General features: G+C 70.2%; 41 protein-coding genes and 2 pseudogenes. 31 read left to right on the top strand and 12 right to left on the bottom strand.

Annotation, left to right across the window (positions count from 1 at the left end; genetic code table 11):
* From VGO10_RS09155 to VGO10_RS09125, 7 genes are all read left to right on the top strand, one after another.
* Positions 1-649 (top strand): trypsin-like peptidase domain-containing protein (locus VGO10_RS09155; RefSeq protein WP_327467428.1); only part of this gene is annotated, 649 nt, incomplete at its 5' end.
* Positions 650-682: 33 nt separating this feature from the next.
* Positions 683-2,953: a DNA topoisomerase 3 gene (locus tag VGO10_RS09150; protein WP_327467427.1), complete on the top strand. Its 2,271-nt coding sequence runs from the start codon at positions 683-685 to the stop codon at positions 2,951-2,953.
* The gene (locus tag VGO10_RS09145; protein ID WP_327467425.1) at positions 2,940-3,764 is read left to right on the top strand and encodes a VCBS repeat-containing protein; all 825 of its coding nucleotides are present in this window, start codon (positions 2,940-2,942) and stop codon (positions 3,762-3,764) included. Before VGO10_RS09150 ends, VGO10_RS09145 begins: the two co-directional genes overlap by 14 nt.
* A gap of 38 nt (positions 3,765-3,802) precedes the next feature.
* A complete protein-coding gene (locus tag VGO10_RS09140; RefSeq protein ID WP_327467423.1) occupies positions 3,803-5,677 on the top strand; it encodes a hypothetical protein in 1,875 nt (624 codons plus the stop codon).
* A 60-nt stretch (positions 5,678-5,737) separates the two neighbouring features.
* Positions 5,738-8,929, top strand: a complete 3,192-nt coding sequence (locus tag VGO10_RS09135) for an IPT/TIG domain-containing protein (RefSeq protein WP_327467421.1) — start codon at positions 5,738-5,740, stop codon at positions 8,927-8,929.
* A gap of 282 nt (positions 8,930-9,211) precedes the next feature.
* Complete coding sequence (locus tag VGO10_RS09130; protein ID WP_327467419.1) at positions 9,212-12,136, top strand: PD-(D/E)XK nuclease family protein; 2,925 nt, start codon at positions 9,212-9,214, stop codon at positions 12,134-12,136.
* A gap of 5 nt (positions 12,137-12,141) precedes the next feature.
* The gene (locus tag VGO10_RS09125; protein ID WP_327467432.1) at positions 12,142-15,969 is read left to right on the top strand and encodes a UvrD-helicase domain-containing protein; all 3,828 of its coding nucleotides are present in this window, start codon (positions 12,142-12,144) and stop codon (positions 15,967-15,969) included.
* A 65-nt stretch (positions 15,970-16,034) separates the two neighbouring features.
* Here the strand turns inward: VGO10_RS09125 and VGO10_RS09120 are convergent, their stop codons facing one another.
* From VGO10_RS09120 to VGO10_RS09110, 3 genes are read right to left on the bottom strand one after another with little or no spacing between them, the layout of a single operon-like run.
* Positions 16,035-16,982 (bottom strand): YihY/virulence factor BrkB family protein, encoded by a 948-nt coding sequence (locus tag VGO10_RS09120; RefSeq protein WP_327467417.1) that lies wholly within the window; start codon positions 16,980-16,982, stop codon positions 16,035-16,037.
* Positions 16,942-17,112, bottom strand: a complete 171-nt coding sequence (locus VGO10_RS09115) for a hypothetical protein (RefSeq protein ID WP_327467415.1) — start codon at positions 17,110-17,112, stop codon at positions 16,942-16,944. The genes VGO10_RS09120 and VGO10_RS09115 overlap by 41 nt, the downstream gene beginning before the upstream one ends.
* A gap of 49 nt (positions 17,113-17,161) precedes the next feature.
* Positions 17,162-17,776 carry an ANTAR domain-containing response regulator gene (locus VGO10_RS09110; RefSeq protein WP_327467413.1) on the bottom strand — a complete coding sequence of 205 codons (615 nt, stop codon included), beginning with the start codon at positions 17,774-17,776 and terminating at the stop codon, positions 17,162-17,164.
* A 100-nt stretch (positions 17,777-17,876) separates the two neighbouring features.
* On the opposite strand from VGO10_RS09110, the gene VGO10_RS09105 reads away from it, so the two are divergent.
* Positions 17,877-18,659: a SigB/SigF/SigG family RNA polymerase sigma factor gene (locus VGO10_RS09105; protein ID WP_327467411.1), complete on the top strand. Its 783-nt coding sequence runs from the start codon at positions 17,877-17,879 to the stop codon at positions 18,657-18,659.
* On the opposite strand, the gene VGO10_RS09100 is transcribed toward VGO10_RS09105, so the two are convergent.
* Positions 18,583-19,803, bottom strand: coding sequence for a MerR family transcriptional regulator (locus VGO10_RS09100; protein ID WP_327467409.1), 1,221 nt, complete (start codon positions 19,801-19,803; stop codon positions 18,583-18,585). The genes VGO10_RS09105 and VGO10_RS09100 overlap by 77 nt on opposite strands.
* Positions 19,804-19,939: 136 nt before the next feature.
* Between VGO10_RS09100 and VGO10_RS09095 the strand changes: the two genes are divergently transcribed.
* The 7 genes and pseudogenes from VGO10_RS09095 (at position 19,940) to VGO10_RS09065 (ending at position 24,370) form a co-directional block, all read left to right on the top strand.
* The gene (locus VGO10_RS09095; RefSeq protein ID WP_327467407.1) at positions 19,940-20,692 is read left to right on the top strand and encodes a SigB/SigF/SigG family RNA polymerase sigma factor; all 753 of its coding nucleotides are present in this window, start codon (positions 19,940-19,942) and stop codon (positions 20,690-20,692) included.
* Between the two features lie 36 nt (positions 20,693-20,728).
* Positions 20,729-21,223 (top strand): DUF6328 family protein, encoded by a 495-nt coding sequence (locus tag VGO10_RS09090; protein WP_327467405.1) that lies wholly within the window; start codon positions 20,729-20,731, stop codon positions 21,221-21,223.
* A complete protein-coding gene (locus VGO10_RS09085; protein ID WP_327467403.1) occupies positions 21,220-21,885 on the top strand; it encodes an HAD family hydrolase in 666 nt (221 codons plus the stop codon). The genes VGO10_RS09090 and VGO10_RS09085 overlap by 4 nt, the downstream gene beginning before the upstream one ends.
* A gap of 10 nt (positions 21,886-21,895) precedes the next feature.
* Positions 21,896-22,099: a hypothetical protein gene (locus VGO10_RS09080; RefSeq protein ID WP_327467401.1), complete on the top strand. Its 204-nt coding sequence runs from the start codon at positions 21,896-21,898 to the stop codon at positions 22,097-22,099.
* Positions 22,100-22,110: 11 nt separating this feature from the next.
* Positions 22,111-22,410: pseudogene (locus VGO10_RS09075) on the top strand (hypothetical protein); the annotation flags it as partial.
* A 104-nt stretch (positions 22,411-22,514) separates the two neighbouring features.
* A complete protein-coding gene (locus VGO10_RS09070) occupies positions 22,515-23,321 on the top strand; it encodes a family 1 encapsulin nanocompartment shell protein (RefSeq protein WP_327467397.1) in 807 nt (268 codons plus the stop codon).
* A gap of 611 nt (positions 23,322-23,932) precedes the next feature.
* Positions 23,933-24,370, top strand: coding sequence for a hypothetical protein (locus VGO10_RS09065; RefSeq protein WP_327467395.1), 438 nt, complete (start codon positions 23,933-23,935; stop codon positions 24,368-24,370).
* Between the two features lie 557 nt (positions 24,371-24,927).
* Here the strand turns inward: VGO10_RS09065 and VGO10_RS09060 are convergent.
* Together VGO10_RS09060 and VGO10_RS21745 are read right to left on the bottom strand one after the other, a co-directional pair.
* Positions 24,928-26,571, bottom strand: a complete 1,644-nt coding sequence (locus VGO10_RS09060; protein WP_327467393.1) for a DUF6119 family protein — start codon at positions 26,569-26,571, stop codon at positions 24,928-24,930.
* A 112-nt stretch (positions 26,572-26,683) separates the two neighbouring features.
* A pseudogene (locus tag VGO10_RS21745) lies at positions 26,684-27,197 on the bottom strand (ferritin-like domain-containing protein).
* 56 nt (positions 27,198-27,253) lie between these two features.
* Here VGO10_RS21745 and VGO10_RS09050 point away from each other — a divergent pair.
* The 3 genes from VGO10_RS09050 (at position 27,254) to VGO10_RS09040 (ending at position 29,962) form a co-directional block, all read left to right on the top strand.
* Positions 27,254-27,853, top strand: coding sequence for a type 1 glutamine amidotransferase domain-containing protein (locus VGO10_RS09050; RefSeq protein ID WP_327467391.1), 600 nt, complete (start codon positions 27,254-27,256; stop codon positions 27,851-27,853).
* 75 nt (positions 27,854-27,928) lie between these two features.
* Complete coding sequence (locus VGO10_RS09045) at positions 27,929-28,822, top strand: Ku protein (protein ID WP_327467389.1); 894 nt, start codon at positions 27,929-27,931, stop codon at positions 28,820-28,822.
* Between the two features lie 51 nt (positions 28,823-28,873).
* Complete coding sequence (locus VGO10_RS09040) at positions 28,874-29,962, top strand: DNA topoisomerase IB (RefSeq protein WP_327467387.1); 1,089 nt, start codon at positions 28,874-28,876, stop codon at positions 29,960-29,962.
* Here VGO10_RS09040 and VGO10_RS09035 read toward each other — a convergent pair.
* From VGO10_RS09035 to VGO10_RS09025, 3 genes are read right to left on the bottom strand one after another with little or no spacing between them, the layout of a single operon-like run.
* Entirely contained in the window at positions 29,959-30,327 is a 369-nt protein-coding gene (locus tag VGO10_RS09035) for an STAS domain-containing protein (RefSeq protein WP_327467385.1), read from the bottom strand. The two genes, VGO10_RS09040 and VGO10_RS09035, sit on opposite strands and share 4 nt — an antisense overlap.
* A gap of 38 nt (positions 30,328-30,365) precedes the next feature.
* Positions 30,366-30,749, bottom strand: a complete 384-nt coding sequence (locus tag VGO10_RS09030; protein WP_327467383.1) for a hypothetical protein — start codon at positions 30,747-30,749, stop codon at positions 30,366-30,368.
* Complete coding sequence (locus tag VGO10_RS09025) at positions 30,746-31,201, bottom strand: ATP-binding protein (RefSeq protein WP_327467381.1); 456 nt, start codon at positions 31,199-31,201, stop codon at positions 30,746-30,748. The genes VGO10_RS09030 and VGO10_RS09025 overlap by 4 nt, the downstream gene beginning before the upstream one ends.
* Before the next feature lie 487 nt (positions 31,202-31,688).
* Here VGO10_RS09025 and gltB point away from each other — a divergent pair, with 487 nt between their 5' ends.
* The 12 genes from gltB to VGO10_RS08965 all read left to right on the top strand — a co-directional run bounded on the left by gltB (position 31,689) and on the right by VGO10_RS08965 (position 50,466).
* Positions 31,689-36,206, top strand: a complete 4,518-nt coding sequence (gene gltB / locus VGO10_RS09020) for a glutamate synthase large subunit (RefSeq protein ID WP_327467379.1) — start codon at positions 31,689-31,691, stop codon at positions 36,204-36,206.
* A gap of 55 nt (positions 36,207-36,261) precedes the next feature.
* A complete protein-coding gene (locus VGO10_RS09015) occupies positions 36,262-37,818 on the top strand; it encodes a glutamate synthase subunit beta (RefSeq protein WP_327467377.1) in 1,557 nt (518 codons plus the stop codon).
* A gap of 129 nt (positions 37,819-37,947) precedes the next feature.
* Positions 37,948-39,336, top strand: a complete 1,389-nt coding sequence (locus VGO10_RS09010) for a flavin-containing monooxygenase (RefSeq protein ID WP_327467375.1) — start codon at positions 37,948-37,950, stop codon at positions 39,334-39,336.
* Positions 39,333-39,950 (top strand): TetR/AcrR family transcriptional regulator, encoded by a 618-nt coding sequence (locus VGO10_RS09005; protein WP_327467373.1) that lies wholly within the window; start codon positions 39,333-39,335, stop codon positions 39,948-39,950. Before VGO10_RS09010 ends, VGO10_RS09005 begins: the two co-directional genes overlap by 4 nt.
* 146 nt (positions 39,951-40,096) lie before the next feature.
* Positions 40,097-41,047 (top strand): hypothetical protein, encoded by a 951-nt coding sequence (locus VGO10_RS09000; protein ID WP_327467371.1) that lies wholly within the window; start codon positions 40,097-40,099, stop codon positions 41,045-41,047.
* Between the two features lie 96 nt (positions 41,048-41,143).
* Positions 41,144-42,118, top strand: a complete 975-nt coding sequence (locus VGO10_RS08995; RefSeq protein WP_327467370.1) for a hypothetical protein — start codon at positions 41,144-41,146, stop codon at positions 42,116-42,118.
* A 27-nt stretch (positions 42,119-42,145) separates the two neighbouring features.
* Positions 42,146-42,808, top strand: a complete 663-nt coding sequence (locus tag VGO10_RS08990; protein WP_327467369.1) for a hypothetical protein — start codon at positions 42,146-42,148, stop codon at positions 42,806-42,808.
* Positions 42,809-43,182: 374 nt separating this feature from the next.
* The gene (locus tag VGO10_RS08985) at positions 43,183-44,436 is read left to right on the top strand and encodes a sigma-70 family RNA polymerase sigma factor (RefSeq protein ID WP_327467368.1); all 1,254 of its coding nucleotides are present in this window, start codon (positions 43,183-43,185) and stop codon (positions 44,434-44,436) included.
* Between the two features lie 39 nt (positions 44,437-44,475).
* Positions 44,476-46,575: an Ig-like domain-containing protein gene (locus VGO10_RS08980; RefSeq protein ID WP_327467367.1), complete on the top strand. Its 2,100-nt coding sequence runs from the start codon at positions 44,476-44,478 to the stop codon at positions 46,573-46,575.
* 190 nt (positions 46,576-46,765) lie between these two features.
* The gene (locus VGO10_RS08975; RefSeq protein WP_327467365.1) at positions 46,766-48,145 is read left to right on the top strand and encodes a S8 family peptidase; all 1,380 of its coding nucleotides are present in this window, start codon (positions 46,766-46,768) and stop codon (positions 48,143-48,145) included.
* A gap of 376 nt (positions 48,146-48,521) precedes the next feature.
* Positions 48,522-49,898, top strand: coding sequence for a hypothetical protein (locus tag VGO10_RS08970; protein WP_327467363.1), 1,377 nt, complete (start codon positions 48,522-48,524; stop codon positions 49,896-49,898).
* A 112-nt stretch (positions 49,899-50,010) separates the two neighbouring features.
* Positions 50,011-50,466 carry a hypothetical protein gene (locus VGO10_RS08965; RefSeq protein WP_327467361.1) on the top strand — a complete coding sequence of 152 codons (456 nt, stop codon included), beginning with the start codon at positions 50,011-50,013 and terminating at the stop codon, positions 50,464-50,466.
* Positions 50,467-50,481: 15 nt separating this feature from the next.
* On the opposite strand, the gene VGO10_RS08960 is transcribed toward VGO10_RS08965, so the two are convergent.
* From VGO10_RS08960 to VGO10_RS08950, 3 genes are read right to left on the bottom strand one after another with little or no spacing between them, the layout of a single operon-like run.
* Positions 50,482-51,390 carry a hypothetical protein gene (locus VGO10_RS08960; protein ID WP_327467359.1) on the bottom strand — a complete coding sequence of 303 codons (909 nt, stop codon included), beginning with the start codon at positions 51,388-51,390 and terminating at the stop codon, positions 50,482-50,484.
* A gap of 2 nt (positions 51,391-51,392) precedes the next feature.
* Complete coding sequence (locus VGO10_RS08955) at positions 51,393-51,896, bottom strand: FxsA family protein (protein ID WP_327467357.1); 504 nt, start codon at positions 51,894-51,896, stop codon at positions 51,393-51,395.
* A gap of 56 nt (positions 51,897-51,952) precedes the next feature.
* Positions 51,953-52,240, bottom strand: a complete 288-nt coding sequence (locus tag VGO10_RS08950) for an STAS domain-containing protein (RefSeq protein ID WP_327467355.1) — start codon at positions 52,238-52,240, stop codon at positions 51,953-51,955.
* 70 nt (positions 52,241-52,310) lie between these two features.
* Here VGO10_RS08950 and VGO10_RS08945 point away from each other — a divergent pair, with 70 nt between their 5' ends.
* Positions 52,311-52,607: a metal-sulfur cluster assembly factor gene (locus tag VGO10_RS08945; protein ID WP_327467353.1), complete on the top strand. Its 297-nt coding sequence runs from the start codon at positions 52,311-52,313 to the stop codon at positions 52,605-52,607.
* The last annotated feature ends 42 nt before the right edge of the window (positions 52,608-52,649 follow it).

Below are 52,649 nucleotides of genomic sequence, written 5' to 3'. Positions count from 1 at the left end.
GCCCGGCGTCGCGCCGCCCACGGCGAAGATCGCCCGCGATCCGCAGGTCCGGGCCGCCGGCCAGAGCACCGTGAGGGTCCTGGGCACGGCGTGCGGCCTCGGGGTCGAGGGCTCCGGCTGGGTCGCCAAGTCAGGCGAGGTCGTTACCAACGCCCACGTGGTCGCCGGCGAGAGCGACACGACCGTGCAGGTACAGGGGACCGGCCCTCGTCACCCTGCGCACGCGATCTGGTTCGACCCGCGCAACGACATTGCGATCCTGCGCGTAGGCGACGTCGAGGGACAGGTGCCGCCGTTGCAGATCAACATGAACGCGCAGCCGGGCACATCGGCCGCGATCCTCGGCTTCCCGCAGAACGGGCCGTTCGACGTGCAGCCCGCCCGGCTCGGCCAGACGAGCGTCGTGCGGACCCAGGACGCGTACGGGAACGGACCCGTCCTGCGGAAGATCACGTCGGTCCGCGGGCTCGTCCGGTCGGGCAACTCTGGCGGCCCGGTCGTGGACGGCGCCGGGCGGGTGGTCACCACGATCTTCGCCGCGAGTGTGGGTCGCGGGCAGCGCACCGGCTTCGGCGTGCCGGATTCGGTGGTTGCGAACGCCCTCGCCAACGCGAATGGCGAGGTGGGCACGGGGCCCTGCGCTCATTGACGTCGTCGCACGGGCTACGCTGAAAAGAGACCCATGGCCAAGACACTCGTCATCGCAGAGAAGCCGTCCGTGGGCCGCGATCTCGCGGCCGCGCTCCCTGGCGACTTCAAACCGGCCAAGGACAAGAGCCACATCGAGGGCGACGAGTACGTCATCACGTGGGCGGTCGGGCACCTGGTTGGCCTCGCGCCGCCGGACGAGTACGACCCGAAGCTGAAGAAGTGGCGCTTCGCGGATCTGCCGATCCTGCCGGAGAAGTTCAAGCTGATCCCGAACGACGAGCGCTCACGCAAGCAGCTCGTCGCGGTGCACAAGCTGATCAAGCGCGACGACGTCGACCTGATCGTGAACGCGTGCGACGCCGGCCGCGAGGGCGAGCTGATCTTCGCCTACCTGTTCGAGAAGGCCGGGGCCAAGAAGCCCGTGCAGCGGCTGTGGTTGAACTCGATGACCAACGACGCGATGCGCGAGGGCTTCAAGAACCTGCGCGACGGCGAGGAGCTCTCCAAGCTCCAGGACGCGGCCCGCTCGCGGTCAGAGGCCGACTGGATCGTCGGCATGAACGCCACGCGCGCAGCAACGATCCGCCTGCGCTCATCCTTTGACGGCGCCGTCTCGCTGGGCCGCGTGCAGACACCGACGCTGGCGATCCTGACGCGCCGCGAGGAGGAGATCCGCGCGTTCGTCCCGGAGCCCTACTGGCTCGTGGACGCGCAGTTCGACGCCGAGGGCAACCGCGCCTACGAGGGGCGCTTCCACGCCGGCGCCCAGCCGCGCATCGCGACGGCCGAGGAGGCCGAGGCGGTCGCCGCCGCTGCGCGCGGTCAGCGCGGTGAGATCACCAAGCTCGAGAAGACCAAGCGCACCGAGAAGGCGCCGCTGCTCTACGACCTCACGTCGCTGCAGCGCGAGGCCAACACGCGCTACGGGTTCAGCGCGCGCCGCACGCTGGGCGCCGCGCAGCGCTGCTACGAGGAGCACAAGGCGCTCACCTATCCGAGAACGAGCTCCCGTTACCTCACCTCAGACATGGTGCCCGAGCTCAAGGAGGTCGCCGGGCACGTCGGCGAGCACCCCGAGTACAGCAAGGGCGCCCAGTACGTCACGGGCCTGGACCTGCTGCCGCTGGGCCGTGTCGTCGACGACGCCAAGGTCGGCGACCACCACGCGATCATCCCGACCAACTCCTCGCACAAGCTCGAGAAGATGGGCGACGACGATCGCCGCATCTACGACATGGTCGCCCGACGCTTCCTCGCGGCCTTCCACCCCGAGGCGATCTTCGAGAACACGCGCGTCGAGACGACGGTGGCCGAGCACATCTTCCGCACGCGCGGCAAGGTGCTCGTGGTTCCGGGCTGGCGCGGCGTCTACGGCGAGCTGGCTGACGACGGCGGCGCGCGCGACGAAGAGGACGAGGGCCGCGACCAGTCGCTGCCCAAGCTCGAAAAGGGCGAGTCGGTGGCCACGCGCGCCATCGAGGTCCTGGCCAAGGAGACCAAGCCGCCGCGGCGCTACTCCGATGCGTCGCTGCTGGGCGCGATGGAGACCGCCGGCAAGCTCGTCGACGACGACGAGCTGCGCGAGGTCATGAAGGAGTCGGGCATCGGCACGCCGGCGACGCGCGCGGCGATCATCGAGCGCCTGATCGACGTCGGCTACATCGAGCGTGACGGCCGCTCGCTGGTGCCGACCGAGAAGGGGATGAACGTGATCCGTCTGCTCGGCGACCATCCGCTGACCTCGCCGTCGCTGACCGGTGACTGGGAGCAGCGCCTCGCCGCGATCGAGGCGGGCGAGCAGCAGCGCTCGGCGTTCATGGCCGACATCGCGAAGTTCGCGGGCTTCACGGTCGGCGACATCGACGCCAAGCTCAAGGACGTGCGGATCCCGCGCGCCAACCTCGGGCCGTGCCCGATCTGCGGCCGCGACATCGTGGAGAACCGCAAGGGCTACTCCTGCTGGGGCCGTGAGGACCCGGGCTGCGGGTTTGTCATCTGGAAGTCCAAGGCGGGCAAGAACCTGCCGCCGGCCATCGCCAAGGAGCTGATCGCGCGCGGCAAGACCGAGAAGCCGGTCACCGGCTTCAAGGGTCGCAGCGGCCGCTCGTTCCGCGCGCGCCTGGCGCTCGTGCAGAACGAGGAGGGCCGCATGCGCGTCGAGTTCGACGAGCCGTGGGCCAAGGAGGGCTTCAAGGAGGCTCAGGCCGATGAGATGGAGGCGGCGGCAGCAGCTGCAGCTGCTGCCGCGGTGGCCGGCGAGGGCGAGGCTGCGGCCGCGAGCGGGGCGAGTGCCGCGGCGTAGCTCGCTGCGCCGGCTCGCGCCGCTGCTCGGCGCGGTCGTGGCGCTCCTCGGAGCGCTCGCGGGTCCTGCGCTCGCCAACGACGCGGGCTCGGTCATCCACAGCGCCGGTGCGGTCACCGCGACGCTGGCGTGGGACAAGGCCGAGTTCGGCATCGGCAACCCGCGGCTATCGGTGGTCCGTGCCGGGGCCGCCTTCGACGTGGCGATCGCCGACATCTGCCTGGAAGGCTGCATCGTCGTTCCCGACGCGAAGGACGACCCGCCTGGGATCTCGGCCGTCAAGGTCGCCGACCTCGATGGTGACGGCGAGCCCGAGATCCTGGTGGACATCTTCTCCGGCGGCGCGCACTGCTGTCTGACGGCGCGGCTGCTGACCTTCAACGGCAGTGGCTACACGCCGCTGGACATCGGCTACGGCGACGTCGGCTACGCGCTCAAGGACGCCGACGGCGACGGTCGCCTCGAGCTGGTCGGCTATGACCCGCGCTTCTCGACCGTGTTCACCGCGTTTGCCGGCTCGGCCTTCCCGCCGTCGGTGCTGCAGGTCAACCACGGCACGACCGTCGACGTCACCCGCCGCTTCCCGAAGCTGATCCGCGCCGACGCCGCCGCACGCCTCAAAGAGCTCCGCCAGGCCAGGCGCGGCGACGACATCCGCGGCGTCCTCGCCGCCTACGTCGCCGACGAGTACCTCCTCAGCAAGGGCTCCACGGGCCTCAAGGAGATCGACCGCCTGCGTCGCAAGGGCCTGATCACCAAGCCGTTCAAGCCCTATCTGCTCAAGAAGCTCAAGGCCTGGAAGTACCGCTAGGGAGTGCGGGGCGTCCGTGTCGTCTAGGCTGCGCGACCATGCGGCGTGGCGTGGTCGTGACGGCCATGGTGATGTCGATCTTCGTCGGGCTGGTGGTGGCGCCGGGCGCGTCGGCCAAGGCCGTGGCATGCAAGGCGGGCACCGTGGCGGCAAAGGTCGGCGGCCATGCGAGCTGCGTCGCGCGGCGGCTCGTGGCACCGACGCCGACGACGGCCGCGCTAGGGCCTACCCAGTTCAAAGGCGCGCTCGACGTCGTGGCGGGCGGCGTCAAGCTGCGCTCGGGCCGGCGCGCCAGGACGCTCGGCAAGCGCGTCGGGCGCTCGTGGACGGTCGCGCGCGGGCGCCTGCTGAAGGCGATGTCGGCGACGGCCGCGCGGATCACGCAACCGCTGCGACGGGCCAGGACCGCCGCCGCTGACACCGGCTGCCAGGCGATGGACATCCTCGCCCAGGGCGGGACGTTCAACGTCGAAGGCCAACCGGCGGAGCTCGGGGGCAGCACGACGGTCGACGGCGTGGGGGTCACCCTCGGGGTCACGGCCTCCGGCGGCATGCACATGGGGCTGAAGACCACCGTCAACGGCAACACCTACACCATGTCCTTCGACGCAGGCGAGAGCGAGTGCACGAAGCTCAAGGTGCCCGCGTGTCCCGCGGCCGACGGCAGCCTCAACGCCTTCGGCTCGAAGGGCAAGATGGGGTTCTCGATGACGGTGACCCGCGGGGGCAAGGTCCTGGCCAAGCGCGGCTACGCCAAGACCGTCACGATGGACACGCGCGGGCAGGTTGCCGACGACGCCAAGCTCGACACGGTCGAGGTCCACTACAGCGAGACGACCGTCGTCGACCTCGACGGCGTGCACTACACCGGCTACGGCACGCGGCTGATGACCGTCGACATGCGCAGCGGCAAGTACGACCCCAACAGCGCGGAGTCGCTCTCGTTCGGGTCCGCGTCGGTCGCCGGTCAGCTCGCCAATACCGCGGGGATCGAGGCCGACGCCAAGGACTTCGCGGCGTTCCTGGGCAAGACGATCGACGAGTACCGTCAACGCGAGACGCACTGGCAGAATCCTGGCACCTGCGCCAAAGCGGTCTTCTCACCGCTCAGCAACACCATCAAGGTGCACCCTGGGGCGACCGGCACGTTCAGCGGGCAGGTCACCGCGAGCGACGGCGGCACGGCGGCCAAGGTGCGCTGGGCGGTCGGCGCCCAGCAGAACGGCACGTTCACGCCCGACAGCAGCAGCGACCGCGGGCCGACGTTCTCCTACACCGTCGCCGCGCACCCCAGCGGCAAGACGCTGAGCGTCGCCCTCCACATCACCTCGACGGCGGGCGTCGCCGACGACACCTGGTCGCAGCCGATCGAGGACCAGCTCACCACGATCGCCGGCACGTTCACCGGCCACGCCACGCGGGCCGGCGTGATCTACGACTGGCAGGGCACGGCCACGTTCACGCGCGTCCCGAGCGGGGCCGACGGCGCCGGGCCCGGCGGCATCTTCCAGCTCACCTCCGGGCAGGCGACGGTGACGATCTCCGGCTCGGAGGTCGGCACCGGCTGCGATCAGGTCGGCACCAGCACGATCAGCCTCCAGACGAACTCGGTGTGGACGGTGAACAACGCCGCCGCGCCGTTCCTGTACCAGATCGTCGCGCCGTTCTCGCCCGATCCGCCGCAGGCCACCAACGTCAACTGCGACCACCCGGAGACCAACGGGACCCCCGCCGGTCTGGGCAGCATGCCCGCCACCGCGCTTCAAAGCGGGGACGTCGCGGCCGGCGCCGCCCTCACCGGCCTGATCAAGACGACCGACGACCTCCTCGCCTACGACGGCTCCGCGAGCATCGCCGGACCGGAGTCGGACGAGAGCGCGAGCTGGACCTGGTCGTTCAAGGGCGCGGCGTAGGTCGCAGCGGGTCGCGGGCGGCGACCGGTGGACGTCCGCGTTCGATGGGACGATCCCGCCATGCGTCTGCGCAGCGTCGTGCTCATGGCCGTGCTGTGCGCGGGCGCCACGGCGCCCGCGGCGCGGGCCACGACGGTCGACTTCGAGAGCCCGACGCTCGCCGACAACACGGAGGTGGCGGCGCAGTTCGCCGCCGCCAAGGCCGTGACGTTCGTGACCGGCGCGCCGACGGGCGCTGCCGCGTTGCCGCGGATGCGGGTGGCCGGCGCCGCCGAGATGCGCGACGGCACGCACGCGCTGAACGTCTCGACCGATTCGCAGGAGTTCGCGCATCCGGACTTCGCAGGCGCGTTCTCGACCACGCGGTCCACCGTCTCGCTCTACGCGCGCGCGACAGAGGTCGACGTCGCCTCGGTGTCGCTGCGGGCCTACAACTCGGCGGGGACGCAGATCGCGGTCGCCACGCACACGCTGACCACGGCGGCAGGTTGGGTGTCGTTCAGCGTCACGAGCCCGGGGGCGGCGTCGACGATCGCGTACTTCCGGCTGTCGAGCAGCGCGAGCGGGCCGGTGCGCGTCGACGACCTGACCTACGACGACCCGGTCACGCCGCCGCCGGCGGACTTCGCGCTGCAGCTCGCGACGACGCGGGTGGCGCTCTCGGCTGGCGGCACCACGCACACGACGCTGACCATCAACCGCATCAACGGCTCCGACGGCGCCATCGTGCTCGACGACGACTCGGAGGGCGTCGGCATGACCTTCTCCCCCAACCCGGTGCCGGCGACCCAGACGACCGTCGACGTGACGATCACGGGCCGCAGCCCGGCGACCTACCCGGTGACGGTGACCGGCACGCCGCAGGTCCCGGGGGCGGGCGCCGAGCCGCGGACGGTCGGGCTGACGGTGGCCTTCGACTTCCCGGTGCAGATCATCGCGCCGCCGGGCGATCCGCTCACGCTGCCGCCGTGTGCGAGCGTCAGCGCCCGGATGAGCGTCCTGCGCGGCGCCGGCATGGACGCGCCCATCAGCTACACCACCAACTCGGTCCCTGCGGGCGTGACCGCGACGGTCGACCCGGCGACCGCGACGGTCACGCTGGCGCGGGGCGACGACACCGCGACGGCCGGGCCGCATTACGTGGGGGTGACGGCCGTGGCCGACGGCTACAGCCAGCACGGCAACGACCTCGTGCACTTCACGGTGGCGGACCCGACGATCGACGCCGCCAACACGCGCGCAGGGGCGTGGACCGGCGGCGCGCCCGCCGCGCTGGCGCCCGGCGACACCGTCACGCTGAGCGGCAGTGGCTTCTGCCCGGGGTCGCGGGTGCGGTTCGGGAACGTCGGCGCCGAGGTGCCGGTGGCGGTCAGCGCCGGCGGGACGCGCGCCACCGCGACCATCCCGCCGCTGGCCACGACCGGGCCGTTGACCCTGATCTCGCCGGGCGGCCGGGAGACCGCGAGCGCCACGTCGTTCACGATCACCAACTACCGCCACACCAACGGCTTCAACTTCCCCAACGTCGCATACGACGGCGACATCAACCACTGGTTCGACCTCTACGGCGTCCAGCAGTTCTTCCTGCAGGCCGACCCGTGCGCGCTGCTGACCTTCGGTAACGCGCACTGCCCGGTGACGACGCCGATCCCCAACCCGTTGTCCTACATCGTGTTCGCCGTCGCCGATCCGGTGCTCGTGAGTGGGGGCGGCAGCTGCTTCGGGTTCGCGCTGGCGTCGCGGCGGATCGCCGCCGGGCGCGGGCCGTCGCCCGCGTCGCTGGGCGGCGGCACCGACGTTTTCTCGATCCCCGACAGCCCCGCCGTCATGAACTACATCTGGAGCCAGCACGTCGCGCAGATCTCCTCGGAGTACCTGGCGCAGTGGTGGCACCAGAGCGCGGGCGGGAACCTGTCGCTGAGCAGCGCGGGGGCGTTGCGCGGCCGGATCGAGGCGTCGATCCGGTCCGGGTCTCGGCCGCTGATCTCCCTGGCCCACGGCAACACGGGGCACGCGGTCAACGCCTATGACATCACCGACGTGCGGCCCGACGGCGCGTTCACGATCAGGCTGTACAACAGCAACGCGCCGTTCACCGACCACGAGCTGGGCGCCGACGGCGTGGCGGCCGCCGACGCCGAGCGCCACTCGGTCATCAACGTCGCCGCCGACGGCCACTGGACGTTCCCGGAGTTCGACTGGCACGGCGGCCTCGCCGATCTCGTGGTGCTCGACGACCGGACGTTCCCGGTCCGTCCGAGCCTGCCGTCGTCGCCGGAGGGGATCCTCACGCTGATCTTCGGGGCGGGGGCGCCGTCGGCGACGGCCGCTCGTGCGGCGACTGGTGCCGACCGCCTCGTCCGCGTCCCGATCCTCGACGACCCGACGCCCGCGCCGGTGCTGGTCGGCGACGATGGCGTCGCCCACGACCTGTCGCTGACGCCGGCGGCGGGCGGGAAGCTCGACACGCTCGTGGCCGGCGGCGGCAACAGCGGCCGGATCACCGGCGCCGGCGTGCGCGGTGCGACGAAGCTCTCGACCGGCAAGGACGGCGACACGCTCGGCCTTGACTTCGGCCACGCGTCGCAGCTCGACCTCGCGCTGGCGACCCGGCCGAAGCCCGGGGTCACCCGCTCGCTGACCGCCGCCTTGCGCGGCGCGCTGACCGGCGGCGCCTCGGTCGCCACCAGCGGCCTGGCCGGCTACGAGCTTCGTGCCGGCGGCAGTAGCGCCGAGCTGCGCCTGACGCTCAGCACCGCCGGGGCCGGCGGCGCGCCGCTCGTGTTCGCGGGCGCGCCGATCCGGATCCCGGCCGGCGCCCGCGTCGCCGTCAAGCCCGACTGGTCGCGCATCGACCAGGGCGTGACCGTGAGGCTCCGCACCCGCGACGGCCGCCGCCGAGCGATCCACATCAAGAACACGGCACGTCCGGCCGCGAAGGTCAGCGGGGTCCGGGTGAAGGCGACCCGCAAGGGCCGCGACCTGACGGTGACGGTGACCGCTCGGATTGGCGGCAATGCCTCGGCCGCCGTTGGCGCCATCGGCCTCGCCGTCCGCCGCGGCAAGACCGTCGTCGCCCGCAAGGGCAGCCCCGCGCGCGGGACCACGCTTCGCCGGACGGTGCTGAAGCTCCGCCTGCCGGCGAGTGCCGCCAAGGGCCGGTTGACGCTCCAGGCCGTCGTGACGACCGTGGGATCCGGCTCCAAGCTCTCGGCCGGCTCGACCGCGCGCGGGGCCGCGACCGTCCGCTGAACGGCGTCGCCCGTCCCACGGCGCTGCACCACCCTCTGGGCATCCGCCCGGGAAAGCCGCGAGCCGGCCATCGTGGCCGGCTCGCGCGCACGCTGGGGATGAGAGCGTGCGTCCTGAACGGTCCTCAGACATGGGGCCGTCTCCTAGTCGCCTTACCTCCAGGCTCGCCGCGCCAAACTCCGCGAAGAGCGGCCATGCGCCCACGCGCAGCGGTGCCGGCCTGCGACGCTGGACGCAGCCCGCCGTACCGTCGGGCACCGCTGCCACCCTGTCGCACCCGACATGCCCCTGCACCTCGTCACCGGCCCCGCCAACGCGGCGAAGGCTCGCATCGTCCTGGAGGCCGCGCGCGCCCGTGCAGCCGCCTCGCCGCTGCTCGTCGTGCCGACGGTGGCCGACGTCGAGATCTACCGCCGCGAGCTGGCCGCCGACGGCGCCGTGCTCGGCGTTCGGGTCGAGCGCTTCAACGGGCTCCTGCGTGAGCTGGCCTTCCGCGGTGGCGTCGCCGGCCGCACGCTGACCGAGCTGCAGCGCGAGCGCGTCGCCGCCGCCGCGATCGCCGCCACGCCGCTGGAGCGCCTCGCCGGCGCCGCGCAGACGCCCGGCTTCGCGCCCGCGCTCGTCGCCTTCGTGCAAGAGCTGGGGGAGGCGCGCGTCGAGCCGCCGCGGTTCGTTCGCGCGTTGCGCGACTGGGCCGCGGGCGAGCCCTCGCGCGCCGGCTTTGCCGAAGAGCTCGGCGCGCTCGTCCTCGCCTACCGTCGCGCCCAGGAGCGCACCGGTCGCCACGACCGTCCCCAGCACGTCACCGCCGCGCTCGACGCGCTGCGCGAGGAGCCGCACCGCTGGGGTGCGACGCCGGTCTTCCTGTACGGGTTCGACGACCTCTCCCCGCTGCAGCGTGACGTCATCGACACGCTGGCCAACGCCGTCGGCGCCGAGGTCATGCTGTCGCTGACCTTCGAGGCCGGGCGGACGGCCTTCGCGGCACGCGCCACGCTGCACCAGGAGCTGCTCGCGCTCGGTGGGACCGAGGAGGTGCAGCCTGCGGTCTCGGACTACTACGCGCCCGCCGCCCGCGTCGCGCTCCACCACGTCGAGCGCTCGCTCTATGAGCCCGACGCGCCGCGCGCCGATCCGGGCGCGGCCGTCGTGGCCCTCGAAGGCGGGGGTGAGCGGGCGGAGGTCGAGCTGGTCGCGGCCGAGGTTGCGCGCCTGATCCGCGAGGAGGGGATGGCGCCCGAGGAGATCGCGGTCGTCCATCGTGGCCTCGACGCCGTCGCCCCGCTGATCGACCTCGTCTTTCGCACCTATGACATCCCGGCGGCGGTGCGCCGCACGATCAAGGTCGGCCACACCGCGCTGGGCCGGGGGCTGGTCGCGATGGTCCGCTGCGCGCTGCTGGATGCCAGCGCCGACGAGCTGCTGACCTGGCTGCGCACGCCCGGCGTGCTGCGGACGCCGGCCTTCGCCGATCGGCTGGAGTCCCGCGCGCGCCGCGAGGGCGCGCGCACCGCCGCCGAGGCACGCGCGCTCTGGGAGCAGGAGCGCTGGTCGCTGGAGGCGCTGGACCACATGGCCCAGGCCTACGCACGCGGCGGCGTCAAGGCGCTGGCCGAGCGCGTCGACGCCGAAGCCGCGACGCTGCTCGCCGCGCCGTGGCGGCGGACCGCGCCGGTCTTCGACGCCGAGGGCGAGCTGGATGCGCGCGTCGCCGCCCAGGTCCGCCGCGCGCTGCGCGAGGTGGGCCAGTTGCCGACCGAGCTGCAGCCCGAGCCCGCCGCGCTGGTCGCGACGCTCGACGGCCTCGAGGTCTACGTCGGCTCGCAGTCGGGTGCGGGGCGCGTCACCGTCACCAGGCCCCAGTCGCTGCGAGCCCGCCGCGTTCGCGCGCTGTTCTGCCTCGGCCTGCAGGAGGGCGTCTTCCCCGCGCAGACCTTGCCCGAGCCGTTTCTCGGCGACGACGAGCGGCGCGCGATCAACGCCGCGTCGGGTCTGCGGCTGCGCCTCCACGAAGACGCGCTGAACATCGAGCGCCTGTTCTTCTACTCGGCGGTCTCGCGGCCGACCGAGCTGCTCGCCCTCAGCTGGCACGCGGCGGGCGACGACGGCGCGCCGTCGGTTCGCTCGCTGCTGGTCGACGACGTCGCCGACCTGCTGACCGAGGGCTGGGCCGACCATCCGCGCCGCCGTGAGCTCGGCGCCGCCGGCTGGGCGGGCGGGGCGGGGTCCTTCGCGCCCACCGAGCGCGAGGCCGCGCGCTTCAGCGCCGCCGCCGCGCCGCCCGCCCAGCCGGCGCACATCGGCCACCTCCTCGCGCCCGCCGCGCTGGGCCCGCTGCGCGAGCGTCACACCTGGTCGGCGTCCCAGCTGGAGGTCTGGGCTTCCTGCCCGGTGAAGTGGTTCGTCGAGCGCCACCTGCGCCCGGAGGCGCTGGTGCCCGACCCCGAGCCGATGATCCGCGGCGAGCTGGCCCACCGCGTCCTCGAGCACGCGCTCTCCTCGCTGGCGCAAGATGGTGGCCTTTCCCCGGCACGGCTTCCCGAGGCGCGCGCGCTGGTACGGGCCGCACTCGACGAGCATCGCGACGACTTCAAGATCTCCCCGAACCCCGAGCGCCTGCGCAGCGCGCTGCGGCGCCTGGAGGTCGACCTCGTCCGCTACCTCGAGTTCGCCGCCCACGCCGGCAGCGCCTTCGCACCGTCGCGCTTCGAGGTGAAGTTCGGTCAGGCCGAGGATCCGTTTCCGCCGCTGGAGCTCGATGGCGGGGCGCTGCGGCTGGCCGGCCGGATCGACCGGATCGATGTCGACCCGAGTGGCCGGGAGGCGATCGTCTACGACTACAAGGGCAAGACCGCGACCGCGCAGGCCAAGTGGCTGGAGGAGGGCAAGCTCCAAATCGCCCTCTACCTGCTGACCGTCCGCCATGTCCTGGGACTTGCACCGGTCGGCGGCCTCTACCAGCCGCTCGGCGGGACCGAGGCGCGCCCGCGCGGCGCCGTGCTCAAGGACGCAGACCAGGGGCTGCAGGCCTTCGGCACCGACCGCGTGGACGAAGAGCGCCTCGAGGAGCTGCTGGCCGCGTGCGCGGATGCGGCGCGGACCGCCGTCGCCGAGATCCGCGCCGGGGCGCTGGAGCCCGCGCCCGAGCGCTGCGCCTACACCGGCGGCTGCGCGCACCCGACGATCTGCCGCTGCGTGACCTCGTGACCGGCATGTTGTATGACGATGGCCGGATGGTCGGCCGCGGCGGGCTGCCGTTCACCGACGAGCAGGCCGAGGCGATCGCCCGCCGCGAGGGCTCGTTGCTGCTGTCGGCCAACGCCGGCTCGGGGAAGACCTCCGTGTTGAGCGAGCGCTTCGTGCGCCTCGTCTTGGAGGACGACGTCGCGCCGGGCCGGATCCTGGCGATCACCTTCACCGACAAGGCGGCCGGGGAGCTGCGCACGCGTGTTCGCGGCCGCTTCGTGGAGTTGGGCCGGCGCGATCGCGCGCGCGACCTCGACGCCGCGTGGATCTCCACCTTCCACGGTCTCTGCGCACGGATCCTGCGCGCCCATGCGGTCCGCGCGGGCCTCGACCCCGCCTTCACGGTGCTGGAGGAGGCCGAGGCGCGCGACATCCGCGGCACCGCCTTCGAGCGGGCGCTGGCCGACTTCCTGTCTGATGATCGCGCCGAGACGCTCGACCTCGTCGCCGCCTACGGCGTGGACGCGCTGCAGCTGCGGATCACCACCGCGCACGACCAGCTGCGCAGCTCCGGGATGACGCGCCCGCGGCTGCCCGAGGTGCGCGTCACGCCGCCGGACCCGGCCGCGCTCGCCGCGGCGCTGGAGCGCGCCGAGGAGGAGCTGGTGCCGGGTGACGAGCGCCCGCGGATCGCGACGGCGCGCGCGGCGCTGGCGAGCTGCCAGGAGTTGTTGTCGCGCTTGAATGTTGGCCCGCCCACCCCGCCGCCCGCGCTCGCCGCGCTGGAGGCCGCCGCGTTCAAGCCGGGCAACATGAAGGCCTTGCAGGGCGACGGCTGTGCGGCTTACCTGGAAGCGCTGGATGCCTTCGCGGGCGCGTGGCGCGACGCGCTGGCGGCCGCTGCCATCGTGCTCCTCGACGAGTTGTTGGTGCGCTACGCCGAGGCCTACGCGGAGGGCAAGCGGGCGCGCGCGGCGCTCGACTTCGACGACCTCGAGCTCCTCGCCCGCGATCTGCTGCGCGACACGCCAGCGATTCGCGCGAGCTACGCCGAGCGCTTCGAGCGCGTGATGGTCGACGAGTTCCAGGACACCAACGCGACGCAGCTGAGCTTGTTGGAGTTGTTGGGTACCGACCGTTTCGTCGTCGGCGATGAGCTCCAGTCGATCTACAGCTTCCGGCATGCCGACGTGCGGATCTTCCGGGCCCAGCGCGCCGAGCTGGCGCGGGCCGGCGCGGCCGCCGAGCTGGCCGCCAACTTCCGCAGCCGGCCGGACATCCTCGGTGTCCTCGATGCCGCGATGGGCCCGCTGCACGGCGCCGCGCACGTGCCATTCGTGGCCGCTCGCGAGGATCCTGTGTCGCCTGCAGTGCCCCTCGTCGAACTCCTGCTGACCGACGCCGAAGCGGTCGAGGCGTGGCCGCCGGAACTGCTGGCGTCGCTGCCCCACGCGGCGGCCAAACGCCGCGCCGAGGCGCGCGTGGTGGCGGCGCGGATCGCCGAGCTGGTGCGTGGCGAGGGCGTGCCGGCCTCGGACATCGTGGTTTTGCTGCGCGCCGCGACCGACATGGCGGTCTTCGAGCGGGCGATCGAGGAGCAGGGGCTGGCGACGCTTGCGGCCGGCGGTCGCGGCTACTGGGGCCGCCAGCAGGTGCTCGACCTCTGCGCCTATCTTGGCGCGCTGGCCAACCCGCGCGATGAGCTGGCGTTGTTGGGGTTGTTGGCTTCGCCGCTGGTCGGGCTGGGCGCCGACGGGTTGGCGATCCTCGCCCGGACGGCGCGGCCGGGGGCCCGCTGGGATGCGCTGACGCGCGCGTTCTCCCCGCCGGGTGAGAGAGCGGCAGACGATTCGCACCTGGACGTTGCATCGCAACGTCCAGGTGCGATCGGCGGAGACAGAGCGCTGTGCGACCTGCTGCCCGACGCCGACCGCGACGCGCTGGCCAACTTCTGCCCCTGGTTTGCGGCCGAGCGCCAGCAGGCCCCGCGCCGAGGGCTCGACGTGCTGCTCGAGCGCGTGGTCGATCGCACGGGCTACGACCTGCACGTGCTCGGCCTGCCCGGCGGCCGCCGCCGCTGGGCCAACGTCCTCAAGCTGCAGCGCCTCGCGGCAGGCTTCGAGGGCCGCCGCGGTCGCGACGTGCGCGGCCTGATCGACCTCGCGACCGCCGAGCTGGAGGCCCAGGCGCGCGAGACCGACGCGCCCGTCGAGCTCGGCGACGCGACCGCGATCAGGTTGATGACCATGCACGCCGCCAAGGGCCTCGAGTTCCCGGTCGTCGTGATCGCCGACCTCGGTCGCTCGGGCCGCAACGACACCGACGACCTGTTGGTCCGCGAGGGCCGCGTCGGCCTGCGGCTGCGCACGATCGACGGGGCGTCGGCCAAGACGCTGGAGTGGGAGGCGCTGCGCACTGAGCAGCAGACCGCCGACCTCGAGGAGGAGCGCCGCATCCTGCACGTCGCGATGACGCGCGCCGAGGAGCGCTTGATCCTCAGCGGCACCTTCGACCCCGACAAGTGGCTGGGCGCGCCGCAGCCCGCCGTTGCGCCGCTGCGCTGGCTGGCGCCGCGCCTCGTCGCGGGCCTTGAAGGCGTGCTCGCCGATGCGGCGGACGCGGTGCCGACCCTTGGCGACCCCGACCCGTCGGCGCCGCGCGACCGCGTTGCCGTTCGGGTCCATCGCGAACCGCCGCCGGAGGTGCTCGCCACGCCCGTGCCGATCGCCGCCGAAGCCTCCGGCCCCGGAGTTCCCGAGCCGACGCGTGAGAGCACCGGCGGCCAGCTCGCCCTCGACCTCTTCGCCGCCCCCGAGCCACCGCCGCGCCGCGTCTACGCGGAGCCCCCGCCACCGGGTGGGCCTGTTGACGGACGCCCTGCGTCCGCGGAAGGGCCCGCCGGCGCCGAGGTCGCGCAGCCACCGCCGGGTGGGCCTGCCGGCGGACGCCCGGCGTCCGCGGAAGGGCCCACCCACGCGGTCTCGGCAGCACGCGCCGTCGCCGCGGCGCCGCCGCGCCCGCTCCCCGCCACGTTGTCCTACACCTCGCTCGCGGCCTACGACCGCTGCGCCTACCGCTGGTACCTGGAGCGCATCCTCCGCCTTCCCCGCGACGACAGCGGCGGCCCTGCCACGGTCCGCGCCGAGCGCCCCGCCGGCCCGATCCCCGACGGCCTCGACGCCCTCACGCGCGGCTCGCTCGCCCACGTCCTGCTCGAACACCTCGACTTCGCCGCACCCGCAGCGCCGAGCGAAGAGGCCGTCCGCGAGGCCGCACGGCTGATGGAAGCCGAGCTGACCGACGCCGACGTCACCGACCTCCAGGCGCTGGTCGCCGCGTTCGCCGACGGCCCGCTCGCGGCGCGCCTCGCCGCCGCCATCGACGTCCGCCGCGAACACGGCTTCGTCGTCGGCCTCGGCGACGACAGCGCGCCGCTGCTCAACGGCGTCATCGACGTCATCGCCTTTGAGGACGGCGGCGGCGCGCTCGTCGTCGACTACAAGTCCGACGTCGTCACGGCCGACGCCGACCTCGAGGCCTACGTCGAGGCCGACTACGGCGCCCAACGGCGCATCTACGCGCTCGCGGCGCTGGGCGCGGGCGCCGCCGACGTCGAGGTCGCCCACCTCTTCCTCGCCCGCCCGGCCGAGCCCGCCACCGTCGTCTACGACCGCAACGATCTGCCGCGGCTGCGCGAGGAGCTCGACGAGCTCGTCGCCGGCATCGCCGCCGGCCAGTTCACGCCGACCACGCAGCCGCACCGCACGCTCTGCCTCACCTGCCCCGGCCGCCGCGCGCTCTGCCACCACCCCGAGGAGCTGACGCTTCGCGAGGAGCCCACACCGGTGGTCTGACGCGAGAGCTTGCGAGATCCGTGTCGAGCAAAGGCGGTCATAGAGCCTTTGCGCGACACAGACGCTTATTCCGGCGGCGCCGTGACCGCCGGCGGCCCGCCCGCGGCCGCGCGCTCGACCCGCTCCAGCTCCGCGTTGACCTCGGCCCCGAACAGGAACGCGCACGACGAGAGCCACAACCACAACAACAACACGATGACCGCGCCCGCCGCGCCATAGGCCGCGCCGTAGCTGCTGAAGTTCCTGATGTAGATCCCGAAGCCGATCGATGCGACGATCCAGATCACGACGCCGCCGGTGGCGCCGGGGGTGATCCAGCGCAGCTGCCGCGGCTCGACGTCCGGCGCGTAGGAGTAGATCAACGCGTAGGCCACCAACATGGCCACCAGCGCGAGCGGCCAGCGCACGATCGACCACACCGCCGCTCCCGTGGAGCCCAAGCCGATCGACCCCAGCAGATCGTGCGCGAAGCCGCCGCCGAGGAACAGCGCGGCGACAACGACCAACAACAACACCACGATCAGCAGCGTGATGCCCACATCGGTCAGCTTGCGGCCGACGAAGCCTCGGTCCTCCTCGACGCCGTAGATGCGATTCAACGCGCGACCCGCCGCACCGAACGCGCCCGAGGCGCCGTTCAACGCAACGACGATCGAGATCGCCAACGCAAACGAGACCGCGCCGCCCGAGGCGGACACGATCTTGTCCATCACCTTGCGGATCGCCTCCTGGGTGGCCGCATCGGCGCCCTGGCGGGCGAAGTAGTCGACCGCATTGGAGACCGTTTGCTGGTCGCCGATCAACGAGAACAGCGACGTCGCAAGGACGATCGCCGGAAACAACGACAACATCGCGTAGTACGTCAGCGCCGCCGCCACGTCGGTCATCTCGTGGCGGCGGAACTGAACGAAGGCGCGCTTGACGACGGCGACGTACGACGCGCGCGGCGCCGCCGGCGCTACGTCAACGGCGCTAGATGCGATTACGGCCTCCGAAGCGAGCGCCGTAGCCACCGCCGGCGCCGACGCCGCCGAGCAGCACGAGGATCGCGGCGACGATGCCGACGATCGCGGGCAGCCCGAGGGCGAGGCACAGCCAGTAGACGAGCGCTGCAACGAGGATGGCGATGAGGATTCCGATCATGGCGAAGGAGTTCCCGGCCACGGCCATCATCATTCACCCAATTGCCGGTTCACGCGGCGTCCCCGTCGCCGCTGGAGCCCAGCAGCGCGTGGCCGTCGGTGACTGACGCGGCAACGTCCACAACGGTCCGGTTATTGGAGCGGGCGTGGCTGCGCAAGCGGTCGAACGCGAGCCGGTCGGTCAAACCATGGCGCTCCATCAGGATTCCCTTGGCACGCTCGATCAGCGCGCGGCGCTCCAGCGCTGACTCCAGTCGGTCGACCTGCTCGGTGAGCCGCTGCGTCTCGGCATGGCGGCGCAGTGCGATCTCGATCGCGCTCTGCAGCGCCTCGGGATCACCGTCGCGGACCGACGCGTAGATCCCGCGCTCGGCGGCGCGGCGGACGAAGTCAGCGTCCTCGGCGGCCAGCAGCGCGATCACGGGGCCGCCGGCAAACGCGCTGATCTCCTCGACGAGATCCAGCGCGTGCTCGTCGTCGTTGTGCACCAAGACGACCGACAGCTCGGGGTCCTCGCGCGCGATCGCCTCGGTGACCTGTGCGAGGTCGACGGCCGTAGCCGTCACATCATGACCGAGCCGTTCAAGGGTCTGCGAGGTGCGCTCCAATGCCTCCTGATCCTCGTCGGCGGCAAGGATTCGGAGGCCGTCCGCTGGCGTGTCCACAGCGCCTATACTAGGTCGTCGACCGAGGGCCGTCGCCCCCGCTCTCGTGTCCTTCCTCGCGCCCCAGCCCCTGGCGCCGTGCATTGCCCGCACGACGCCTATGCAGCATGACGCCAACCGCGCCCGGGAGGAACGCCTCCTCTTCACCCGCCTCTCCGAGGGTCGGGATCCTGCGCTGCGCGCGCAGCTGGTCGAGCGCTACCTGCCGCTGGCTCGCCAGCTGGCGCGCCGCTACCAGCGCCCCGAGGAGCCGCTCGACGATCTGATGCAGGTTGCCTCGCTCGGCCTCGTCAAGGCGATCGACCGCTTCGACGCGACGCGCGAGGTGGCGTTCTCCTCCTACGCGGTCCCGACGATCCTCGGCGAGATCAAGCGCCATTTCCGTGATCGCACATGGTCGGTGCGCGTCCCACGCGACCTGCAGGAGATGGCGCTGAAGGTCGAGCGCGCGGTCAACGAGCTGACGCGTGACCTGCATCGCCAGCCCACCGTGCCCGAGCTCGGTCTGCATCTCGGCATCAGCGAGGAGGCCGCGCTTGAGGCGCTGCAGGCCGCCGGCGCCTACCACGCGACGTCGCTCGACACCCCGCGGGGGACCGAGAGCGAGCCGGGCGACACGCTGGCCGACACGATCGGCGGCGACGAGGACGGCTATGACCTGGCCGAGGATCGGGCGACGATCGACCGCCTGATGCGCTCGATCACGCCGCGTGAGCGCGAGGTGCTGCGGCTGCGCTTCGAGCAGGATCTGACGCAGGCCGAGATCGGCGAGATCATCGGCGTCTCGCAGATGCAGGTCTCGCGGCTCATCCGCCAGGCGGTCTCGCGTCTGCGGCTCGCCGCCGGAAGCGCTCCTGGGGCTTCGGCTCCGGAGCAGCGCTGACGTTCGCCGCAAGCTCGCGGACGAGCCGATCGCGCAGCAGCGCGAAGCCCAAGGAAGCCGAGATCGCGGCCAGCAGTCGGCGATTGTCGTCGTCGAGCGGTTCGACCTCGTCGAAGATCAACACCAACATGCCGAGCACCTCGCCGGCGACGGCGATCGGCACGCCGACCGCGTGCAGCGCTGCGGGGACGCCGAGCGAGCGCGCCGCCGGCTCGTCCAGCCACGCGCCGTGGACGTCGCGCAGCGCGCGGCCGACCTGCGGATGGGCGGCGACGGTCAGCGCGGTCGCATCCAGTGCGCCGCGGCGCGTGCCGTCCAGCACGAGCCGCCCGCTCACGTAGGAGGCGAGGCCGACGTCGACCGCGCCGGTCTGGCGGATCAGGATGTCGAGGCCCGAATCGATGACGTCGGGTCCGGGCTCATGCTGGAACTCGGCGGCCAGACTGCCGAGCGCGTCGAGCCAGCGGTCGTGGCGCTCGGAGCGATCGCGCAACTGCGCGAGCTCGGCCTGGGCGTTGGCCAGCGCCGTGCGCGCCTCGTGCTCGCCGCGGGTCTCGACGCCGACGATCGCGATCAGCGGCACTTCACCCGGCTCGACGGGCAGGCGGTAGACGATCGAGCGCGCGGTGATGGCGGCGCTGCCCGGGCCGGCGACGCTGCCGCCCCAGGGCGGGTGCTCGATCTCGGCGCCGGGAAGGTCTGCGGCGAAGTGCGCGCGCATGGTCGCGCCGGCGCGATGGGTGGCGATGGTCGGCAGGAGCTCCCCGGGCGCGGGGGCGCCCTCGATCGTGCTGAGCGCCGCGTTGGCCCACGCGAGACGCAGCGGCTCCGGGCCGGAGATCAGCGCGACCGGCACGGGCGCACGCTCGACGGCGGCGCGAAACGCGGCCTCCGGCGGTGCGTCGCCCGGTGCGGCACCGCGCGCCGCGGCGATCGCGTCGGGCAGCGGCGTGCCCGCGCCCATGGCGTGGCGCACCGCCACGACCCGCGCCGCGTCAGCGATTGCATAGCGACGCGGTCCCGAGCCGGTGCGCACCGGCTCCGGGAAGCCGTGACGGCGCTCCCAGGTGCGCAGCCGCTCGCGCGAGACGCCCGTCAGCGCCGAGAAGCGTGTCGCGCTGACGGTCTGCCCACGTGTGTCCACCCCGCTCACCTCTGCAGTTGTTGCCCATCTGACGGCTGCCCATGCATGTCCACCTTGCGCGGACGGTCGCACCGGCAAGGATGGGGCCATCCCCAGAACTGGGGATGGCAGGCAGGGGACATCCACTGGAGGGAACATGCACCCCACGACGGCGAGCGGCGATGACGTACGCGCCCTGCTGCATCGATGGCACTTCGAGGGCGATCGGGACGCACGCGACGAGGTGGCGGCGCGCATGCTGCCCTTGGCGCGCAGCCTCGCTCGGCGCTACGCCAACAAGGGCGAGCCGCTCGACGACCTCGAGCAGGTCGCATGCCTGGGCCTCATCAAGGCGATCGACCGCTTCGACCTCAGCCGCGAGGTGCGCTTCGCCACCTACGCGGTCCCGACGATCGCCGGCGAGCTCAAGCGCCACTTCCGCGACCGCGGCTGGATGATGCGCGTGCCGCGTGAGGTCCAGGAGCTCAGCGGCAAGCTCGGGGTCGTGCGCGAGCGGCTGGTCTGCGACCTGTCGCGCTCACCGACCGTCGCCGAGCTGGCGCGGGCCACGGGCGCGGACGAGGATCGCGTGCTAGAGGCGCTGGCCGCAGCCCAGGCCTATCGCACGCTCTCGCTCGACCAGCCGTTCCAGGATGGCACCGGCCCGTTGGAGGCGATCGGCGACGACGATCTGGGCTTCGAGCAGGCCGAGGCGCGCGCGATGCTTGCCAACGGCCTCCACGAGCTGGCCCCGCGTGAGCGCGAGATCGTCCGGCTGCGCTACTTCGAAGGTCTGACCCAGCGGGAGATCGCCGAGCACATCGGGATCTCGCAGATGCACGTCTCACGCCTGATCCGGCGCACCGTGCAGCAACTGCGCGAGCAGATCACGCTGCCGGCCGCCGCATAGGACGGCGCCTCAACGGAGAAGACCTGGAGCGTCGCCATGACGCCCCAGGACTCACAACGCCACGCCCGTTCCGACGAGGACGAGGGCGAGCGGCTGGACCGCGAGCTGATCGAGCTGCTCAACGAACTGCGCGTCGTCATGCCCGGCGTGCAGGTGCTCTTCGGCTTCCTGCTGACCGTGCCGTTCCAGCAGCGCTTCACGACGATCGACGACTTCCAGCGGATCGTCTACTTCGTGACGCTGCTGCTTGTCGCCGCCTCGTCGGCGTTCCTGATGGGCCCGTCGGCGTTTCATCGGCTGACGTTCCGCGAGGGGCAGAAGCCCTACCTCGTCGAGCTGGGCACGCGCCAGACGATCGTCGGCATGGCGTTGCTGGCGCTGGCGATGAACGGCGTTCTGCTCCTGCTCACCGACCTCCTGTTCCACACGGCCACCGTCGCGATCGTGGTGGCGGCGATGGTCGGGCTGTTCGGCTGGCTGTGGTTCGGCCTCGCGTTGCGGCGCCGCGCTTCGGGCAGGACCGAGTGGTGACCGCCCGCAAGCCGCCTCCGGCCGCGATCCTCGACATCGACGGGACGCTGGTCGACACCAACTACCACCACGCGATCGCATGGTTCCGGGCGTTTCGTCAGCACGGCCACGTCGTGCCGATCTGGCGGATCCACCGCCACATCGGGATGGGCGGGGACAAGCTGGTTGCCGCGTTGCTCAGCAAGGAGGTCGAGGAGCGTGAGGGCGCCGACATCCGGGCGGCCGAGACCGCGCTCTACCTCACGTTCATCGAAGAGGTCGAGCCGCTGCGCGGAGCGCGGGCGTTGATGCAGGACTTGCGTGACCGCGGCCGCCAGGTCGTGCTCGCCTCGAGCGCGAAGGCCGACGAGGTCGACCATTATCTCGACCTGCTCGACGCGCGCTCACTGGCGGATTCGTGGACGACGGCGGCCGATGTGGAGCAGACCAAGCCGGCGCCCGACCTGATCCTCGCGGCCCTGGCGAAGCTCGACGGCGCGCCGGGGATCATGATCGGCGACTCGACCTGGGACTGCCAGGCGGCCAAGGCCGCGGGGATCGACTCGCTGGCGGTGTTGACCGGCGGGTTCTCCGAGGAAGAGCTGCTGGAGGCGGGCGCCTCAGCGGTCTTCCACTCGATCGATGCGCTGCGGATGGGCCTGGACGACACGCCTCTGGGGTAGGCCGGTCGGCATGAGCCTTTCCGTGCCCGTTCTGGAAGTCCCGCAGCCCGTCGAGCCGCCGACGCCGGTCGCGCCGCCCGAGCCCTCGCCGGTCCCGACCGACCCCGAGCCGCCGGCACAGCCCGACACGCCCGGCCATCCGGTCGGTCCCGACGTGCCCGAGCCCGACACGCCGCGCGAAGATCCGATCGATCCGCCGGCGCCCGCGGAGTAGGTTCCCGCCTCATGGGCTTCGACCAATACCACGAGCCGCCGGAGGAGCTGCCGGCGGAGACCCGCACGTTCGCGCGGCTCTGCGCGTCGCTGACCGAGGAGGCCGAGGCGATCGGCTGGTACGAGCAGCGGCTGGCCGTCGAGAAGGATCCGGAGGCGCATGCCGTGATGAGCGACGCCGTCGGCGAGGAGTACAAGCACTTCTCGATGGACTTGGAGTTCTTGCTGCGCCGCAAGCCGAAGTGGCGCCAGATCGCCGAAGGCGTGCTGTTCCAGGGCGGCGACATCGTCGAGCACGGCGAGGCCGCCGAGGCGGCGGCGGGGGATGAGGGCGGGGGAGACGAGGATGGCGGCTCGTTGTCGGCCGCGTCTGCCGACGGCTCGCTGGGCATCGGCTCGCTGAGGGCGGGCGCGCGATGAGCGGCCATCTGCTGCGCAGCCATGCGCCGATCTCCGAGGCGGGCTGGAAGCTGATCGACGAGGAGGCGCGCGCCCGGCTGACGCCGGGGCTGGCGGCTCGGCGGCTGGTCGACTTCGACGGACCGAAGGGGTGGACGTACTCGGCGACCAATCTGGGCCGTGTGGCCGACGGCGAGATCTCGCCGCTGGAGCACGTCGAGGGACGGGTGCGCCGCGTCCTGCCGCTGGTGGAATTGCGTGCGCGCTTCACGGTCTCGCGCGCCGAGCTCGCGGCGGGCGACCGCGGCGCCGACGACGTCGACTTCGATGACTTGGATGCGGCCGCGCAGCGTGTGGTGGTCGCGGAGAACGCGGCGGTCTTCCATGGCTGGTCGGAGGCGGGGATCGACGGCGTTGCGCGGGTGTCGCCCCATGATCCGATCCCGTGCGGCGATGTCATCGACCGCTGGCCGTCACATGTGGCGCGCGCGGTAGAGACACTGCTGCGCAACGGGGTGAGCGGGCCTTACGGGCTGGCGCTCGGCCGCGAGGAGTACACCCGCGTGACCGAGACCGCCGAGCACGGCGGCTACCCCTTGTTCGACCACCTCCGCAAGATCCTCGGAGGACCGATCGTCTGGGCGCCGGGCGTCGATGGCGGCATCGTGCTGTCGCTGCGGGGCGGGGATTTCCTGTTTGAGTCCGGTCAGGACGTCTCCGTGGGCTATGAGTCCCACGATGCCGATGCCGTGACGCTGTACTTGGAGGAGTCCTTCTCGTTCCGCGTTGCGTCACCGGAGGCGGCGGTGGCGATCGTGCGCTGACCCGTCGGCGGCGCCTTGTTTCGTTGCGGTGGGTCAGGGTGCGGTGTGTGGTTGGTTGGGCGGCGCTCCGCGACGATCGCCACCGCGCTCGTGTGGTCTGGGGTGTTGGGTGAAAGTGTTGCTCTGTGGTTTGGCGCGCATTTGTGTGGGCATCGAACGAGCGCCGCGCGGATGGCGACATCACGGATCACCGACTCGTCCCGACGCTCTCGCGCCGCCAACGAGCCGCTGCGCGACTTGCCATCGATCCACGTCGTTGAGACCCCGCATATCGGGGTCTAAACGACGCGGATCCCCATCCGCGTTGGTAACGCCCGCCCGGGCGCCGGCGGACGACCGGCCAACGCCGTGAGCGACCGATCCCGCTCACTCCCCTCGGTGCCGACAGACCACGCAGCACACCCAACCCCGGTCGCGCTGAACGCCCGGACGCCAGCGCCCGGGAGTTGTTGGTGTTGTCGACTAGCAACGAGTGCGCCAATTCTGCAACGACTCTGCGTAATCGATCAATTCCGTCTGCACGCCTCGCTAGGCTCCGCCTTCATCCAAATCAAATGACCCCCGCGCCGCGTCAACGGCCGGGGGCATGACCCACAGGAGCAACGACTCCCATGAGTACCCCGCAGCGTACCCACGCGCCGACGACGCTCGTCGTCGACCGCCAGACCGCCGACGTTCTGCGCGCCGAGGCCAAGAAAATCGCGATGTTCGAGCACGACCCGTTCGAGGACTTGCTCGACTTCAGCCCCGACGCCCAGCACGGCCTCTTCCAGCGCTACCGCGACGTCTTCGACCTCATCGACGCCGTCGGATGCAATCCCGAGAAGGTCGACCCGGACCAGGAGACCTTCGAGGTCCCGTTGACCGAGGATCTGATCAACCTTCTCGGCCTGCGTCGCTACGACTTGGCGATGAGCAACGCCGATCGCCTCCCTGACGGCATCGAGCCGATCTCCCCCGAGACCCTCGAGGCCATCACCCACGACCGCCTCGCCGCCCAAACCCTCGACCGCCTCTTCACCACCTACAACAAGGCCACAAAGGCTTGAGGCACACCGTGGTTGCCGTGGCTCTGTCCACGGCAACCACGGGGCGGCCCTGGGCGCACAAGCCTGCCGCAGGAATCTGCGCTCAGCTCTAGCGCGTGCCGCGGAGCTCAGGTGGCGTTAGCGATGCGTCCGCCCGGCACGCATTCGGCCACGGCGTTGCCATCGTCATCGAACGCGACGAGGAGGAGACCGTCGCTCCTCTGCGATGCGTCTTCGGCGAGGCGCCAGAGCCTCATACGCCACGCTCTCCCGATCGAAGGATTCGACCAAGTTACCGGTGTCGAAGATCGAGTAGGTCATGACCATCTCATCGTACCCAGGCCTCAGATCGCACGTCAACGCACCTTCCTGACGTCGGTCACGAACATTTGCAGTTGCGCTGGAACGCCCCAGATCGACCAATGTCCGGGACCACTGGCGTCTGCAACGCAGACGCGATGCCCGGTCGCTGCGCGGCGCGCTCGGGCACCCACAGATCCTCTACGGCCTCATCTGCCCGCTGCGCCAATGTCACTCTCCTGCTGACCGTGCGCGCTGGCCTCTCGACAGCAACCTCCTCAGGAGACGGTCGCTTTCGGGACGGCCTGTTTGAGCGTGTGTAGCCGCGCCTTGCGCTCACGGGCTGGACGACCGGTGAGGGTTACCCCCGTTCGGATCTCATCGAGATGGACCGTGAAACCCATCGTCCGTAGCCGCTCCACATTTCTCCAAAGGAACACCTTGGTGAAGAACGGCAGATCCTCGGCTACCTGCCCGGGGACACCAGAGTTGGTGATGAGCGCAAGAATGATCGGGTAGTCGCCGGCATCGATCGTCTCGCTGACGAGGTTCTCGAAGCCGGGTTTCGCCTTTGCCAGCTTCTCGCGAAACGCTGTGCGGAAGTCGGCGTTGCCCTTGAGTAGCTCGGCGGATACGACTGCCTGTCCGATGAGGTGGCTCAGCGGTCCGGAGCCGCCCTTGCGTTTCTTGACGTGGATGATCGCTCGCTGGTTGGTGAAGAGGTCGCACGGTTCGATGGCCGATCTCCCTTCGAGTTTGATGTTCTGCCGATCGAGGAGTGCGACGGTCGGTAGGTCGGCGGCAACCGCAAGGTTGTACTCGCCTTCTGACTCATTAGGCACGGCGTCAGGCAGCGACAGCCCCGACGGTGTAAGGGTCGTAATGAAGCGATCGACCTGGTCGGCGAGCGTCTTCTTTATCCGGTACCAGACCCCGCCGTCGAGAATAACCCGCTCGTGGCCCAGGGTCATTTCGTGGTACAGACAGGTCCATAGCGACCATTCTTGTACCGGCTGTTTATCGTCGTTTCGTGCCACGAGCATGGCGCTGTCAAGCACGCGGCGCACTCGTTCAGGATCCGTTACCGATGTGATCACAAGGCTGAGTAACGTGTTTGTCGTCGGCTCGTCGACGATTGTCTCGCGTCCCCGGCGCGTTACCGAGAAGTCGACGATGTCGTTTGAGACCAGCTCGGGCGGATAGACGTCAATACCAGCCCAACGCCGCTGGCCGACGCGCGTCGCGAGCCGGCTGTCGAGAGCCTTGATCTCTTCTGGGTCGGTGATCTCCTCGATGTCATCGATGTGGGGGAACTCATGGCGATATCCCGTCTGGCGGCTTCGGTCCAGCATGCTGGCGCAGAGCGTTGCCAGTGTGTTGGCGTTGACCTCGGCGGTGACCCGCGCGGCGTCATGGCCTCTGAGGCGCTTCCCCACTACGTCGTCGCGGGTGGTGCCCTCTAGTGCGGTGACCAACTCGCGTTGCCAGTCGACTTCCAGCGCATCGATCCGCGCTTGTCGCGACAGCTGCCGTTGGGTGTGCATCACCGACTCGCCGAACGTACGCGCCTGAGCACCACGCAACAGCGACGGGTCGAGGGAGTTGAGTGCGACACGAAGGCCGAACCGTCGCTCGTAGCGGCGGGCGTCGAGCATGGTCCATCCGCTGCCAAACGTCAGAGCAAAGCGTCTGCCTGCAGCTTGCAGCACGAACACCGCATTCGAGCTCATCGTGCGATCGTCGGCTGACGGGTCCATATGCGGGCCGAGCAAGGACAGCCATTGCGGTACGCGTGCGTCCTGCACCTGCACGAATATGGTTCCTTGGGTCTCGCCCGCGCTGACGTCGTGGGTGCGGATATCGAGGCGGTCTGGCTTCAAGGCCTCGATATCCGACGTGACGTCTTGCTTGAGGAGGTACACACTCAGGGACTTGGTAGCCACGCTCGGGTATATCGGCGTTAAGCGCCGAAAACGAAAGCGTGCACAATCTGTTGCTGAGGGAAAGAAACCGGCTGAGTCGTTCGCAGGGTTCCTACGCCAGCCCCTCCGCCTCGTACTCCCTCAGATACCCCTCGAACAACCGCCGGTGCCCCTCCTCGTCACGCAGGATCGCGATGACCATGTCGTTGGTCACCGGATCCACGCCCTCGGTCGCCTCGATGACCGCGTTGTAGTGCTCGATCGCGCCGGTCTCGGCCTCGATGACGCCCTTGATGACGTGGACGACGTTCGGTCTGGTGCTCGGGCGGTTGGAGGTAGCTCTGCTCGGCGGTGAAGTCCATGGAACCGGGGACGACCCCGTACAGCTCCTTGATGCGCGCGGCGAACTGCTGCGCGTGGCCGAGCTCCTCCTGGATGTCGGCGTTCAGGGACTCGATGATCTCCTGGGCGCGGACGCCGTCCGGATTCACGGAGTTCGAGATGTAGGACATGACCGTCTCGATCTCCATCCAGTAGGCCTTCTCGAGCATCTTGATGATCTCTTCGCGCTCGGAGGACTTGTCGTCGGCCAGGATGCCCTGACTCGCGTTTCGTGTCGTGGTCATGCGGTGAGCCCTACCCGTAGCTCCCTGACCCCGAATCACGAGGAGGCACATCGGCAATGGCCGACACCCTGAACGGCAAGAAGGTGGCGATCCTGGTCGCCAACGAGGGCATCGAGCAGGTCGAGCTCACGGAGCCGCGCAAGGCACTGCAGGACGCCGGCGCGACCGTCGAGCTGCTCGCACCGGAGTCCGGTGAGGCCCAAGCGTTCAACCACCTCGACAAGGCCGACAGCTTTCCGGTCGACCGCGCGGTGACCGACGCGAGCGCCGAGGACTACGACGCGTTGATGCTCCCCGGCGGCGTCGCCAACCCCGACAACCTGCGCACGCACCCCGAGGCCGTCGCGTTCGTCCGTGCGTTCTTCGACGCCGGCAAGCCGGTCGCGGCGATCTGCCACGCGCCGTGGACGCTCATTGAGGCCGACGTCGTCCGCGGGCGAACGCTGACCTCGTGGCCGTCGCTGCAGACCGACCTGCGCAACGCCGGTGCCACGTGGGTCGACGAAGAGGTCCACGTGGACGAAGGACTCGTAACCTCCCGCAAGCCCGACGACCTGAAGGCCTTCAACGCCAAGATGGTCGAGGAGTTCGCTGAGGGCCCGCACGAGGGCAACAAGCCCGCCGGGCGCTTCGAGAAGGACGCCATCAAGGCCTAACGGCAGGGCTCCACCACGCAAGAATGCCTGCGGGGCGTGTGCAAAGCACGCCCCGTCGGGCACACTTGACGGTCCATGCCCCGTTCGATCTGGACCGGCGCCATCAGCTTCGGGCTCGTCACCGTGCCCGTCAAGCTGTACAGCGCAGTCAACCGCAAGACCGTCCGCTTCAACCAGCTCAACGCCAAGACGGGTTCGCGGATCGCGCAGAAGCGCGTCGACGCCTCCACCGGGGAGGAGGTCGCCTATGAGGATCTGGTCAAGGGCTATGAGATCTCGTCGGACCGTTACGTGGTGATCGACCCGGCCGAGCTCGACTCCGTCCAGCCCGCCAAGACGAAGACCATCGACATCGAGGACTTCGTCGATCTGGAGGAGATCGACCCGATCTTCTACGACCACCCGTACTACCTCGCACCCGGGGCCGGGGGCGCCAAGCCTTATCGCCTGCTGCTGGAGGCGATGCGCGACACCAACCGCGTCGCGATCGCCAAGGTCGTCATCCGCCAGAAGGAGAGCCTGGTCGCGATCCGGCCCCTGGCCGACCACGATGTCCTCGAGATGGCGACGATGCTCTTCGCCGACGAGGTCGTCGACCCCGCCCGCATTGACGACATCCCCGCCGCCGAGGACGTCAAGACCAACAAGCGTGAGATCGACATCGCCAAGCAGCTGATCGAGTCGCTGGCCGGTGAGTTCGAACCGACGAAGTACAAGGACACCTACCGCGAGGCCGTCCTCGAGATGATCGAGAAGAAGGCCGCCGGCGAGGAGATCGTCATCCAGCCCGAGGACGAGGAGACCGCGCCGGTCCCCGACCTCATGAGCGCGCTGAAGGCGAGCCTCGACGCGGTGCGCGAGCGCACGGGCGACGAGGACGGTGATGGCGGCGACGTCAAGCCTAAGCGTAAGCGCGCGAGCTCCTCGAAGTCCGGCACCACCAAGAAGGCCAAGAGCGCGGCCAAGTAGCGCCGCGCCCGATCGCGGCTGCCGTCCGCGATCGCCGGGTACATCGGCGGCGTGCCGGAACCGCGCCAGCCCCGTCTCAGGAAGGTCGACTGCAGCGGCCCCGGCCTGCGCCGGGTCAAGCGCGGCCGCGGCTTCTCGATCCTCGACCCCGACGGCGAGCGCGTCGAGGAGCCCGAGATCCTGGCCCGCGTCAACGAGCTGGTCATCCCGCCCGCCTGGCAGGGCGTGTGGATCTGCCCCTATCCCGGCGGCCACATCCAGGCCACCGGCATCGACCAGCGCGGGCGCAAGCAGTACCTCTACCACCCGCGCTGGCGCGCCCGCCGCGACCAGGCCAAGTTCGAGGACATGGTCGTCTTCGCCCGCACGCTGCCGACCTTGCGTGCCCGTGTCGAAGACGACCTGGCCCGCCAGGACTTTTCCGCCGACCACGTCCTCGCCCTGGCCGTCCGCCTCCTGGATCGCGGCTTCTTCCGGATCGGCACCGAGGACTACGCCGTGACCAACGAGACCTACGGCCTGGCGACGATGAAGCAGCGCCACGTGCAGGTCCGCGACGGCGTCCTGTACTTCGACTACCCCGCCAAGCACGGCAAACGACGGATCCAGGCGGTCGTGGATCCCGACCTCGGCGACGACCTCTGCCGCCTCAAGCGCCGCCGCGGGGGCGGCGACGAGCTGCTGGCCTACAAGCGCGGCCGCCGCTGGGTCGACGTCAAGTCCTCCGACATCAACGCCTGGCTGAAGGAGACAACCGGCGAGGACGTCAGCGCCAAGGACTTCCGCACCTGGGGCGCGACCGTGCTCGCCGCCGTCGGCCTCGCGGTCAGCCCGGTGCCGCCAACCAAGACCGCGCGCAAGCGGGCGATGGCGCGCGTCGTCAAGGAGGTCGCCCACCACCTCGGCAACACGCCGGCGGTCGCGCGCGCTTCCTACATCGATCCGCGCACCTTCGATCGCTACCTCGACGGCGTCACGATCGCCGGCACGCTGCCCGGCCTCGCCGAGGCCGGCGACGGCACGGCGATCCAGGGCGCCGTCGAAGGCGCGGTGCTCGAGCTGCTGACCGGCGAGGACTCACCGGCGATGGCGCCACCTGGGGGCGAGGAGATCGCCGCCGAGCTGGCGAAGGCCGCTTAGGCCTGCGCCTCTTCCTCGTCCAGCGCCGCAACCGCCTCATCGCGCGAGCCGCGGATCGTGAAGATCTGATCCAGCCCCGTGATCTCGAACGTCTTGGCGATGTTCTGATCGACGTTGACGATCGTCAGGCGGCCGTCACGCGAGCGCAGGCGCTTGACCGTGCCGATCAGGACGCCGAGCGCCGTCGAGTCCAGGAAGGTCGTCTCGCCGAGGTCTACGACGATCCGCGACTTGCCGCCCTCGATCGCCTCGCCAAGCGCGGTCTTCAGCTCGGGCGCGGTGAACAGGTCGATCTCGCCGCGGACGGCGACGACCTGCGTTGACGCGTCAACGGGGTCCTGGGTAAGTGCGAAATCCGGTGGCATCGTGTTCCTTCAGTGTGACGAATCTGCCGAGGTGGTGATCAGTCGCGGAAGGCGAGCTGGAGCAGCAGCTCCGAGCCTTCTGCGGAGATGCCCGAGGCCACGTGCTCGAACACGTTCCCGATCCCGGGAAGCGACGCGGCGGCGACGAGTGCGTCAGCACCCCCGGCGGCCAATGGCCCGACGCGCAGCGAAAGACCCGCGGGCTCGGCATGGACATGGACGGTGACGCGACCGTTGGCCGTGTGGCTCGGCGCGTGCGCGGCAACCGCGTCGGTCAGCAGGAGGGCGTCGTCGAGGCGGTCGATCGGGCACTGCGCCCGAGCGGCCAGCATCCCGACGACGCGACCGAGGACCGGGCCGAGCAGCTCGGCCCGGCGGACGGTCAGCGTCGCCTCGTTGACGGTCGACAGTTCGGGGCTCATGCCGACGCTTCCCGGACGCCGTCGAGCTCGAAGACCATCCGCACCTCGGTCTGGTCCTGATCGTTGGTGCCGAGCTCCAGCGACGAGGCAAGCGTGGCGATCAGCGGCAGGCCGAGCCCGAGGCCGGGACTGTCGGGGCGCGGCAGGATGCCGCGGCCCTCGTCGCTGACGACGACCGTCAACGCCCCGTCGACCAGTCCGGCGCACACGCTCATCGGCCCGTCGCCGTCGGGGTAGGCGTGCACGACGACGTTGGTGCACGCCTCCGTGACCGCCAGCTTGACGTCGGCCAACGCGTGGTCAGGCACGTCAAGGGCGTCGCCAAGCCCGCCGAAGGCATGACGTACAACGGCCACGTTTTCGGCGCGGGCCGGCAGGGTCAGCTCGAAGTCGGGCGTCAGAAGGCTCCTGGTGGCGGTCGTGCCGGGGCGTCCCAGCCCCGGGTGTCTCATCGGCTGGATATGCCCACCCGGCGGTCGTCTTATTCGCGACGACGCGCGGACGGGCGCGAAGCGGGATGAGCATATCGGTCGCTGCCCCGGAATTCGGCGTTCAACGTGCGCTTTAAACACGCCGGGCCGCCCGAAGGCGACCCGACGCGTGTGGGGGAGGTCATCGCATCGCACCGGGGCAGGGTCGGGCGCTCTCCGTGACGCGATCTGGACGGGAGCATCAATCCCGCAGAGCCCGGTATGCCCCGGGCCGATGGGCGCAAACACGAGCGATCCGAGATACCGGAATCCGGTTTGCACGCAGACGATCTCCCTGCTCGCACCCCGTGTCTGGAGGCGTGCGCAGTGGCTGTATGCGATCGCGTACGGCTGTCCAATTTGGAGTGCTCTTGCTACTCTGCCGGGCTCCTTCTCACGCTCGAGAAGCCGGCACCTAGGGCGCCGGACGACCGAGCCTCCGTGCCCCCGGGCCGCCACGGGACACCTCATGACGATCTCTCGCTTTCCTCAGGCCGACGGCCTGTACGACCCCCGCTACGAGCACGACGCGTGTGGCGTCGCCATGGTCGCGCGGCTGGACAACCAGCCCGACCACGGCGTCATCCACCGCGCGCTCACGGCGCTGGACAACCTGGAGCACCGCGGCGCGGAGGGCGCAGACATCCGCACCGGCGACGGTGCGGGCATCCTCGTCCAGATTCCGGACGCGTTCTTCCGGCAGGTCGTCGACTTCGAGCTGCCGCCGCGTGGTGCCTATGGCGTCGCCGTCTGCTTCCTCCCGCGCGACCCGCAGCAGCGCCGCAAGCTCGAAGAGCTGATCGAGCTCAACATCCGCATCGAGGGTCAGCAGCTGCTCGGCTGGCGCGACGTCCCGGTCGACCTCGATCACGTCGGCGACACGGCCAACGCCTCGCGCCCGCACGTCAAGCAGCTGTTCGTCGGCGCCGGCCCGGGCTTCACGGAGGACCAGGACCGCTTCGAGCGCAAGCTCTACGTCATCCGGCGGATCGTCGAGCTGGCCGCCGGCCCCGACTTCTACGCCCCGAGCTTCTCCTCGCGCACCTGCGTGTACAAGGGGATGTTGATCTCCCACCAGCTGCGCAACTTCTATCCGGACCTCAAGGACGAGCGCTTCGGCTCGGCCCTGGCCCTGGTGCACAGCCGCTTCTCGACCAACACGTTCCCGAGCTGGGACCTGGCGCACCCGTTCCGCGTCATCGCCCACAACGGCGAGATCAACACGCTGATGGGCAACGCCAACTGGATGCGCGCGCGCGAGTCGCAGCTGGCCTCCGAGCTGTTCGGCCTCGACCTGCAGAAGGTCCTGCCGATCGTGCGCCCCGGCGGGTCGGACTCCGCGACCTTCGACAACGTCCTCGAGCTCCTGATGCTCGCCGGTCGCTCGCTGCCGCACGCGGCGATGATGATGATCCCCGAGGCCTACGCCGACCGCGACGACCTCCCGGACCACCTCAAGGGCTTCTACGCCTTCCACTCCTGTCTGATGGAGCCGTGGGACGGTCCGGCCTCGGTCTGCTTCACCGACGGCACCGTCGTCGGCGCGACGCTGGACCGCAACGGGCTGCGTCCCGGCCGCTGGGTCGAGACCACCGACGGCTACGTCATGCTCGGCTCTGAGACCGGCATGTTGCCGGTCGCGCCCCAGGAGGTCGTGCGCCTCGGTCGCCTCGCGCCGGGCAAGCTGTTCCTCGTCGATCTCGAGGCGGGTCGCATCGTCGACGACGCCGAGGTCAAGGAGCAGGTCGCCACCGCGCAGCCCTACAGCCGCTGGTTTGACGAGAACGTCGTGCGCTTCGACGACCTCCCGCTGCGGGAAGGGCTGACGCTGGCCCAGCCGCTGCGCGACCTTCAGTTGGCGTTCGGCTACAGCCAGGAGGACCTGCGCGTCCTGATGGCGCCGATGGCCAAGAACGGCGAGGAGCCGCTCGGCTCGATGGGCAACGACAACGCGCTGGCCGTGCTGTCAGATCAGCGCCCGGCGCTGTTCTCCTACTTCAAGCAGCTCTTCGCGCAGGTGACCAACCCGCCGATCGACCCGATCCGCGAGTCGATCGTCATGTCGCTGGGCACCGGCGTCGGCGCCGAAGGCAACCTCCTGGAGGCCGCGCCCGAGCATGCGCGCCAGCTGGTCATGGACCAGCCGATCCTGCGCAACGGCGAGCTCGAGACGCTGCGCTCGCTGGAGCACCCGTGGTTCAAGTCGCACACGATCGACATCACGTGGCCGGTGCAGGACGGCCCCGAGGGGCTGCACGCCCGCCTGGCCGAGATCTGCGACGAGGCCCACGACGTCATCGCCACTGGCGTCAACATCCTGATCCTCAGCGACCGCGGCATCGGCAAGCGCCGTGCGCCGATCCCGTCGCTGCTGGCCGTCGCCGCCGTGCACCACCACCTGGTGCGTGAGGGCACGCGTCTGCAGACCGGCCTGGTGCTGGAGTCTGGTGAGCCGCGTGAAGTGCATCACTTCGCGACGCTGATCGGCTACGGCGCCAGCGCCATCAACCCCTACGTCGCGTTCGAGACCGTCGACGCGATGGTCGCCGAAGGCCGTATCCCAGGTGTCGACTCCGCCGACCAGGCCGAGCGGCTGACCGTCAAGGCGATCGGCAAAGGCCTGCTCAAGACGATCTCCAAGATGGGGATCTCGACGATCCAGTCCTACTGCGGCGCGCAGATCTTCGAGGCCGTCGGCCTCGAGAAGCCGCTGATCGACCGCCACTTCTGCGGGACCGCGTCGCGCATCGGCGGCGTCGGCCTCGAGGTGCTGGCCCAGGAGGCGCTGGACCGCCACGAGCGCGGCTACGGACTGCCGGAGGATCTGCTGCCGGTCGGCGGCGTCTACGCCTGGCGCCGCGACGGCGAGCACCACATGTGGAACCCGGAGACGATCGCGGCGCTGCAGCACGCGGTCCGGGACACGAACGGCTCGGCCCAGGACAAGTACGACGAGTACGCGCGGATGGTCAACGAGAGCGCCACGCGCAAGGCGACGCTGCGCGGGCTGCTGAAGTTCCGCGGTGGCGCCGAGCCGATCCCGCTCGACGAGGTCGAGCCCGCCAAGGAGATCGTCAAGCGCTTCGCCACCGGCGCGATGTCGCTGGGCTCGATCTCCACCGAGGCCCACGAGAACCTGGCGATCGCCATGAACCGCCTCGGCGGGCGCTCGAACACGGGCGAGGGCGGCGAGGATCCGCGGCGCTTCGTCCGCGACGAGAACGGCGACCTGCGCCGCTCGGCGATCAAGCAGGTGGCGTCAGGCCGCTTCGGCGTGACGATCCACTACCTGGTCAACGCCGACCAGCTGCAGATCAAGATGGCCCAGGGCGCCAAGCCCGGCGAGGGCGGCCAGCTGCCCGGCCACAAGGTCGACAAGTACATCGGGTCGGTCCGGCACACGACGCCGGGCGTCGGCCTGATCTCGCCGCCGCCCCACCACGACATCTACTCGATCGAAGATCTCAAGCAGCTCATCTACGATCTGCGCTGCGCCAACCCCAAGGCGCAGGTCTCGGTCAAGCTCGTCTCCGAGGTCGGCGTCGGCACGGTCGCCGCGGGCGTCGCGAAGGCCAACGCCGACCACGTGGTCATCGCCGGCCACGACGGCGGCACGGGCGCCTCGCCTTTGAGCTCGATCGTCTCCGCCGGCGCGCCGTGGGAGATCGGCCTGGCCGAGACCCAGCAGACGCTGCTCAAGAACGACCTGCGCTCGCGCATCGTCGTCCAGACCGATGGCCAGCTCAAGACCGGCCGCGACGTGGCCATCGCGGCGATGCTCGGTGCCGACGAGATGGGCTTCTCGACCGCGCCGTTGATCGCGACGGGCTGCATCATGATGCGCGCCTGCCACCTCAACACCTGCCCGGTGGGCATCGCCACGCAGGACCCGGAGCTGCGCAAGCGTTTCCAGGGCACGCCCGAGCACGTCGTCAACTTCTTCTTCTTCGTGGCCGAGGAGCTGCGCGGCATCATGGCCTCGCTCGGCATCGCCAAGATGGAGGACTTGATCGGCCGCGTCGACCTGCTCGAGGCCGACGAGGCCATCGACCACTGGAAGGCGCGCGGGATCGACCTCACGCACCTGCTCACGTTCCCGCGCGACGTGGACGCGTCCAAGCCGCGCCACCGCACGCAGGCGCCGCCGCCGGTGCTCGACGACGCGCTGGATCACATCCTGTTGGAGAAGGCGCGGCCGGTCGTCGAGGGCGGCGACCAGCACGTCGACATCAACGTGCCGGTGCGCAACGTCAACCGCTGCGTCGGCGGCATGCTCTCCTCGCGGATCGCCGAGCTGCACGGTCGCGACGGCCTGCCGGCCGGTTCGGTCGACGTGACGTTCACCGGCTCGGCCGGGCAGTCGTTCGGCGGCTGGCTCGCGCCGGGCGTGACGTTCACGTTGCACGGCGACGCCAACGACTACACGGGCAAGGGCCTGTCGGGCGGCACGGTCGTCGTCACGCCGCCCGAGGGCGTCACCTTCGATGCCCAGGACAACGTCATCGTCGGCAACACGGTGCTCTACGGCGCGACGTCGGGCAAGGTGTTCCTGCGCGGCCTGGCGGGCGAGCGCTTCGCGGTCCGCAACTCGGGCGCCAGCGCGGTCGTCGAAGGCGTCGGCGACCACGGCTGTGAGTACATGACCGGCGGCCGCGTGGTCGTCCTCGGTGCGACGGGCCGGAACTTCGCCGCGGGCATGAGCGGCGGCTTCGCTTACGTCCTCGATGTTGACGGCGGCTTCCGCTCGCGCGTGAACCCGACGATGCTCAACCAGCTCGAAGAGCTGTCTGACGACGACGCCGCCGAGGTGCGCGGGCTGGTGCAGGAGCACTTTGACCGCACGGGCTCGACCGTCGCGTCCGGGCTGCTGGAGGACTGGGACAACGCCCGCGGGCGCTTCGTCAAGGTCTTCCCGGCCGATTACAAGCGCGTGCTGGCCGAGCAGGCCGCCGCGGCTACCGCGACAACGGAAGAGGTCGCCGCATGACCACCACACCCCACGCCACCACCGTGGTCATCGACGTCAAGCGGGCCGCGTAGCCATGGGTGAGCTCGGAGGCTTCCTCAAGATCGACCGCTCCAACGTCTCCTATCGAGACGCGCAGGAGCGCGTGGGTGACTTCCAGGAGTTCCTGGTCCAGAAGCCCGACGCGGAGCTGGCGGCCCAGGGCGCGCGCTGCATGGACTGCGGCGTGCCGTTCTGCCACAACGGCTGCCCGCTGGGCAACCTGATCCCGGACTGGAACGACCTCGTCTACCGCGAGCGCTGGCCCGACGCGATCAAGCAGCTGCACGCCACCAACAACTTCCCGGAGTTCACGGGCCGTCTCTGTCCCGCGCCGTGCGAGGCCTCCTGCGTGCTGGAGATCCGCGAGGGCGACGCGGTGACGATCAAGCAGATCGAGAACTCCATCATCAACCGCGCCTTCGACGAGGGCTGGGTCGTGCCCCAGCCGCCGGCGGTCGAGACCGGTCGCAGCGTTGCGGTCGTCGGCGCCGGCCCGGCCGGCATGGCCGCCGCCCAGCAGCTGCGCCGCGCCGGCCACGCCGTCGTGCTCTTCGAGCGCGACGAGGCGGGCGGCGGCCTGGTGCGCTTCGGCGTGCCGGACTTCAAGATCGAGAAGTGGATCGTCGAGCGCCGGCTGGACCAGCTGCGCGCCGAGGGCGTCGATGTGCGTTGCGGTGTTGACGTTGGTGTTGACGTGACCGCCGACCAGCTGCGCGCGGAGTTCGACGCGGTCGTCCTGACGATCGGCTCGCGCGTTCCGCGCGACCTGCCGGTCCCGGGCCGCGAGCTCGACGGCATCCACCCGGCGATGGACTACCTCTACGTGCGCAACCGGGCGATCGCGCAGGAGCTTGGGCCGGAGCCGAGCACCACACCGCCCACACCGGTCGAGATCACCGCCGCAGGCAAGCACGTCATCGTCATCGGTGGCGGCGACACCGGTGCGGACTGCGTCGGGCACTCGATCCGCGAGGGCGCGCTGAGCGTCACGCAGCTCGAGCTGCTGCCCGAGCCGCCGACCAACCGCCCCGACGACCGCACGCCGTGGCCCCTCTGGCCGCAGAAGTTCCGGTTGTCCTACGCCATGGAAGAGGCGACTGCGATCGGCAAGGGCGAGCAGGACTTCTCGATCGTCACCACGCGCTTCGACGGCGAGGACGGTCGCGTCGGTGCGCTGCACTACGCCCAGGCCGGTGCCGCGCCGCCGTTCGCGCCCGTCGAGGGCACCGACGGCGAGATGCAGGCCGACCTCGTCCTGCTGGCCATGGGCTTCCTGCACCCCGAGCACGAGGGCATCGTCGAGCAGCTCGGCGTCGACCTCGACCAGCGCGGCAACATCAAGGCCTCCACCTACGCGACGTCGGTGCACGGCGTCTTCGCCGCCGGCGACGCCCGCCGCGGCCAGTCGCTGATCGTCTGGGCGATCAACGAGGGCCGCCAGGCCGCCCGCATGGCCGACCGCTACCTGCACGAGCTGACCGCCGCCGAGCGCGAGCCCGTGCTGGCCGGCAACGTCCACGACGCCGACGAGGGGCCCGAAGGCCCGCCGTCGCACGCGGACGGCGGATTGAGCGCCGAAGAGCAGGACTGACATCGCCCGTCGAGGGACGACTGATGGTCGGATAGCGACCATCAGTCGTCCCTCGATGCCCTGGGCGTGCTTGACAGGGCGTCAAAGCGAAACTTGACGCCTCCGTCATCTTCTGGGAACCTGCCGCACATGTCCACGGCAACGCTTCCCTCTGTCTGTCTGATCGGTGCCGGCTCGTCCGGCATCGCGGTCGCCAAGGCGCTTCATGAGCATGGCGTGCCGTTTGACTGCATCGAGGCGTCTGACCGCGTCGGCGGCAATTGGGTCTTCAACAACAGCAACGGGACGTCGGCCGCCTACCGCGACCTGCACATCAACACGTCGCGCGACCGCATGGCCTACTCGGACTTCCCGATGCCGGCCGACTACCCCGACTACCCGCACCACGCGCAGATCGCCGCGTACTTCGACACCTACGTCGACCACTTCGGCTTCCGCGACCACATCATCTTCAACACGCGCGTGGACAACGTGTCGCGCGGCGCCGACGGCGTTTACACGGTCACGACCGACGACGGCGAGGTGCGCGAGTACGACGTCGTGCTCGTCGCCAACGGCCACCACTGGGATGCGCGCTGGCCCGAGCCGGCCTTCCCTGGCTCAGACACCTTCACCGGCACGCAGCTCCACGCCCACGAGTACATCGAGCCCTCCATCTTCGAGGGCAAGAACGTCGTCGTGCTCGGGATGGGCAACTCGGCGATGGACATCGCCGTGGAGTCCTCCTACGTCGCCAACAGCACCTACCTGGCCGCACGTCGCGGCGCCTGGATCATCCCCAAGTACCTCTTCGGCCGCCCGACCGACCACTTCAAGAACGATCCGCGCATCCCGTTCAAGATCCGCCAGAAGGCCGTCCAGCGGCTCGTCAAGCTCCACACCGGCGACCTCACCAAGTACGGCCTGCCCAAGCCCGACCATGCCTTCGGCGAGGCGCACCCGACGATCTCGGGCCGGATCCTCGACCGCATCCAGCACGGCCGCGTCGCGCCCAAGCCCAACATCAAGGCCTTGGACGGCGACCACGTCGAGTTCGTCGACGGCACGCGCGAGCAGGTCGACGTGGTGGTCTACTGCACCGGCTACAAGATCACGTTCCCGTTCTTCGATGAGGGCTTCATCTCCGCGCCCGACAACCACATCGAGCTCTTCCGCCGCGTCTTTCACCCTGACTACGCCGACCTCGGGTTCGTCGGCCTGCTGCAGCCGCTCGGCTCGGTCATGCCGCTCGCCGAGGCCCAGGGCGAGTGGCTGGTCGACTACCTGCGTGGCCGCTACGCGCTGCCGGCGCCGGGTGAGCTGGCCACCGACATCCGCGACGACCAGCAGGCGATGCACAAGCGCTATCTGGCCAGCAAGCGCCACACGATCCAGGTCGACTTCGAGGACTACCTCTGGCGGCTGGACAAGGAGCGCAAGCTGGGTGCCGAGCGTGCGGCGGCCCGTGGGCACGCGCTGCCGGTGCCCCATCGCGCCAAGGACATCCCGCGCACCGCCGGCGCGGCGGTCGCCGCGTGACCGTCGACGCCGGTCTGACCGCGGTCGGCGCGGGCAAGCGCGAGCGCACCAAGCAGGCCAACCGCACCGCGATCCTGGACGCCGCCCGGCTCGTCTTCGCCGACATCGGCTACGGGGCGGCATCGGTGCGCGACATCGTGCGCGGAACCGACCTGGCCACGGGCACGTTCTACAACTACTTCCCCGACAAGGAGTCGGTGTTGACCGCGCTGCTGGACGAGACGGCGGGGGAGGCGCGGCTGCGCGTGCGGGCCGCACGCCGCGGCGGCACCACGCTGGACGCCTTCGTGCGTGACGGCTTCCGGGCCTACTTCGACTTCCTGATCGAGGACCGCGCGACGTCGGAGCTGCTGAGCCGCAACGCGGGCACGATCCGGGCGCTGTTCGACGAGCCGTCGCTGGTCGCCGGCGTCGAGGAGCTTGCCGAGGATCTGCGCGCGGGTGTGGAGGCTGGTCTGATCCCTGACCACGACGTCGAGTACATGGCCGCGTCGATGGTCGGCGCCGCGTTCGAGGTCGGCGCGCGGATGCTCGACAGCGCAGAACCCGACCCGGCGCGGGCCACGGCGTTCATCTCCGGCCTCTTCATCGCGGGCCTCAGCGCCCGCGCCTGAGCGCTCCGCGCAACGTCTGTTGCGCGGACGCGGCACCGCAACTTCGATGGTGGCTACGCTGTCTTGGTTCTCAGCGCGCCGAAGCACACCGCGCGCCGACCCAACTCCCCGTCCCTCGACGCCGACAAAGGAGCACCCGCATTCCGATGCGACGTCTCGTTGCCACCTTCCTGCCCATCGCCGCCCTCGCCGCCGCCGCGCTCGTGCCGGCCAGCGCGTCTGCGGTCACCGTGGGCATCTCCGATCAGCAGGCCTCGACCTTCACCAACCCGCTCTACGCGCCGTTGAAGCTGAAGGTCGCTCGCTACATCGCCCCCTACGACGTGCTCAGCGAGCCGGGTGAGAAGCAGAAGCTGGATTCCTGGATCCACAACGCCAAGCTCGCCCACCAGACGATGCTGATCTCGTTCGAGCACTCGCGCCTGTCGTCGAAGTACAACAAGGCGCCGTCCGTGGCGACCTACACCAAGGCGCTGAAGGCCTTCAAGAAGAAGTACGGCCCGAAGTTCGACATCTCGCCCTGGAACGAGGTCAACGTCTGTCAGGCGGCTGGTCGCATGGAGGGTCAGCCGGCGAAGATCTGCAAGTCGGCCACCGGCCCGAAGCTCGTCGCCCAGTACTACTCGGCCGCCAAGTCGGTCTTCGTGGGCCGCAAGGTCGTCGCGATCGACATCCTCGACGGCTTCAACGTTGGCGGCGCGGTCAGCTACCTGCGCAAGTTCAAGAAGTACGTCAAGGGCACGCCCAAGTACTGGGGCATCCACAACTACAGCGACACGAACCGCGGCTCGACCTCGCGCACCTCGCGGTTGATCAAGGAGATCAACAACAAGAAGTCGGAGGTCTGGCTGACCGAGACGGGCGGCCAGCTCAAGCTGCGCGGCGTCGTGGCCGGTGAGGCAAAGGCCGCCCAGGCGCTGAAGTGCATGTTCTCTATGCCCAAGAAGTTCCCGCAGATCAAGCGCTTGTACATCTACCAGTTCAACGGCGCGGACTCTTCCAACGACTTCGACGCCGGCCTGATCGGCCCCGACAACTCGACCCGCCTGGGTTACGACGTCGTCAAGAAGCGCCAGTCGGCCACCTGCCACGCCTAGGGCGCGGCCCGCGTTCTGCGACTGCTGCGACGGGCGCCTATAGGCGCCCGTCGTGCGTTTGGGGGGAGGGCGGGCTCGTGCACTTACACTGAAGGCGTGCCCACCTTCTGCCGCCACAACCGGCTCGTCGAGAACTGCCCGATCTGCTCCAAGAAGGAGCAGGTTTCCAGCCCGACGCGCTCGGTTGCCCGGCGCCCCTCGCGGCCTGCCGGCTCGACCGCCGTGCGCGCGCCGCGCAAGTCCGTCTCCTCCGGGATGACGGTGCGCCGGGTGCAGCGCGCGCCCGACGACGGCTACGAGCACGACCTGATCCCGGGCCTGCGGTCGAGCGTCGACGCCGGCCGGTTGGCCGACGAGTTGGCGTTCAGCGCCGCGCGCCTGCGCGAGCTGTCCGACGCGCCTCCCGGTCTGTACGGCGAGGTCGCCGGCATGGGCGATCGTGAGGAGGCGGCGTGGCTGACCTTCCTGATCGCGTTCTTCTCGCCGCTGGACGCGGGGGATCCGTGGGTGGGCATCGCGGCTGCCCGGACGACCTGGGCCTCCGGCGAGCTGCCCGACCTCGAGGGTGTGCAGACCGGCCCGCGCACGGCGTTTGACCCCAAGCGCGGCGCGGCGGCGCTGGTCGCCTACCGGGCGTGGGCCGAGCGGCTGGGCGGGCAGATCCCAGCGCTGGCCGGCGAGGAGACGTGGACGCTGCAGCACCGCTACGACCGCGCCTTCGAGCGCCTGGGCCTGCCGGGCTTCGGCCGGCCGCAGCGGATGGAGTTCCTGATCCTGGCCCACCGGCTCGGGCTCGTCGAGCTCGACCCGTGGACGATGCACCTCGCCGCCGCCACGCCGACCGATCCGGTCGCGCTCTCGGCCAAGCGGCTGCTGGGCATCGGCGACCCGGTCCTGCTGCAGCGCCGTCAGCGCGAGCTGGCCCACGGCGTCGACGTCCCGGTCGAGTCGCTGGACCTGGCGCTCTACAACTGGGCGGCGCCGGCCGATGCCGAGCGCTACACGGCCGGCGCGACGGTGGCGCTGGACGCCGGCGAGCGCGACCGGATCGCGCGGGCGCTGGGGCTGTAGGTGGGGCGCGTCGCGTTGGGGCGCGCCTTGGCGTGCGCGTTGGCGGTGCTGGCGGTCGCCGGCTGCGGCTCGGAGTCCAAGAGCACCATTGCGGCCGGCGCGCCGACGGTGTCGCTGTGGGTCAGCGCGACGGCGAGCGACTACCGCCAGGTCGCCGCGGGCGTCAAGCTCGCGCTGGCCGAGCGCGGTGGGCGCGCGGGCGTGTTCCGCGTCAACTACGCGGGCAAGCAGGTCTCTGACGACGCGGCGCGTGCCACGGCCGATGCCGTCAACAACGCGCGGACCTCGCTGCAGGACACACAGGCCGGCGCGGTCATCACCAACGTGGGGACGGGTCAGGCCGAGCCGGCGATCACGCTGCTCAACGAGGCCGGCATCCCAGCGGTGGCGCTGGGCGACGCCGCGCTGAAGAGCGTGGCCTGCTCGGCGCGCAGCGACATCTACCCGAACGGGCACGAGACGGCGATCGTCGTCACGGGGGCGGCGCCGATGCCACTCGCCTTTCGCGCGCGCTTCCTCGCGCGCCTCGGGTTCGCACCGACGGACGTCGCCTGGTCGTCCTACCAGGGCGCGTCTGCTGTGTTGTCGTCCTTGAGGGACGCGGGTGTCAAGACAAACGACTCGCCACCGCGGTTGAACCGCGACGCGCTCGCGGCCGAGCTCGTGCATGGGCACGGAGGCTGCACCTAGGCGCGAGGCGCCTGGGGTGTGTTGGAGCCGGATCTGGATCTGGACAGACGGTGGATGCTGTCCGATCGGAGTTGTTCGGGGTCTCCATCGCTAAAGGTTCTTTTGGCCATAGTGAGATTCCCGCTCTGAGCGGGAATTTGCGTGGCGATGCGCACAAGGCGTCGTTCGCTGGCGGACCGCAGCCTTTGGATGGTCGGCGACGGATGTCCGAACCCGGGCTTGGGTCTTCGGCGCTTGCTCGCGATACCTCGGGGCACCGCTCACCGATGGGCGGACGTCGTCACTCGGACCTCTGATTGAAATCAGGGGGGCGAGAAATCTGGCGATGGCCCTAAGGACATCAACGCGCCACTCGCACCCCGAAGGACCGGGATATGGACAACCACGCCTCGTCCGAGCCAGACGCTCGGACCCGGCTCACCCACGATCAAGCGCAGGAGCTGGTCATGCGCATCGTCTCGACGCAAGCCGAGTCGCTGCTGCGGACGGCTTACCGCAACAGCCTGTGCCCCGACGATGCGCACGACGCCTATCAGCGCTCGATGGAGATCTTCCTGCGGCGGGCGAGGACGCTCGACCCGCGCTCAGCGCATAAGTGGATCCATGTTGTCGTCAAACGGGAGGCGCAGGAACTGCGTCGCGTGCGCTCCGGCTCGGTGCCTTACGAGGCGATCGACTTCGATCTCCATGTTGCGTCTGAGGTGTCCACGCCCGAGGAGCGCTTCCTGGCCAAGGACCGTGCTCGACGCGCTGCCGAGGCGCTGCGGCGACTCAAGCCGCAGGAGCGGCGTGCCATGGGGCTCAAGGCTTTTGGCCATTCCTACGCCGAGATCTCCGAGGCCACCGGGTTTTCAAGAACGAAAGTCAATCGTGCGCTCACCGAAGGTCGCAAGAGCTTCTTGGAGCGCTTTGAGGGCATCGAGGCCGGGGCGGAGTGTCAGCGCTGGCAGCCGGTCCTGTCGGCGATGGTCGCCGGCGAGGCGACCGCGGCGCAGCTCACCGAAGCGCGGCCGCATCTGCGCAACTGCCCCGCATGCCGGGCGACCTTGCGCGGGCTGCACCAGTCGCAGCGGCCGCTGAAGGCGGTGCTGCCGGTCGGGCTGGTGAGCGTCGGCGCGAAGTTGTCGGGATTGCTGGAGCGGCTGCTGACCGGCGTTGGAGGCGGCGGCGATGCGGGCGGCGCGGCTGTTGGCGGGGCCGGCTTCCTGGGGATCGGCGGGGCGAAGCTGGCGGGCCTGCTTGCCGCGGGTGCGGTCGCGACGGCGGGCGGTGGGTTGGTGGTGGCGCAGGAGTCCGAGCACGGTGCCGGCCATCGCGGCGTGGCCGCGCGGACGGGGCGGGTGGCGCCGGTGCGGCGCGCTGCGGTCGTGACGCCCACGCGACCAGTCTCGACGACGACCGCTGGTCGCGCTGCGCCGCCCAAGGTCGCGGCGCGTCTTGTCCATCGGACCCAGCGCGTCGGCGTGCGGGCGTCGGTCAGGCGGCGCAACGAGTTCGCCCCACGCGGCGGAGATCTCATGCCCTCGCCGGTCCTCGGCGTCGTTCCGAAGGCGGTCCGCGCGACTGCCCCGCAGCCGGTCGCTCCCAGTTCGGATAGCACCCGCGGCGAGTTCGCGCCGCAGCCCTGAGCCACCACCACGAACTTGCACACGAGAAAGGAATCCACGTTGCATCCCCTCATCCATGGCCGCCGCCCTTGGCGCGCCCGACTTGCCGTCCTGCTCGGCGCCCTGGCGATGACCTTCGTCTCCAGCGCACCGTCGCAGGCCGCCGGCATCTACATCCACAAGGGCTGCGTGACCGGCAGCGATCTCTTTGACGCCTACGGCGGTTGGCAGGCCAGCGCCTACTCGATGGTCGGCAACGCCAACGCCAACAACTGCCCCTGGGGTGGCCTGCACTCGGAGATGAATCCCGGGGCGGGCATCCCGATCGGTGCTTCCGTCGGCTGGACCTACACCGCGCCGCCGCAGACGACCATCGCGCGCTTCGTCAGCGACTACGCCGGCTGGACCAAGATCTATGACGACGTCAACCAGGGCCTCATTCAGTTCCTTGACGGCGCCGGCCACGTTGGGCTGACTTACAGCGATCGTCAGGCGACGGTGGCCAACAAGCGGACGATCGACTGGTCGGTGGGCAACAGCACCGCGATCACCGCACGGGTGCTCTGCGACGGCCCCAACGGGCACGCGGGCTGCGCGGGCTCGGTGGGGTGGTCGTCGCTCTTTGACCCCAAGCTCTACCTCACCGACGACCTACCGCCCACCGTTGGCGCTGCGTCCGGCAGCGTGACCACCGACACGACGCTCAAAGGCAGCGAGGCCCTCAGCTACTCGGCCTCCGATCTCGGCGGGGGCATCGCGCGCCTGCGCCTTTACGTCGATGGTCAGGCGACGGCGGTCGATCACGTGATCGACATCAACACCGGGCATTGCCAGATCGACGGCACCGAGAACGGCGTCTGGAGCTTCTCCTGGCCCAAGCCGTGCCCGGCCTCGGTCAACGCGGAGGAGTCGTTCGACACCACGGCCCTCGCGGACGGCCGGCACACGATCACGTTCAAGGTCGTGGATGTGGCGCAGCGGGAGGCGACGGTGTGGACGGGCTCGCGGTTGGTGGCGAACCATCCGCCGGTGAACACGCAGTTGCCTCTCTACGCCGACCAGGATCCGGCGGTGAACCCGGTCGTCGGCCACGTGATCTCGGCATCGAGTGACGGCACCTGGACCGGGCCGAACCTCAACATCGTTAGGGGCTGGGTGCAGTGCGATGGCCACGGGACCATCGCGTCCTGTGCCGCGATCCCCGGAGCCACCAGGCTGAGCTACACGCCGACGGCAGACGACGTTGGCCATCGCTTACGTCTGCTTGTCACGGCGACAAACGTGGCCGACTCGGTCAGCGTGTACTCGCAGCCCACCGGCATCGTCGCCGCGCCGAGCAGTGCGGGCCCGATCACGCCGAAGCCGGATCCCGGCAAGGATGGCAGTGACGGCACTGATGGGAGCAACGGCAACAACGGCTCGAGCCCATCGGTTCCGGGCGCACCGGTGCTGCCTGGAGTCTCGATCACCGCCACCATGGAGCACATCTTCCGCGGCCGTATCGCCGGTGAGCCTGCCGGGGCCACCTGTCCGCAGGATCGCGCGACGCTGAAGTTCGAGCACGTGCTTGGCGGCCAGATGAGGCTCGGCTTTGGCAGGGCGTCGACTGTCCAGGCGCATTTGACCTGCACCACGAGCGGCAAGGCGATCGAGGCCGCGCAGCTCGACATCGCGACCCGCGTTGGCACCAAGGCGGCTGTGGCCGCCGACGTGACGACCGATGGCGCCGGACACGCCACGCTGCGGCTGGCCAAGGGCGCGGGCCGGGCGGTCACGGTGGGCTACCGGATGTACGCCGACGACCCGATCGCACGCGCGACCGCGACGCTCAAGGTGGCGGTCAAGGGCAAGGTGGTGGTGAAGGCCAACCGCAAGCACTTGCACAACGGTCAGGCCGTCACCTTACGCGGCAAGCTGGCCGGCGGCGAGGTTCCGACTCGTGGTGTCACGTTGGCGGTCCAGTGGAAGGACGGCCATCGCTGGCGTCCGTTCGCCCAGATCAAGACCAACCGCAAGGGCGCGTTTGCTTACGCCTATAAGTTCACGCGGACCAGCGGCAAGATCACCTATGCGCTGCGTGTGCAGGTGAGCAAGGGCCAGGTCGACTATCCGTATCTGGCCACGGCCTCCAAGCCTGTGAAGGTCACCGTTGCGCGCTAGCAACAGAACCCTCGAGGCGCTTGCGGCATGCCGCGAGTTGCCGGGGCGGCGGGCGATGCCCGCCGCCCCGGGCGGGGGCGTGCTGGCGGCCATGGCGGCTGCCGGTAGGGCTCGAGGCCAGTCCGGACTGGTCAGCGGGGCTTGTGCGCAGCGTTTGCCCGCAGGCGCCGCCCGCGCTCGTCCGAACCGTGTGTTGCGCGGCCGCTTTGCCCCGTGGGCCGTTGCGCTTGCCACGACGGCGATCAGCCTCGTCTTCGCTTGTCCGGTCCCGGCGGAGGAGGTCTTCACCAGCCAGGCGGCGGCCGCTAACGCGACCGACTCCACCTGGATCCCCGCGCCCGCCCAACGTGCCGCGGTCTGCATCGTGGACACCGGCAACGACCCCAACCCCGACACCTCTAACGTCGTCGCCCGCCTCTCTGTCGACGGTGAGCCCGGCACCGACCGCAGCCCCGACCACCACGGCACCCTCATGTCCATGATCGCCGCCGCGCCCTACAACGGCTTCGGCATGGTGGGGGCGGCGCCGTCGATCAACGTGGTGTCGGTGCGAGCGTCGCGGGATGGGGTGAGCTTCGGCGGTACCGACTTGGCGCGGGCCATTCAGCGATGTGTCGCATTTCGCAATACCTACAACATCAAGGTGATCTCGTTGTCGTTGGGGGGTGCGGTGGTGTCCGGGCTAGACGCCGGGGGAATGGCGACCGTCGAGGACATGGTCAGCAGCGCTCGTTTCGTCGGTCTCGACGTCGTCGCGGCGGCAGGCAATCACCGCGGCGTAGTGGACTGGCCGGCAGGCTATGGCCCGGTCCTGGCGATCGGAGCTGCTGACAACGTCGGTGCTCGGTGCAGCTTCGCCGCCTCTGGTCCCGAAGTCGACCTCTGGGCGTCGGGCTGCCCGCTCGACGCTGCTCTCTTCGATGGTGCCGCGGCTTGGGCGTCGGGGTCAAGTGAGTCGACCGCGTTCGTCGCGGGCGCTCTGACCGAGCTCCGTCAGCTAAGTCCCGGTTCGACAGTCGATCAGGCCGAGCAGGCTTTGATGAGCAGCGCTCAGATTGCCTCGGCCGGGTCTCGTCTCGACGTCGGTGCGGCGTTCGCCGCTGTCGGACTCGAGGGTCAGCTTGCGCTCGGCCACACAATGGTGCCCCAGGTCGCTCAGAGCGGCGGTGCCACCGACCCGCAGTTGCCTGCGTCTACCGGGCCGTCGGTCGGCACGATCGCGATGCCCTTAAGTGGAGGGCACGCCGCGGGCCTACCGGTGATCGCACCCTTGGGAGGCGAGCGCTCCCAGGCGCGCCTTCCCAAGCCATCTGTGGTCTCGGTCCGACTGCGGCGCGCCGTTCTTTCGATGCGCTTCAAGAACAAGCCTCGGGGCATGGTGGCTCAGGTGCAGATCTACACCCGCACAAAGCGCCGAGCCTTCCCAGCCTTAGTGGACATCTTGCACGTGATGGATGACCGATTCCGGACACCGGTCTCAGGAACGGTCAGTCAAGTGTCGATCACGTACCGTGATCCTCAGCGGATCAGAGGTTCTTCAGTACTGCTGAGCCTTCATTCTGTGAGGTAGCCCTGCGCTCCGTGTCGTCCACACCATGCCCGTTCAACGTCGCCACACCTGGGTCAATGTTGTCCTCGTTGTTCTGGCAGCGGCGATATTCCCGCCGGTGGCGAAGGCTCAGGATCGGCCGTTGCCCGCAGACGTCGGTCCGGTCAATGGCGGTGGGGGCTTCGTCATGCAGAGTTGTGGCGAGACAGGCACAGCGAACGGTTGGGCGATAATCACAAACACCAATGCTGACGCGCTTGCAATCGGTATCGACTGTCCGCCTTCGAACCGGCCGCCGGGATTTCCTACGAGCTTTCAGCAGGCGGGGATCTGGGCCAGCGATCGGCTTACCAGCACGGGTGGGGCTCCGGAGGCCGACGTTGGAGATCGCGTCGAGTTGGCGTTCGAGCCGCTGGCCGGGACAACGATTACGCGTCTGCGCTACTGGCGAGCCATTCACATCGGTGCCGAGGACAACTACCAGCCCTACATCTCGCTCAGCACCCGCAGCAACATCATCGACACCTGCGTCATCGGCGGCCAATCGACGTGCTTCGCGGGTGGCGACGACTGGTTTCCGAACGACGATACGACGACGAACCGGTCGTCGTATCGTGATCTCCCGGGCCTCTCCGCAAGCTCGATCATCGTCGGCCTCTACTGCGGTGACAGCGACGTCCACACCTGTGGCAACGGCTCCACGCTTACGCACGTCGACGCCGAGATCTTCAGCGCGTTCCTGACGATTTCCGATCCGGACCCGCCGATGATTGGCACGCCCATCGGCGACGGTTGGACCGCAGACACGTGGTCGCAGGGGACGCTGCCGCTGGCGCTTGCCTCGTCAGACATCACCGGCATCTCCGCGACGCGGGTCTACGCGGATGGCTCGTTGATCGCGACCCTGCAGCGCAGCTGCAGCTATGACCGGCCGCGGCCCTGCACCGATGAATCATCCGGCACGGTCGGGCTGCCGACGGCCGGGCTGGCGGACGGTGTGCACCAGATCGCGGTCAGCGCAGTTGACGCCGCCGGCAACGAGACGCGCATCGATCGACCGTCGTCGCTACTCACCGACAACAACGCGCCTGCCGCGCCCATCGGGCTGGTCTCACCCGCACCCTCGTCGACCGCGAACCGCTTCGAAGCGCACTGGTCGCTTCCCCCAGATGCGGGCTCGCCGATCGTCGCCGCGCGCTACCAGCTGTGCCAGGGCGCGACGTGCAGCGCAACACAGACAGCGCCGTCGCTCACAGCAGTCGACGGCCTTGTCCTGCCCGCCGAAGGCGACGCGAGCCTGCGCGTCTGGCTCGTCGATGCGCTGGGCCACGAGGCGCCCTCGGCTGCGGCGACCCTCGCGCTGCGCTACGCGCCACCGGCGCTCGGCCCGGACGCGACGCCCACCCCAGACCCCACGCCAACGACGCCAACGCCTCCGCCCACGACGCCGAACCCCACGCCACGGCCCACCCTCAAGGCCTCCCCGAAGCTCAAGATCCGCGCGCTGAGCCATCGCGGCCGTCAGATAACCCTCCGCGGCACGATCTCCGCTCGCGCCTCCGGACGCGTGACCGTCCGCTTCCGGACCCGGGTCGCCGGTCGCGCCCGAACCCTCACGCGCCACTCCGTCATCCGCGCGCGAGCCTTCCACACGACCTTCACGTTGCCGCGTTCCCTCGCGCGGGCGCGCGCGGGAACGGTGGCCGTCAGCTACGCCGGCGATGCCGACACCAGCCGGGCGACCCGCCAGGCCACCATCCGCTGGCGCATCTGACCAATTGCCGCAACGTGCAGGGCCTTCGGAAAGGCCCGCGAACAACGGGGGTTTGCCGTCCGACCGGGGTCGTACCGTCACGCCGTCCAGTCCTCGAGCGCCGGGAGCTCCCATGCCCCTCTGCTTCATCGAACCTCACGACGCGATTCGCGTCATCGCAGAGTCTGTCGGCCGTGAGGCACGCCGGCAGCTGCTTGGCGAGCTCGTTCGCGCTTGGGTGGATGAGATCCCCGAGCGCGAGTTGGACACGCACTACGCCAAGGCCGTCGCCGACCTCGACGAGCACGACCTGTCGATGCTCGCCGCGTGGCACGCGGCGCTGGAGGTCGGGCAGCCGATCGCCAACCGCGACTTCCTGATGAACGTCTTCCCGACGCTCGGCGAGAACCGGCGCGAGGCGCTGAAGATCGCGGCGGGCTTCCGCGGCGAGGAGGCCTTCGAGGCAGGCGTCGCCGAAGAGCAAGCGCTGGAGACCGTCCTACCGCGCCTCTCGCGCGAGCGGTCGCTGGAGCTCGCGCAAGAGTGCATCGAGCTCTACCTGTGGGACCGACTCGGCTCCGACAACTGAGTCGAAGCCAGCGCGTCAGTCGACGCGTCGCAGCACGTCGTAGCGCCCGACGCCCGCCCGGCCGTCCATGCGCCACGTGAAGAACGCACAGTCCAGCCGCAGCCGGCCGAGATCCAGCGTCGTGCCGCATGACACCTCACCGGCCGCTCGGCGCGCGTAGGGCGCCTCGTCGGTCTCATACAGCTCCAGGCCCGCGTGGCGCTGGCGGCCGTCGCTGTCGTACGTCGTCGACACGCGCGGATCGGCAACGACCAGCGAGAGCTGCTCGTCGGTCTCGCCGTCACGCCCCAGTAGCACGGCGTGGATCGCCTCGTCGGCGTGCGACGCCGCCTTGACGGGCCGCACCGCGGTCAGCGTCACGCCCGCGTCGCCCTCCAGCCAGACACCGATCGTGCGCGCCATCGTCAGCTTGTCCCAGTCCGGGGCGCCCCAGGAATGGCCGCGCTGACCGCGGCCCACGAAGCTCCGCTCGACGCCGCCGATCGTGACCTTGCCAGTCACCTTCACCAGCTGGTCGTAGCCCTGCATGCCGCCGAGCTTGCCGGCCGGCACCTCGGCGTCAAGCTCGGCAGGAGCCGACACCGACTCCAAGTCCAACAAGAACCCGTGCTGGCCGTCCTCGTCGTCGAAGTGCATGCGCCAGGCGCGCAGCGGGTCGACGACCTCGGTCCACACGCCCGCGGCCTCCGCGCCGCCCCAGCCGACACCCTCGCCGGCCGGCACACCACCCTCGGCCCGGACCGCCACCGGCTGGCCGCCGGCAAACAGCACCGCCAAGCCGCTGGTGACGACCTCGCCGCCCGTCATCGCACGGCCGATCCGGGCGACGCCGCAGACATCGGCCTCCGGATCGCTGAACGCGACGGTCACCGCGTCGCTGAGCCCCTCGGCCAGCTCGCGCGGCACCTCGTGGTCGACGCTCACGGTCAAGGAAGCCTCCTGGGATCGATCTCCGTTGCGGTGCCCTCGACGTCGAAGCCGCCGCCGGCGGGGTTGCGCGGGGTACCTGGCCCACCGGCCCCACGGGGGCGGGCGGACCGTACCCGCGGGCTCGGCACATCTCCGACCAGCCCGAACGTGAACCGCCGCGCCACGATCCGCCGGATCACCGCGCGGGTTGGCGGCAACAGCAGCAGCGCGCCGACGATGTCACTGCAGAACCCCGGCGTCAGCAGGAACGCGCCGCCGAAGATCACCAGCACGCCGTCGAGCACCTCACGCGCCGGCATCCGGCCTTCGGCCAGCGCCGTCTGAAAGCGCCGCCACGCCGCGCGGCCTTGGGACTTCATCAACAGGCTGCCGAGGATCGAGTCGGCGATCAGCAAGGCGATCGTCCACAGCGCGCCGATCGCCTGGCCGACCTGGATGATCACGTAGATCTCCAGGATCGGGACGACCACGAAAAGAGCCAACAGGAGCAGGAAGGGCATCCGGGCCCCAAGGCTACGCGGTCGAGTGTCGCGTGCGGGGCGGGCGGGTGCGCGGCTTACGCCGGCGCGGCGCCCGGATCCAGGATCACGTTCGGCAGCCGGTGCAGCCCGACCAGCTCGATGAGCCGCTGGATCTGGGGCTGGGCCCCGCGGAGGCGGAGGTGACCGCCGGCCTGGCGCAGCCGCTGCGCCACCATCGCGAGGTCGACCATCAACGAGGGGTCGGCGAAGACCAGCTCGTGGAGGTCGACGAAGACCGTGCCACCCGCGCGCAGGGCCCGCGACATCGCGGGACGCCGCAGGCTTTGGGTGGACCGGTCCTCGTCTCCCGCACAGCAGATCACCGGGGGGTGTTCGCTGTAGGAGACGATGGCGATGTCAACCTACTCCGAACGCCGGGCTAGACTCAAGGCCATGCCCTCCCCCGAGGATGTCGAAGCCGCTCTTACCAACGTGATCGACCCCGAGTTGGGTCTGGACTTCGTCGAGTTGGGCCTGATCTACGGAATCGAGGTCTCTGCCGGTGACGTGCACGTCACGTTCTCGCTGACCTCGCCCGGGTGCCCGATCGGCCCGCAGGTCTCCGAGCAAATCGAGGAGTTCGTGACCGAGCTCGACGGAGTGACGTCCGTCGAGTCCACCATGACGTTCAGCCCGCCCTGGACGCCGGACCGGATGTCCGAAGACGCGAAGTTCGCGCTGGGCTACTAGCCCGGCACTCTTCGGAACCTCTTATGCGGTCGGCGCTCGTCG

This window comes from Baekduia sp., assembly GCF_035996765.1.
Taxonomy (GTDB): Bacteria; Actinomycetota; Thermoleophilia; order Solirubrobacterales; family Solirubrobacteraceae; genus Baekduia.
Note: the sequence above shows the minus strand (reverse complement) of the source record. Positions and strands in the feature narration are given on the sequence as shown.

Bases quoted from the DNA above. Each gene is read 5' to 3' on its own strand.
- VGO10_RS09150 (WP_327467427.1), top strand. From the start codon at position 683: ATGGCCAAGACACTCGTCATCGCAGAGAAGCCGTCCGTGGGCCGCGAT.
- VGO10_RS09140 (WP_327467423.1), top strand. From the start codon at position 3,803: ATGCGGCGTGGCGTGGTCGTGACGGCCATGGTGATGTCGATCTTCGTC.
- VGO10_RS09135 (WP_327467421.1), top strand. From the start codon at position 5,738: ATGCGTCTGCGCAGCGTCGTGCTCATGGCCGTGCTGTGCGCGGGCGCC.
- VGO10_RS09130 (WP_327467419.1), top strand. From the start codon at position 9,212: ATGCCCCTGCACCTCGTCACCGGCCCCGCCAACGCGGCGAAGGCTCGC.
- VGO10_RS09125 (WP_327467432.1), top strand. From the start codon at position 12,142: ATGTTGTATGACGATGGCCGGATGGTCGGCCGCGGCGGGCTGCCGTTC.
- VGO10_RS09115 (WP_327467415.1), bottom strand. From the start codon at position 17,112: ATGATCGGAATCCTCATCGCCATCCTCGTTGCAGCGCTCGTCTACTGG.
- VGO10_RS09105 (WP_327467411.1), top strand. From the start codon at position 17,877: ATGCAGCATGACGCCAACCGCGCCCGGGAGGAACGCCTCCTCTTCACC.
- VGO10_RS09095 (WP_327467407.1), top strand. From the start codon at position 19,940: ATGCACCCCACGACGGCGAGCGGCGATGACGTACGCGCCCTGCTGCAT.
- VGO10_RS09090 (WP_327467405.1), top strand. From the start codon at position 20,729: ATGACGCCCCAGGACTCACAACGCCACGCCCGTTCCGACGAGGACGAG.
- VGO10_RS09080 (WP_327467401.1), top strand. From the start codon at position 21,896: ATGAGCCTTTCCGTGCCCGTTCTGGAAGTCCCGCAGCCCGTCGAGCCG.
- VGO10_RS09070 (WP_327467397.1), top strand. From the start codon at position 22,515: ATGAGCGGCCATCTGCTGCGCAGCCATGCGCCGATCTCCGAGGCGGGC.
- VGO10_RS09065 (WP_327467395.1), top strand. From the start codon at position 23,933: ATGAGTACCCCGCAGCGTACCCACGCGCCGACGACGCTCGTCGTCGAC.
- VGO10_RS09050 (WP_327467391.1), top strand. From the start codon at position 27,254: ATGGCCGACACCCTGAACGGCAAGAAGGTGGCGATCCTGGTCGCCAAC.
- VGO10_RS09045 (WP_327467389.1), top strand. From the start codon at position 27,929: ATGCCCCGTTCGATCTGGACCGGCGCCATCAGCTTCGGGCTCGTCACC.
- VGO10_RS09035 (WP_327467385.1), bottom strand. From the start codon at position 30,327: ATGCCACCGGATTTCGCACTTACCCAGGACCCCGTTGACGCGTCAACG.
- VGO10_RS09030 (WP_327467383.1), bottom strand. From the start codon at position 30,749: ATGAGCCCCGAACTGTCGACCGTCAACGAGGCGACGCTGACCGTCCGC.
- VGO10_RS09025 (WP_327467381.1), bottom strand. From the start codon at position 31,201: ATGAGACACCCGGGGCTGGGACGCCCCGGCACGACCGCCACCAGGAGC.
- gltB (WP_327467379.1), top strand. From the start codon at position 31,689: ATGACGATCTCTCGCTTTCCTCAGGCCGACGGCCTGTACGACCCCCGC.
- VGO10_RS09015 (WP_327467377.1), top strand. From the start codon at position 36,262: ATGGGTGAGCTCGGAGGCTTCCTCAAGATCGACCGCTCCAACGTCTCC.
- VGO10_RS09010 (WP_327467375.1), top strand. From the start codon at position 37,948: ATGTCCACGGCAACGCTTCCCTCTGTCTGTCTGATCGGTGCCGGCTCG.
- VGO10_RS09000 (WP_327467371.1), top strand. From the start codon at position 40,097: ATGCGACGTCTCGTTGCCACCTTCCTGCCCATCGCCGCCCTCGCCGCC.
- VGO10_RS08985 (WP_327467368.1), top strand. From the start codon at position 43,183: ATGGACAACCACGCCTCGTCCGAGCCAGACGCTCGGACCCGGCTCACC.
- VGO10_RS08965 (WP_327467361.1), top strand. From the start codon at position 50,011: ATGCCCCTCTGCTTCATCGAACCTCACGACGCGATTCGCGTCATCGCA.
- VGO10_RS08955 (WP_327467357.1), bottom strand. From the start codon at position 51,896: ATGCCCTTCCTGCTCCTGTTGGCTCTTTTCGTGGTCGTCCCGATCCTG.
- VGO10_RS08945 (WP_327467353.1), top strand. From the start codon at position 52,311: ATGCCCTCCCCCGAGGATGTCGAAGCCGCTCTTACCAACGTGATCGAC.